This is a genomic window from Pseudoduganella buxea, assembly GCF_009720835.1.
Classification (GTDB): Bacteria; Pseudomonadota; Gammaproteobacteria; order Burkholderiales; family Burkholderiaceae_D; genus Rugamonas; species Rugamonas buxea.
The window spans coordinates 1-53,756 of the sequence record NZ_WNKZ01000039.1 but is presented as its reverse complement, the minus strand read 5'-3'; the positions used below and the strand labels follow the sequence as shown (position 1 = coordinate 53,756).

Here is a 53,756-nt window from a genome sequence, read left to right as displayed (position 1 = left end):
AGCCGGGCGGCGCGGGCCGGGCCCTGGCCGCCGTTGCGCAGCACCACGTCGACGTGCATGGAACCCGTGCCGGCGGCGCCCTGCCCGCCCAGCACGCCGTCGAAGCGGGGAGGACCCGCCACGGCGCAGGCGCTGTTGACGAAGAACTTGGCGTCGCGCACGGCCAGCTGACCGGCCTGGTCGAACACGCGCGCGACCAGGTGGATGTAGCCGCTGCCCGGCACGATGAAGCGGTATGGCAGCCGGTTGGCAGCCACCTGGGTCCACGACACGCCGCCATCGAGGCTGTACTCGGCCTTGTCGATGCCGACACCGCCGGCGCCCGCGTCGACAATGATGCTCGCTTCGGTGCAGGTGGTCGGCAGGGTGTCGAGCGGCGTTACGGCCAGGGTCAGCAGGGGCGCCGCGCCGGCGATGCGCACCGTCGTCGTCGCGTCGCGCGTGTTGCCGTCGCTGTCGGTGGCGCTCATCGTGATGGCGTGCGTGCCGGGGCGCAGCGCGGTGGTGGACACGAAGGCGCCGTTGCCGAGCACACCGTCCAGGCTGGAGCGCCACGTCACGGCGGCGCCGTCGAGCATGCCGTCGTCGCCGTCGTAGGCCGTGCCTTCGAACTGCACCTCGGTCTCGCGCGGATAGGCCGCGTTGGCGAGCGGCGCGAGAATCTGCACATCCTGCAGGGCCTTGCGCGGCACGGTGAACGGCTCGGAGACGGCGGCGGCGCTGTTGACGCCATCGGACACCACCACCTTGATACGGGCCGTGCCCGCGGCGCCGGGCAGCTGGTCGAAATCGACCGTCACGGTGTCGCTCTGCGCCTGGCGTGCCAGCTGGCGCCAGTTGATGCCGTCGGGCGCATAGAACACCTTGGCCGTGTGCGTGGTGCTGTCGGCATCCGTGACCGTCCAGCCGATGGCCTGCTGGCCCGCCAGGGTGCCGCCACCGGCCGGCTGGAGCAGCCGCACCACGGGCGCGCTGCCGCCGAAGGTCACGGTGCCGATGGCGGCATCGGCCGGGTTGAAGACCACCACGCGGGCGGCGCCGGCCTGCACGGGAATCAGTTCGAAGAACACGGCCGGACCGGAGGCTTCGGGACCGCTCGATTCCGAGTGGGCCGACGACGGCGTGAACTGGCGCAGGAACAGCACGGCGCCGGCTGCATCCTGCACTTCGATACGGTGCGTGCCGCTGCCGGCATCGACGGGGCCGACGGTGGTTTCTTCGAACACGGGATCGACGACGGCGCTGCCGTCACGGATAGCGCCGGAGATGGTCCAGAACGACCCTTGCGCCGTGCTGCGTTCGACCTGCGCCTGGCGGCCGGCCGACGTGACGCTGCCGCCGCCCAGGGCCGTCAAGGCCTTCTTGTAGCTGAACGGGGAAATCCAGCGGGGTACGCAGTAGCTCATGATCTCGAACGTCGCTTCCGGCAGCAGCGGCTTGTGGGCCGCCACGTCGAAGGCCACTTCGGGCCGCGTCATGCTCTGGATCGTGTTGCTGCCGAAGGGCCAGTCGGTGCCGGAATCGGCCGCCAGGTTGTAGCAGCCCGGCGGCGCGGCCGTGATGCCGGGCGCCTGGGTATTGGTGTGGTGCAGGCCGAGGGTATGACCCACTTCGTGCGACACCATTTCATTGACGGTCTCCGTGCCCAGGCGGATGGCGCTGGTGCGGCCCAGCGCGGCGTGCGACGGCAGGTCGTGGGCGATGCCGCCGATCCCGCCCGGCACGGCCGTGCGGACCATGCCGAAATAGGTGCGGTGCTCGCCCGTGACACCGGCGAACCAGTCGAAGATGCCGAACAGGTCGTTCGCATCCTTGGCCGAGTCCATCCACCAGAGGTTGACGTTCGTATAGCCGGCCGTGGCGCGGCGAATCGCGTTGCCCGTCACTTCCACGCTGACCTGGCGCGTGGGCGCCAGCTTGCGCAGCAGGCTGACCCGGCTGGCCAGCGCACTCGCTGGCGCGCACTGCCAGACGCCGGCGGCGTCCCTGGCATCGCACACGCTGACCGCTTTCAGGCTGAGCGTATCGGTCTTGCGGCTCTTGAACGGGAAGTCATGCGTTTCCAGTACCTTGCCGCTGCTGTCGACGACTTCGGCCTTGATGTCCCAGTTCCCTTCGGGCGGGGTCAGGTAGAAATCGAACGAACGGCAGCCGCCTTTCTGGCGGCGCTGGTCTTCCACGCTGCAGTTGGGCTGCAGGGGCATCGTCAGGGTGCGGCTGACGGCGCCGGACAGGCGGATCGTCACGTCCGTCACCGCCGTCACCTTGGCCGTGTACAGCCGCAGCACGCCGCTCTTGCCCGCCACCAGCGGCACGGGCGGCTCGCGCGACGCATCCAGGCTGGCCTTCAGGTCCTTCAGTTCCTGGAACTGCTGGATCGCCTGCGTCATCTCGGCCGCTTCCACGCCGATGGTGGTGCAGACCTTCAGGTTGTCGATGCCCGTCTGGTTGGTGTTGCCGGTCACGCGCACGGTCTTGATCTTGTTGCCGTCCGTCTCGACCTTCAGCGGGTCCCAGCGGTTGTAGTCGCCGTTCGGGTCACCCGATGCGGTGTTGTAGTTGGCCGGGCCCGTGGACGTGGCCAGTACATTGCCCTTGTCGTCCAGGGCCTGCATCGTCACGCCGACTGCCGACGCGTAATAGAACTCCAGCCGCGAAGCCGGCGTTTTCGTCATGACGATGTCGCGCGAGCCAGGGTTGCCGCCCAGCCAGAACGCGATGGTCTGCGGCGTCGGCTCGTTGGCGAAGTTGCCGGTGCCGCCCGCATCCTGGTCGATGATACCCAGCCAGCCCGGCGACTGGATGCCGTCGAACTCGGGAATGGCGGCCTGGTTGCCGACGCCTTCGAAATTGATGACCGTGCATTCGCGGCCATTCTCGATGACGGGCGCGGCCAGCGCCAGAGGCCGGGACGGCGCGCTCCTGCTCGCCACGGTGCCGGGACGGTGCAACACGTCGGCGGCGAAAACGGGGCTGATTGTTGCAAAACCGATAAGGGAACTGACTGCGACGATTGCGACCTGCTGAAACTTTCTTCCAAGCATGATGGTCTCCGTGAGTGGGTACTGCGGCAGCGTTGCGCTGGGCAGTAACTGACGGATGTTAAACATAAGTCAACAAATTGTCTGTATTAAATTGCAATCTGTTGGTTTTTGTGAATTCACAGCCCTTGAAATAGCGGGTATGCGTCCCTATAATTGTTGGCACTCGTTAGTCGAGAGTGCTAACAACGAATTTTGAACCTCACTGTACATAAGGAGTTTTGTATGAACCTTCGCCCTTTGCACGATCGCGTCATCGTCAAACGTCTGGACCAGGAAACCAAGACTGCTTCCGGCCTGATCATTCCTGATGCCGCCGCCGAAAAGCCGGATCAGGGTGAAGTGCTGGCAGTCGGCAACGGCAAAGTGTCGGACACCGGCACCCTGCGCGCACTGGAAGTCAAGGTCGGCGACCGCGTTCTGTTCGGCAAATACTCCGGCCAGGCCGTCAAGGTCGACGGCGACGAGCTGCTGGTGATGCGCGAAGAAGACATCATGGCGATCGTCCAGAAGTAATCTGGCACCCTTAAAGAATTCAGGAGAAAACAAACATGGCAGCTAAAGAAGTGATTTTCGGCGACGCAGCGCGCGCCAAAATGGTTGAAGGCATCAACATCCTGGCCAACGCGGTCAAGGTCACCCTGGGCCCGAAAGGCCGCAACGTCGTGCTGGAGCGCTCGTTCGGCGCCCCGACCGTCACCAAGGATGGTGTCTCGGTCGCGAAGGAAATCGAACTGAAGGACAAGCTGCAGAACATGGGCGCGCAGATGGTCAAGGAAGTCGCTTCCAAGACCTCCGACAACGCCGGTGACGGCACCACCACCGCGACCGTGCTGGCCCAAGCCATCGTGCGCGAAGGCATGAAGTTCGTTGCCGCCGGCATGAACCCGATGGACCTGAAGCGCGGCATCGACAAGGCCGTCGCCGCCACCGTCGAAGAACTGAAGAACATCGCCAAGCCATGCACGACGTCGAAAGAAATCGCCCAGGTCGGCGCGATCTCGGCCAACTCGGACGCATCGATCGGCGAGCGCATCGCTGAAGCGATGGAAAAAGTGGGCAAGGAAGGCGTCATCACCGTCGAAGACGGCAAGTCGCTGAACGACGAGCTGGACATCGTGGAAGGCATGCAGTTCGACCGCGGCTACCTGTCGCCGTACTTCATCAACAATCAAGAGAAGCAAGTTGCCGTGCTGGAGAACCCGTTCGTTCTGCTGTGCGACAAGAAGATCTCGAACATCCGCGACCTGCTGCCGATCCTGGAGCAAGTGGCCAAGGCCGGCCGTCCGCTGCTGATCATCGCCGAAGACATCGAAGGCGAAGCACTGGCGACCCTGGTGGTCAACAACATCCGCGGCATCCTGAAGACCTGCGCCGTCAAGGCTCCAGGCTTCGGCGACCGTCGCAAGGCCATGCTGGAAGACATCGCTGTCCTGACGGGCGGCCAGGTCGTGGCGGAAGAAGTCGGCCTGACCCTGGAAAAAATCTCGCTGGCCGAACTGGGCCAGGCCAAGCGCATCGAAGTGGGCAAAGAGAACACCATCGTCATCGACGGCGCTGGCGAAGCTGCCGGCATTGAAGGCCGCGTCAAGCAGATCCGCGTGCAGATCGAAGAAGCGACGTCGGACTACGACCGTGAAAAACTGCAAGAGCGCGTGGCCAAGCTGGCCGGCGGTGTTGCCGTGATCAAGGTCGGCGCTGCCACCGAAGTCGAAATGAAAGAGAAGAAAGCCCGCGTGGAAGACGCGCTGCACGCCACCCGCGCAGCCGTTGAAGAAGGTATCGTGCCAGGCGGCGGCGTCGCCCTGCTGCGTGCCCGCGCTGCCCTGACCGTCAAGGGCGACAACGCCGACCAGGACGCCGGCATCAAGATCGTGCTGCGCGCGATGGAAGAGCCACTGCGCATGATCGTGCAAAACGCCGGCGAAGAAGCATCCGTCGTCGTCAACGCGGTCCTGGCAGGTACGGGCAACTACGGCTACAACGCCGCCAACGGCACCTACGGCGACATGGTCGAAATGGGCGTGCTGGACCCAGCCAAGGTCACCCGTTCGGCTCTGCAGAACGCAGCCTCGATCGCCGGCCTGATGCTGACGACCGACTGCATGGTTGCCGAAATCACCGAAGACAAGCCAGCCGGCGGCATGGGCGGCATGGGTGGCATGGGCGGCATGGGCGGCATGGACGGCATGATGTAACAGCCGTCGCCGGCCCTCGCGGCCAGCAACAGCAAAAGCTGCTCCTCCGGGGGCAGCTTTTTTTTCGCCCCGCCCCCCGCATTCGGTGTCGGACCCCTGCATCGCGCTCGACGTCAGACACTTGAACGTATGGAACGCGGGTAACAAAAAAGGCCGCCGAAGCAGCCTTTCTGAAACGTTCTAGTGGTGTTGCCGCCGTCGGGCAAGGATGGCGCCGAGGGCGCTGCCGATCCCCACACCCAGGCCGATGCCCATGGCGAAATTGTCCATGGCGACACCGATCGCACAGCCGATCGCGGCCCCGAGGCTGATGCCCACGCCTACGTAACGGCCCATGAAATCGTCTGGTTCCATATCCATACCAAGTCTCCGTTCTGAGTTTGTTGTGATTTGAATATACGCCTGTTTTGGCCCCGTTTGCCAAGATATTCACGGCGCTGTGCTTGGCTGACAACATTTTCAAATTCGTATCCCGCACCGCAACAATTGCCGGGAAACGGGCGTCAGACCGCTGCGGCGGAGCGACCGGTTTTCGAGCAGTACCCCGTTTGCCGGAGCCGTGCGCCAGGGCGGGCGCGGCCGGACTATCATGCCCTTTTGCCAAGACGAGAGTGCACGATGACGGATACCGTGGGTGACTTTTTGCTGCAGCGCATGCACGAGTGGGGCGTGCGCCGGGTGTTCGGTTATCCGGGCGACGGGATCAACGGCATCATGGGTGCGTTCGGCCGCCAGGAAGATATCGAGTTCGTCCAGGTGCGGCACGAGGAAATGGCGGCCTTCATGGCCACGGGCCACGCCAAGTTCACCGGCGAAGTGGGCGTCTGCGTGGCCACCTCCGGGCCGGGCGCAATCCACCTGCTCAACGGCCTGTACGACGCCAAGCTCGATCACCAGCCCGTGGTGGCCATCGTCGGCCAGCAGAAGCGCGCTTCCATCGGCGGCGACTACCAGCAGGAAGTCGACCTCGTGTCGCTGTTCAAGGACGTCGCCCACGAGTATGTCCACATGGCCACCGATGCGGCCCAGGTCCGGCACCTGATCGACCGCGCCTTCCGCATCGCCAAGGAAGAGCGCACCGTCACATGCATCATCTTCCCGAACGACGTGCAGGAACTCGATGCGGTACCGACGCCGCCACGCGAGCATGGCACCGTCCACACCGGCATCGGCACCCTGACGCGCAGCCACGTGCCGCCGCCGGAGGCGCTGCAGCAGGCCGCGCGCATCCTCAACGAAGGCAAGAAGGTGGCGATCCTGGCCGGCGCCGGCGCGCTGCACGCCACCGATGAACTGATCGAGATCGCCGAGCTGCTGGGCGCGGGCGTGGCCAAGGCCCTGCTGGGCAAGGCGGCCGTGCCGGACGACCTGCCCTTCGTCACGGGCTCGATCGGCCTGTTGGGCACGAAGCCCAGCCACGACATGATGAACGACTGCGACACCTTGCTGATGGTGGGCTCGAACTTCCCTTACAGCGAATACCTGCCAAAGGAGGGCCAGGCACGCGGCGTGCAGATCGACATCGACGCGCGCCGCGCCAGCGTGCGCTACCCGATGGAGTTCAACCTGATCGGCGACGCCAAGGCCACCCTGCGCGCGCTGATCCCGCTGCTCGAGCGCAAGGCGGACCGCGCCTGGCAGCAGCAGATTCACGAAGGCGTCGAGCGCTGGTGGCGCGTGCTGGAAGGCCGGGCCATGAACGAGGCCGATCCGATCAACCCGCAGCGTGTGTTCTGGGAGCTGTCGCCGCGCCTGCCGGACAACTGCATCGTCGCCGTCGATTCCGGCTCGGTGGCCAACTGGTCCGCGCGCGACCTGAAGATGCGGCGCGGGATGATGACCACCGTGTCGGGCGGCCTGTCGACGATGGGCTGCGCGATCCCGTATGCCATCGCGGCCCGCTTCGCCCTGCCCGAGCGGCCCGTGGTGGCCCTGGTGGGCGACGGCGCCATGCAGATGAACGGCATCAATGGCCTGATCACCATCGCCAAGTACTGGCGCCAGTGGGGGCCGGGCAAGCTGGTCGTCATGGTGCTGAACAACCAGGACCTGAACCTCGTCACGTGGGAAGAACGGGCCATGGGCGGCTCGCCGAAGTACGAGCCGGCGCAGACGATGCCCGATTTTCCGTACGCGGCCTATGCGGAGCTGATCGGCCTGAAAGGCATCCGCATCGACAGCGCCGACGGCGTGGCGGCCGGCTGGGAAGCGGCCTTCGCGTCGGACCGGCCCTGCGTGCTGGAGATGGTGACGGACCCGAACGTGCCACCGCTGCCGCCGGACGTGTCGCCCAAGCAGGCCAAGGCTTACTTCGCCGCGCTGCTCAAGGGCGATCCGGACGCGCTGGCCATCGTCAAGGCCAGCATCAAGGAGACGTGGGAGGGCTGGTTCCCGCCGAAGAAATAGGCCGGGCGCGGGCTGGAACGCGGCCGCCCAATTGCTGCTGGCAGCCCTTTGGTTTAGTATGGGCGCTCCCGCATCCAAGTGAAAGCAAGTCCCGATGAGCAAGCCCTCCCGCCTTCCCGCCATTGCCGGCACGCTGGCCGGCCTGCTGGCAGCAGGGCTGGGGGTGGCCTGGTTCTATCCCGGCCATATCGGCACTGCCGGCCGGACGCCGGCGCCGGCATCGGCACCGGCACCGTCGGCCCTGCCGTCACCGCAAGCCCAGGTGCGCCTGAGCCGCGACCAGGCCGTCCAACAGCTGATGGCCCTGCCCGAGCTGAAGGCCTGGGCCGCCGCGATCGAGAAGAACTCGCAGGGCACCGTGCGCGGCGCCGTCATCGAGACGGATCCCGCGCCCCGCCTCGTCAACGGCAAATCCTTTTTCCAGCTCAGCTTCGTCGAGAACGCGCCGCAGGCGGCCGTCACGTGGCAGGGCTTCCTGGTCGCACCGGCCGACGGCGAAATCCTCGTGCAGGACGATGCTTCGGACGAGCTGCTGACGCTCGAGCGCTGGCGCCGCGACCAGCGCCCCCTGCAGCGCACCGCCGCCCGCTGAGCCGACCCACACCGTATCGTCAAGCCATGTTCAAAAAATTATTCGCCGTGTTCGGCGCCAGGAAAAACGCCGCCTCGGCAAAGCCCTACAAACAGGATGAGCTGAACCTCGTCTACCAGCTGCTGTTCTGCGACGACCCGGACCTGGTCAAGGCCACGCCCGTGCAGGCCTCGCTGTTCGGCGCCGCCCCCGATGCCCGCGTGGTGCAGACCATCGGCGAGGACCCGGCCGAGGAAAGCCGGGTGCGGCTGCTGGCGTGGCACTGGCTGCGCTCCGCCGGCCAGCCGGTCGCCTCGCGCGAGCTGCTGGGCATCGTCGTGGAAGTGCCCCTGGAGGAAGGCCTGGACGCGCTGGCCGCCTATGCCGACGGCAGCGTACGCTACATCAACCACACGGGCCGCGTGGCCGTGTTCGAAGGCGCGCCGGCCGAAGTGGCCGAGCAGGGCAAGCGCCTCGTGCACACGGCCATTCCGCTGGCCGTCAAGGGCGCCGTCAAGGGCCGCGCGGCGCCGCCCGTGCTGGGCAACCTGCGTTTGACCCTGCTGGCTGCCGACGGTCCGCACGTGCGCGAAGGCACGTTCAGCGAGATCGCACGGGACCAGCTGTCCGGCCCCGTGCTGCAGCAGGCGCAGCGCCTGCTGGACCTGGTCGTCAGGCAGGGGACTTGAGGGGGGCGGTGGCCGCGGCCACCGTCGCTGCCGGCTGCACCCGGCCCACCCACCACCACGAGAACAGCGTAATGGCGGCGCCCACCCAGCCATTGATGCCATATCCCGAGATATGGCCGGCCGTGTCGGTGTGCAGCCACAAGCCCCCCAGCAGCGCGCCCAGTCCCGTGCCGATCTGCTGCACGGCAGCATTCGCGCTGAGGAAGGCACCGCGCACGCGCGGGTCCGGCACGGTCGTCATCAGGGCCTGCATCGGCACCGTGCGGCCGGACATCGCCACCATGAAGAACGGGAACAGCGCGACCATTGCCAGCAGGGGCAGCTGCGGCAGGTGCGTGATGCCGAGGATGGCCGCCACCGAAGCGACGGCCATCGCGCGAAAGACACGCACCTTGCCGGCGCGGTCGGCCCAGGCCCCGATCCGGCGCGACGTGAAGAAGGTGGCACAGCCGCCGGCCAGGTAGATCCACGTGATGTCGGCCGGCTGCAGGCCCAGATTCCCCACCAGCACGGGCGAGATGAAGGGGATCACGAGCATGCCGGACAGGATCGTCACGAAGCTCAACAGGAAGGCACGCAGGTGGCCCGGCACGCGGAACAGGCCGATCAGGTCCGGCAGCACGCTCGACAGCGGCGTGCGCTGGGCCAGGTGCGCCGTCAGCACGGGCAGCACGAAGGCCGCCAGCAGCCAGATCGCCAGCGAGAAGCCCACCAGCAGGTAGAACGGCGACTGCCAGCCGAAGCGCGCCGCCAGCCCTACGCCCAGCGGCACGCCGGCAATCGCCGCCATGCTGAACGAGGTCATGACGATGCCGGTGGCCGCCCCGCGCCGCTGCGGCGGCACCAGGTCGCCGATGATGGCCAGGCCGATTGCGCCCAGCACGCCGCCCGTCAGGCCGGCAAAGGCGCGCGACAGCACCAGCACGTGGAAGCTGGGCGCCAGCGCGCACGCCAGGTTGGACAGGTTGAACAGCATGAACACCGTCAGCAGCAGGCGCTTGCGTTCGAAGCGGTCGATATAGGTGGCGGCCAGCAGGCCGGAAAGCCCGGCGCACCACGCATACGCGGAGACGGCACCGGAAAACTGCGCGGCGCTGATGTCGAACGAGCGCATCAGCTGGGGCGACAGCGGCATCATCACCATGAAGTCCATGATGACGGTGAACTGGATCAATGCCAACAGCCAGAGAATCACACGCTCGCGCGTGTCGGTCAGGGGAAATGTGGTGGTCATGTTTTTCTTTTCAAAACGCGGAGTTGGCCGCAGCAGTTTGCACCAATTCGGTCGGTCCGGCGCAGCGGTCAGACACCCGTTTTCGCGTCTGACACCGGTTTTCGAGGATTAATCCAGCGCGGCGATCTCGGCCCCGGCGCGCCGCAGGATGGCGGCGATCTGCTCGCGGCGAGTGGCGGGAGCGGCCGGGTCGCGGGCGCGCAACACCACGGTTTCCTTAAGCTGGTGCATGACGGCGCGCAGGTCGTCGCCGCCCCGTTCACCCTCCCTGCCCTGGCCGGCCAGGCGTGCCATCACGGCATCGACCATGGCGCGGTTCTCGTCCAGGAAGACCTGGCCTTCCGGCGTGATCGAGTGCAGCTTCTTGTTGCCGTCCAGGCTGACGGAGACGTGGCCCATATCGTGCAGCATCGCCATCAGCGGATAGATGGCGCCCGGGCTGGGCGCGTAGCCGCCGCCGATGCGCGTTTCCAGCTCTTTGATGATATCGTAGCCATGGCGGGGCTTTTCGGCGATCAGCTGCAGCACGACATAGCGCATTGCGCCCGAATCGAACATGCGCGGACCGCGCCCGCCGCCGCCCCGGTGCGGATGGTGGTGGTGATGGTCGATCATGCGGGGACCGTGTTTGCGGAACATGTGGAACATAATGAACTCCTTAAGATATATCTTTCATTCGATATATCTTAAACCTTTTGCTGGCGGACGCAACAGTTTTTTTCGGCACCCCAAGGTGGCCTTGCGCACAGTCGCGCGGCGACGGGTGGCGCAGAATGGTTTCATCGACAAGAGGGACTTATGCGAAAAATGATCATGATGGCCATCGCCGGCTTTATCTGGAAAAAAGTACAGGCACGCATGCAGCAGCGCGCGCCCACGGGTCCGACGCGCCGTTACTGATACGCCGGTCCAAACAAAAACGCCGGGGCGCTTGCGCGGCCCGGCGTTTTTTATCGTCCATCGAGACGTTCAGCTGTCCAGGTGCGAGATCAGCATGCGCGCCCGGTCCGGCGCGGAGCCCTTGCGCTCCAGCACCAGCGCCTTGTTCGATTCGTCCAGGGAGATGCCGACGGTGAGGATGTCGATCAGCAGCAGTTGCAGGATGCGCGAGATCATCGACAGGAAGGTGGTGCTGTCCTCGCTGTGGTCGACTGCCAGGCACACGCTGGCCTTCTTTGCCAGCGGCGACTGGCTGGTGGTGATGGCGATGACGTCCGCCCCTGCCGCGCGCGCCGTGTCCACCGCTTCGAGCAGCTCCGGCAGCTTGCCGGAATTGGAAATGGCGATGACGACGTCGCCTGGCTGCAGCAGCTCTGCCGCCAGCGACAGCAGGTGCGAGTCGCCATACGACGCCGTCGGAATACGGAAACGGAAGAACTTGTGCTGGCCGTCCAGGCCCACCACGCGCGAATTGCCCATCGCGTAGAACTCCACCTTCTTCGCCTTCGATACGAGGGCGATGGCGCGATCGAGCGAGCGCACGTCGAGCTGGTCGCGGAACTTCAGGATGGCCGACACAGTGTTGTCGATCACCTTCGCCGACAGGTCGTGCGTGCTGTCGCTGACCCGCACCTGGCTGTGGCGCACGGGGATCGCGCCCGTCAAGCTGCTGGCAAATTTCAGCTTGAAGTCGGCCAGGCCGAGGAAACCGAGCGAGCGGCAGAAGCGGATCACGGTCGGCTGCGACACTTCGGCCAGCCGCGCGATATCGGCGATCGGCTCGTTCAGCACGAGGCGCGGCTGTTCCAGTACCAGCTGCGCCACGCGCTGTTCGGCCGGCGTCAGTTCATGGTGCAGGTGCTGCACGCGCTCCATCAGGGTGTTGGCGCCGCTGCGCCCGCGCAGGTGTTCCGACAGGATCGTCGCCACGCCGTAGAAGGCGGGATTGGGCGTCGTGATGACGTACGTCGGAATCTCGGCCAGGTAGGACGAGAAGCGGCCCTTCGCTTCGAAGCGCGTGCGGAACGGCGAATCGCGGAACCACTCGCCCATGCGCGGCACGATGCCGCCGCCGATGAAGATGCCGCCGAACGAGCCCAGGGTGACGGCCAGGTTGGCCGCCGCGCCGCCCAGCATCGCGCAGAAGCATTCCAGCACTTCCACGCACAGGGGCTCCTTGTCCTTCAGGGCCCCGGCGATGATCTGCTGCGAGGTCAGGTCGCGCACCTGGCGGCCGTTGCGGCGCGCGATGGCCCGGTAGATGATTTCCATGCCGGGGCCGGAAATGAGGCGCTCGTTCGACACGTGCGGCCAGGTCTGCCACGCGTATTGCAGGATGGCGTATTCGCGTTCGTCGGCCGGCGCGAAGTTGTTGTGGCCCCCTTCGGAACCGAGGGTGACGAAACCGTCGACGGTGGGAATGACGCCCGAGCAGCCCAGGCCCGTGCCCGGCCCCAGCACGCCGATGACGGAGTTGGCCGCCGGCGTGCCGCCGCCCACCTGCATCAGGTCGGAAGGCTTGAACGTGGGGATGGCCATGGCCAGCGCCGTGAAGTCGTTCACCACCAGCAAGGTGTGCAGGCCCAGTTCGCGCCGCACTTCGTCGGTGGAGAACTGCCAGTCCCGGTTGGTCATGCGGATGTAGTCGCCATGCACCGGGTTGGCCAGCGCCAGCGCGCCGTGATTGAGGTTGATGTCCGGATGGTCGGCCAGGTAGCTGCGCAGCAGCGGGACGATGCCGGTGAAGTCGTCGCACTGGAGCACGCGCACGGCCTGGTATTCGCCGGGGCCCGTCTGCAGCGCGAAGCGCGCGTGCGTGGCGCCGATATCGGCCAGCAGCCGGGGGCCGTCGGCAAAGGCGGTGCGGCTCAGTTTTTGGTCAACTTCCAGTTGTTTCATCGTCTCGTCTATTCTGGTGAAAATTCGTCGGCAGCGAAGGGTCGCAGCATACCCGAAATGGCCCGCACAAAAAAGAACGGGCCCGGAAGAATCCGGGCCCGGTGGCCTTAGGCGGCGTAGCCGAACCAGCCCCCGCATGGTGGCAGGGTCACTTCACCCTCTTCCACCGTGCCGGGCAAGCCTGCCTGCGGCAGGGGCTCCGCGCCCCGTGCCTGGGGCAAGGTGAAGCGCACCGTGTCGCCACCCAGGTTGAATACGCACAGCACGCCGCGCTGGCCCGGCAGGTCGCGCCGGAACGCCAGCACCGGCTCGGGCGCATCGAGGAATTCGATGTCGCCGCGCGTCAGCTGCGGCATCGTGCGCCGCCACGCGATCAGGCGGCGGGCGAAGTTCAGCGGCGACTCCGGGTCCGCTTCCTGGACCGACGCGGCGGCCGCGATATGCTCGGGCGCCACCGGCAGCCATGGCGTGCCGCTGGTGAAGCCGCCGTTGGCATCGTCCGTCCAGGCGATCGGCGTGCGGCAGCCGTCGCGGCCCTTGAACTCTGGCCAGAAAGTGATGCCGTACGGGTCCTGGATCAGTTCATACGGCACGTCCGCTTCCGTGAAGGCCAGCTCGTCGCCCTGGTACAGGCAGGGCGTGCCGCGCAGGGACAGCTGCATCGCCAGCGCCAGCTTGCCGAATGCCGCCGGGTCCTTGCCGGCGCCCCAGCGCGTGGCCACGCGGGGAACGTCGTGGTTGCCGACCGACCAGGAGGCCCAGCCATCCTTGACGCGGCGCTTGAAGTCCTCGACCTGGGTGCGGATGTGTTTCGCCGAATGGTCCTCCGTCAGCAGGTTGAAGCTGTAGGCCATGTGCAGCTTGTCGCCACCGGCCGTGTATTCGGCCATGAAGGCCAGGGCGTCGTCCGCCCCCACTTCGCCGATCGAGACGGCACCGAATTCGTCCAGCACCTTGCGCACGCGCTGAAGGAAGGGCACGTTCTCGGGACGGCACTTGTCGTAGACGTGGGCCTGGTAGCCATACGGGTTCACGTCCGTCACGGTGGACGTGTCGCGCACCGTGGCGGGCGGATTGCTGCGCAGGGCCTGGTCGTGGAAGTGGAACGTCACCGCATCGAGGCGCACACCGTCGACACCGCGCGCCAGCCAGAAGCGCAGGCTGTCCAGCATGGCCTGCTGCACTTGCGGATTATGGAAGTTCAGGTCCGGCTGGCTGGTGAGGAAGTTGTGCATGTAGTACTGCTTGCGCCGCGCATCCCATTGCCAGGCGGGGCCGCCGAAGATGGACAGCCAGTTGTTCGGCGGGTTCCCGTCCGGCAGCGGGTCGGCCCAGACGAACCAGTCGGCCTTCGGATTGTCGCGGCTCTTGCGGCTCTCGACGAACCACGGGTGCTGCTCCGAGCAGTGCGACATGACCTGGTCGATCATGATCTTCACGCCCACGCTGTGCGCCTTGGCGATCAGCCGGTCGAAGTCGGCCAAGGTACCGAACAGGGGATCGACGTCGCAGTAGTCGGCGATGTCGTAGCCGAAGTCCTTCATCGGCGACTTGAAGAAGGGCGAAATCCAGACGATGTCCACGCCCAGCCGGGCGATGTAGTCGAGGCGGTCGGTGATGCCATTGAGGTCGCCGACGCCGTCGCCATTCGTGTCGAGATAGCTGCGCGGGTACACCTGATAGATGATGGCTTCCTGCCACCAGGTCGGGGACAATGCTGTGCTCATGACGTTTCCGGTTGGTTTGGAGGGGATTTGTAGAGAATATACAGCATGCGTATGAAAATCTCAACGGATTGAAGGCTGCCTGTAGTCTTAAAAATATTCAATAGAAACAGACAGTTATACCAAGTTACACAAATATTCGTCTTTCATTGTAGTAGTCAAACTACAGATTTCTGCCCTTTCCGCCGTCCGCCAGTGCCACATTTCGCTGTTGCCAGACGGGGCCCGTTCCCCTAGCATCCGTCCCACATAATTCTCATCCACGGCGCGGCGCCGGCGGGCGATCCCCGCCTGGACGTGCCGTCCTACTTTTTCGGGGACATACATGGCATTGGACCAAACCCAGGGCAACGGGCCGCTACCGCGGCAGATCCCGTTCATCATCGCCAACGAGGCGGCCGAGCGCTTCTCGTTCTATGGCATGCGCAATATCCTGACGCCCTTCCTGATCAGCACCCTGCTGCTGTTCGTGCCGCTGGCGGACCGCACCAGCGAAGCCAAGCACGTGTTCCACACCTTCGTCATCGGCGTCTACTTCTTTCCCCTGCTGGGCGGCTTCCTGGCCGACCGCTTCTTCGGCAAGTACAACACCATCTTCTGGCTCAGCCTCGTCTACGTGGCGGGCCACGCCTGCCTGGCCATTTTCGAGGACAACCTGACGGGCTTCTATTTCGGCCTCTTCCTGATCGCGCTGGGGGCCGGCGGCATCAAGCCGCTGGTGTCGGCCTTCGTCGGCGACCAGTTCGACCAGACCAACAAGAACCGCGCCAAGGTGGTCTACGACGCCTTCTACTGGAGCATCAACTTCGGCTCCTTCTTCGCTTCGCTCCTGATGCCGCTGTTCCTGAAGAACTACGGCCCGTCCGTGGCCTTCGGCATTCCGGGCCTGCTGATGGCGCTGGCCTTACTGATTTTCTGGCTCGGCAATAAGAAATACGTGCACGTGCCGCCGGCGCCTCCGAGCCCGGATTCGCTGACCCGCGTGGCGCGCACTGCCCTGCTGGCCCGCAAGCCTGGCCAGGGCCGTCCCGGCCTGGTGGTGGCCGTCCTCGGCGTGGTCGGTGCCGTCGCCGCGCTGGCGATGTCGTTCTCCTGGGGCTTCGTCATCAGTGCCTGTACGGCCCTGGTGCTGCTGCTGGCCTTCGGCGGCATCGGTACCGGCATGCAGCTGGAACGGGCCCGGGGCCACCATCCCGACGAGGCCGTGGAAGGCGTGCGCGCCGTGCTGCGCATCCTGATCGTGTTCGCGCTGGTGACGCCGTTCTGGTCCCTGTTCGACCAGAAGGCATCCACGTGGATCGTGCAGGCCAATGCGATGACGAGCCCCGTGCTGGACCTGTTCGGCTGGGAGTTCCAGGTGCTGCCGGCGCAGATGCAGGCCTTGAACCCGCTGCTGGTGATGCTCCTGATCCCGTTCAATAACGTCGCCGTCTTCCCCCTGCTGCGCGCCATCGGCATCGAGCCCACGGCCCTGCGCCGCATGACGGCCGGCATCGCCCTGTCCGGCGCGGCATGGCTGGTGATCGGCTGGATCCAGGTGTCGATGGATGGCGGCACGCCGATGTCGATCCTGTGGCAACTGGCCCCGTATGCACTGCTGACGATGGCCGAGGTGCTGGTGTCGGCCACGGGCCTGGAGTTCGCCTACAGCCAGGCGCCGCAATCGATGAAGGGCTCCATCATGAGCTTCTGGACCCTGGCTGTCACGGTCGGCAACCTGTGGGTACTGATCGTCAATTCCAGCGTCAAGAATGAGGCGGTGATGGGCCATATCGCCAGCAGCGGCCTGTCGAGCATCGCTTTCCAGATGTTCTTCTTCGCCGGCTTTGCCCTGCTGACGGCCCTCGTCTTCGCCCTGTACGCGCGGCGCTACAAGATGGTCGACAACTACCGCAGCGGCACGGATGCCAGCAGCTACGGCACCTTGCCGCAGGGCGCCAAGTCCTGACCTGTCATGCCGCCCCGGCGACGCGCCGGGGCGCAACTGTCAACTTTTTGATGCGCACAAGCAACAGTCACGTACTTTCCAAACGGCACCTGTCCTATAATTGACCCGCTTCTCCTGTGAAGCCGGCCGTGCCCAATCCTCGCGCAGCCACTTGCCGGCCCGACCACCTGGTCGCGGTCCCGTACAATCCTGCGTCCTCGGATACCCACCAATGAAAAACCTGAAAGTCGGTACGCGGCTGGCCATCGGCTATGCGCTCGTCCTTTGCCTGATGCTCGTCATCGTCGGCACGGGCCTGCTGAAAATGCGCGAGATGAACGATCGCACGCGCAACATCACGGAAGTCAACAACCAGCAGATCCTGCTGATCGCCACCATGCAGGATACCGTGATGGACCGCATGGTCGCCCTGCGTAACCTGATCCTGTTCTCCACCGAACAGCAGATGCGCCCCGAAGCGGAGCGCGTGACGAAGCAGAATGCCCTGCACGACGAAGCCTTCGCCAAGCTGTTGAAGACCTTCGAGCAGCCTGACACGACGGCGGAGGAGAAAGCCTTTGCAGCCCGGCTGAAGGACATCGAGGCCCGTGCCATGCCGCTCATGGCGAAGTCCGCCGAACTGGGCCTGGCCGGTCAGGCCGAGCAGGCAACCGATTACCTGATCCAGACAGTGCGGCCGGTGCAGCAAGAATGGCTGGCGGCGCTGAACGAACTGATCGCCTTCGAGAACAAACTCAACGCCAACGCGGCCCAGCAAGCCGCCGATGCCTACGCCAGCGCCACCACGCTGATGCTGACCCTGAGCGTTATCGCGCTGGCCATCGGCATCGGGTCGGCCATGATGATTACCCGTGGCCTGCTGGCCCAGCTGGGCGGTGAACCGAACGAAGCGGCGACGATTGCCGCCCGGATCGCCGACGGCGACCTGACGGTGGACGTGCCGCTGCGCGCCGGCGACCAGTCCAGCATGATGTACGCGATGCGCCACATGCGCGACCGCCTGGCCGCCATCGTCACCGAAGTGCGCAGCGGTACCGATACCATCGCCACGGCGTCGGGCCAGATCTCGGCCGGCAATGCCGACCTGTCCTCGCGCACGGAAGAACAGGCCAGCTCGCTGGAAGAAACCGCGTCGTCGATGGAAGAGCTGACGTCGACCGTGCGGCAGAACGCCGACAATGCGCAGCAGGCCAGCGCCATGGCCGCTTCCGCCTCGAGCGTGGCGGCCAAGGGTGGCCAGGTGGTGGCCCAGGTGGTCGACACGATGGGTGCCATCAACGAGTCGGCCAGGAAGATCGTCGACATCATTTCCGTCATCGACGGCATCGCCTTCCAGACCAATATCCTGGCGCTGAACGCGGCAGTCGAGGCGGCGCGGGCCGGCGAACAGGGACGCGGCTTCGCCGTCGTGGCGGGCGAAGTGCGCAACCTGGCCCACCGCGCCGGTGCCGCCGCCAAGGAAATCAAGACCCTGATCGACGACTCGGTCGAGAAGGTGGACGTCGGTTCGCAGCTGGTCGGCCAGGCCGGCGCGACGATGGAGGAAATCGTCGGCAGCGTGCAACGCGTCACCGACATCATGAGCGAGATCTCGGCCGCCAGCCGCGAGCAGAGCAGCGGCATCGACCAGGTCAACCAGGCCATCACGCAGATGGACCAGGTCACCCAGCAGAACGCCGCGCTGGTGGAAGAAGCCAGCGCCGCTTCCGAATCGATGCAGGAGCAGGCCGCCAGGCTGGCCGAACTGGTCGGCACCTTCACCGTGGCGCGCGGCGCCGCCGTGGCGGTGGCGAAACCGGCGCCGCGGCGCACCGCGGCCGCACCGGCAAAGAAAGCCCCTGCCCTGGCCAGCGTGCCACGCCCGGCGGCCGCACCGGCGCATCCGGCCGCGAAGCCGACACGCACGGCCGTTGCCGCCGGTGGCGAAGGCGAGTGGGAAGAATTCTGATCCCAGCGCACCTGTAGTAAAACTACATCAATTGGATTACCATACGTGCCAACTCACTTCGGGGGCACGTATGGTCAATCGCATCACCCGGCGCGCGCATTTCGGTCGCGGCGCATTCACGACGGCAGCCGTCCTGGCAGCCGCCCTCACACCACTTTCCAGCGCACTGGCGGCCGACGCCGGCATTTGCGACGGCGACGCCTTCCAGGCCGTGCTGCACCCGGCCGCTGCCGCCTTCGACGCCCGCGCTGCGTGGATCGACGGTACCGCCCTGCTGTGGCCCGGTGCTGCCCAGGGTGGCGCCTTCCGGCTGTACTACAGCGCCACCGGCGCCATCAAGGCACTGCCGGGCAACGCGGTCGCCGGTGCCGAAGGTTTCCTGCCGCTGGCAGCCGATGATCGCCCTGTCGCCCCGGGCCTGGCCTGGATGGGCAAGGGCGTCGTGCTGGCCGTCGCCGCCGTCGACGCCGGCCGCCTGCCGGCGCTGCACCGGGGCCAGCTGGTGCTGGTACACGAGGACGCGCAAGGCAAGGTGCTCGACGCGACGCGGGTGCAGGTCGCCGGCGCGCTCGATGCGCTGTATGCGAGCGCCGAAGCGGTGCCGGACCTGGGCGCCACGCCCCGCGCCGGGCAGACGGCCTTCAAGCTGTGGGCGCCGACGGCCCGTAATGTCCTGCTGTGCACCTATGACAGCGGCAGTGCGCCCGCCAGCGCGGCCGCGCCGATGCGCCTCGATGCCGCCACGGGCGTGTGGTCGGCCGAACTGCCCGCCAACCTCGATGGCAAGTACTACAAATACGCGGTCGACGTCTTCGTCGATGGTGCCGGTGTCGTGCGCAACCTCGTCACGGACCCGTATGCCGTCAGCCTTACCACCGATTCGCGCCGCGCCTATATCGCCGACCTGGCCGCGCCGCGCCTGAAGCCGGCCGGCTGGGATGCCGACCGGCCGCCCGTCAAGGTGAAGGCGCAGACCGACATGTCGATCTACGAGCTGCACGTGCGTGATTTTTCCATCGACGACACTACCGTCAGCGCCGCCAACCGGGGCAAATACAGTGCCTTCACGGAAAAGAATTCAAATGGCATGCGCCACCTCGCGGCCCTGTCGCGCGCCGGCCTGACGGACGTGCACCTGCTGCCCGTCTACGATATCGGCAGCGTGCCCGAACAGGGCTGCGCCGTGCCCGATGCGGCGCGCCTGCGCGCGGCGGCGCCGGACAGCGCCACGCAGCAGCAGCTGGTGGAAGCGGTACGCCTGACGGATTGCTACAACTGGGGCTACGATCCGTGGCACTACAGCGCGCCCGAAGGCAGCTACAGTACCGACCCGGCCGACGGCGCGCGCCGCATCGTCGAGTTTCGCCAGATGGTGATGGCGCTGCACGGCGCCGGCCTGCGCGTGGGCATGGACGTCGTCTACAACCATACCTATATCGCCGGGCAGAACGAGAAGTCGGTGCTGGACCGCGTCGTGCCGGGCTACTACCACCGCCTCGACGCGAAAGGCGCCATCGAGCGCTCGACCTGCTGCGACAACACGGCCACCGAGCACCGCATGATGGGCAAGCTGATGATCGATTCGGCCGTGCTGTGGACGCAGCACTACAAGATCGACTCGTTCCGTTTCGACCTGATGGGCCACCAGCCGCGCGCGGCGATGGAAGTCCTGCAGCGCAAGGTCAATGCCGTGGCGGGCCGCCACGTCAACCTGATCGGCGAGGGGTGGAATTTCGGCGAAGTGGCCGACGGCAAACGCTTCGTGCAGGCTTCCCAGCTGTCGCTGAACGGCAGCGGCATCGGCACCTTCAGCGACCGTGGCCGCGATGCCGTGCGCGGTGGCGGTGCCGGCGACGCGGGTCTCGACATGTTCGCGCGCCAGGGCTATATCAACGGCCTGTTCTACGATCCGAACGGCAGCGCGCAGCACACGAAGGAAGCCTTGCTGAAAGCGGGCGACCTGCTCAAGATCGGCCTGGCCGGCACCGTGCGCGGCTACAAGCTGCAGACGTGGACAGGCGAAACGCGCGACCTGGCGACAATCGACTATGCAGGCCAGGCGGCCGGCTACGCCAGCGCGCCGGGCGAAGTGGTCAACTATGTCGAGAACCACGACAACCAGACGCTGTACGACCTGAACGTGCTGCGCCTGCCGCTGGCCACCTCCACCGCCGACCGCGCGCGGGTGCAGATGCTGGCGGCGGCCGTCAACGCCTTCAGCCAGGGCGTGGCCTACTTCCACGCCGGCTTCGACATCCTGCGCTCGAAGTCGCTCGACCGCAACAGCTTCGAATCGGGCGACTGGTTCAACCGCCTGGACTGGACCTACCGCGACAACTACTTCGGCACGGGACTGCCGCCGCAGGCCGACAACGGCAAGGATTACGCGCTGCTGCGGCCCCTGCTGGCCAATGCCGCCCTGAAGCCCGCGCCCGCCGACATCGCCTTCGCGCGCGACACCTTCCGCGACCTGCTGAAGATCCGCGCCGGCAGCACGCTGTTCCGGCTGCGCACGGCCGACGACATCAGGCAGCGCCTGCGCTTCCACAATACGGGCCCGGACCAGGTACCGACGGTGGTGGCCGCGCAGATCGACGGCAAGGGCTACCCCGGCGCCGGCTTCAGGTCCGTGCTCTACCTGCTCAATGTCGACAAGGTTGCACAACGCATCGCGCTACCGGCCGGCGCCCGTCGCCCGTACCGCCTCCACCCGGTGCAAGCCGCCGCCAACGCCGCCGACCCGCGCGCAAAGGAAGCGCGCTACGACGCCGCCACCGGCACCGTCACGGTACCGGCCAGGACCGCCGTCGTCTTCGTCGAATAGTTTCTGACGTCGGTGCCTGACACCGAATGAAACGCTGGACGCAGCCGGTGCGCAAAAGTTGCCCGAAAAATGGGGTCTGTCCCCATTTTCAGCGCAGGGTTTCGAGGAGGACGACGCTGGCCTTGCCGGCGGTCTTGACCTTGCCGTTCTCGACCGTGTAGGTGGCGCCGGCGTAGGCGTCGCGCAGCCTGGTGCCGTTGGCGAAGACCTTGCCGACGGCGATGTCGACCGGTTTCCCCGTCGGCACGTCGAGGGCGACGACCACCTTGTCGCTGACGCCCCTGGCGGCGTAGCTGCGGCTGAAGGTGTATGGCTGATCCGCCAGCTTGGCGTGGCGGCCGGCGCCGATGGCGACGTGGGACTGGCGGAACAGCCCCAGCTTGCTCCAGTGGGCGCGCACGTCGGCGATGCGGTAGCCGTCGCGCGCGGCGTTCTGCGCCAGCTCTTCCCAGTTCATGTATGAACGCAGCTTGGCATCGCCCGTGGCGTCGGCGATGTCGAGGCGGCGTGCCGTTTCGTCGCCGTAGTAGATCTGTGCGGCACCCGGCGCCAGCAGCAGCTTGTTGGCCGTCTCGAAGGGTTTCGCGCGGGCCGGGTCGAAGGGGTTGCCGTCGTCGTGGGAATCCATGTAGTTCAGCACCGACTTGCCGCGCAGGGGGCCGTGCAGCAGGGCGTCGAACTTGCCGAATATGCTTTCGTAGCCGCCCTTGCCGTCGCCCGGCAGCGAGAAGTTGATCAGGCTGTCGAAGCCGTTGGCGTAGAAGTCCGTTTTGGCGCCTGCACCCATGTCGAATTCGCGGCCGTGGCCGATGGCGTAGTTGTACACCTCGGCGACGGTGAAGAATTTCTCGCCCAGCACCTTGCCCGGGTTGGCCTTCTTGTAGTCCTCGTAGGCCGCGTCGGCGACGGTGCGCAGTTCCTTCCACACGCCCGCTTCGGTGTGCTTGACGGTGTCGCCGCGGAAGCCGTCGACGCCGAACTTGCGTATCCAGTCGGCGTGCCACTTCATCAGGTAGTAACGGGGCGCACGAGGGTAGCCGGTGCGGGAGAAGAACTCGTCCAGCTCCTTCACCTCGCGCTCATGGCGCCCTTCCGCCTTCCATTTCGCCACCAGTGCCGGCGGCAGCGCCACGTTGGCATTGCTGTCGGTGCGTACGTCCGGCAGGTTCGCCACCAGCGCGCAGTCGACCGTGGTGGCCGTGTCCTTGTGCGTGCACACGGGGTCGAGCCGCACCCAGTCGGCCGGCCACACGGGGTCCTCGGGCGTGACGGGGCCGATGTGGTTCATCACCACGTCCAGCACGACGCGGATGCCGCGCGCGTGCGCCGCGTCGACGAAGTCACGAAAATCCTGCTCGGTGCCCAGGTTGGCATCGACGGCCGTGAAGTCGCGGCCCCAGTAGCCGTGGAAGCCGTAGGACTTGCCCGTGCCTTCGTCGGTACCGGCGTGGATCTGCTCGACGGGGGGCGTGAGCCAGATGGCATTCACGCCCAGGCTGTCGAAGTAGCCTTCCTTCACCTTGGCCGTCAGGCCTTTCAGGTCGCCGCCCATGTAGCCCCGCAGCGGCGCGGCGTCCGCCTTGCGGCCGTAGGCCAGGTCGTTCGCCTTGTCGCCGTTGTTGAAACGGTCCGTCAGCACGAAATAGATGGTCGCGTTCTCCCACATGAACGGTGCCTTGGCGGCCTTCGGCGCGGCATGCGCGCCGTGGCCGAACGCCAGCATGAGGGACAATGCAATGGAGCCTGATACGAAACGACCTCTTTTCATGCGACCTTCCTTTCAATGGGACTTCAGGTGATCACGGTCGGGTTGCTCCGGCCCGTGTTGTAGGCGATGCTGGCCACGCTGTCGGCGATGGCGATCAAGGCCGCCAGTGCCTGCTGCGTGGGGATATTGTGTTGCGACGGATCGGCTTCGTAGCGCTCCAGGTAGATGCGCAAGGTGGCGCCTTCCGTGCCCGTGCCGGAGAGCCGGTAGACGATGCGCGAACCGTCCGTCATGACGATGCGGATGCCCTGCTGGGCCGACTGCGAAGCGTCGACGGGATCGGTGTACGAGAAATCGTCGGCGAAGTCCACCGTATAGTTGTTCAGTTCCTGGCCGGCCAGGTTCGACAGCTTGACCCGCAAGTCGTCCATCAGCACCTGGGCCGCGTGGGCATCGATGGCCTCGTAGTCGTGGCGCGAATAGTAATTGCGGCCGAAGCGGGCCCAGTGTTCCGTGACGATTTCCTGCACGCCCTTGCCGGTGGCGGCCAGCAGGTTGAGCCAGAACAGCACGGCCCACACGCCGTCCTTCTCGCGGATATGGTTCGAGCCGGTGCCGTAGCTCTCCTCGCCGCACAGCGTAATCAGGCCGGCATCGAGCAGGTTGCCGAAGTACTTCCAGCCGGTCGGCGTTTCGTACAGCTTCACGCCCAGCGCCTCGGCCACGCGGTCGGCCGCGCGCGAAGTGGGCATCGAGCGGGCGATGCCGGCGATGCCGCCCCGGTAGCCGGGCGCCACCTGGGCGTTGGCGGCCAGGATGGCCAGGCTGTCCGACGGCGTGACGGCGAAATCGCGTCCGACGATCATGTTGCGGTCCGCATCGCCATCGGAGGCGGCGCCGAAGTCCGGTGCGTCGGGGCCGGCCATCAGCTCGATCAGCTGGGCCGCGTTGACGGGGTTCGGGTCCGGATGGTGGCCGCCGAAGTCCTCCAGCGGCACGGCATTGATGACGGTGCCGGCCGGCGCGCCCAGGCGCCCTTCCAGGATCGCCTGCGCGTAGGGGCCGGAAATGGCGCTCATCGCGTCGAAGCACATGCGGAAGCCCCCGGCGAACAGCGCACGGATGGCGCCGAAGTCGAACAGCTCTTCCATCATGCCGGCATAGTCCTCGACCGGGTCGATCACTTCGATCTGCATCTGCTCCATGTAGCCGCGGCCGATGCGGTCGATGTCGATGTCCGGGTCGTCGCTGATGCGGTACTGGCCGATCGTCGTGGTGCGCTGGTAGATCGCGTCCGTCACGCCTTCCGGTGCGGGGCCGCCGTTGGCGATGTTGTACTTGATGCCGAAGTCGCCGTCCGGGCCGCCCGGGTTATGGCTGGCCGACAGGATGATGCCGCCCAGTGCCTCGTGCTTGCGGATGACGCAGGAGACGGCCGGTGTCGACAGCAGGCCGCCCCGGCCCACCAGCACGCGCGCGACATTGTTGGCCGCGGCCATGCGCAGGATCGTGTGCACGGCCGCACGGTTGTGGAAGCGGCCGTCGCCGCCCAGCACCAGCGTCTTGCCGGCCAGGTCGCCCAAGGTGTCGAACACGCTCTGCACGAAGTTTTCCAGGTAGTGCTGCTGGCGGAAGACGGCCACTTTCTTGCGCAGGCCGGACGTCCCCGGCCGCTGGCCGGGGATGGGGGTGGTTGCTACCGTTTGAATTGCCATGTTCTCGCTCCGCTGTAGGTGACGCTGCTGTTAAATGTTGCCAACAGAGTAACGCGAACTGGCGCGCGACGGCGCGCGGATGAGCTGCTGAGCAAGGGCCGCCGGGTTTCAACCGCGACCGCGGCGGCGGCTCAGTCGACGGCCTTGGCGTCGTCGCGCACGAACATCGTCAGCACGCCGGCCAGCGCCATCGACGCGCCGCCCAGCGCCAGGGTGCTGGTGGTATGGCCGCCCAGGAAGTGGGTGGTGATAAAGCCCAGCAGCAGGCCGCTGACGATCTGCGGGATGACGACGAAGAAGTTGAATACGCCCATGTAGTAGCCCATCCGGTGAGCCGGCAGCGCGCCGGCCAGGATCGCATACGGCATCGTCAGGATGCTGGCCCACGCGATGCCGACGCCGATCATCGGCACCATCAGCATCTGCTTGTCCCCGATCAGGAAGATGCTGGCCAGGCTGGCGCCGCCGATGACGAGGCAGATCATGTGCACCGTCTTGCGGCTGGTGGCGCGGGCCAGCACGGGCAGGATGAAGGCCGACAACGCGGAGACGCCGCTGTAGACGGCGAACATCATGCCGACGTAGTTGGCGGCGTCCTGGTACACGACGGACTGCGCATCGGTGGTCCCGAACACGCTGTCGGCCACGGCGGAAGTGGTGTAGATCCACATGGCGAACAGGCCGATCCACGTGAAGAACTGCACCAGGGCCAGCTGCACCATCGTCGTCGGCATGTGGAAGAAGCCGTCGACGATTTCGCCGATGGCGTGGCCCAGGCCCTTGCCCCGCCCTGCATGGAAGGTCTTCAGGTCTTCCGGCGGCAGTTCGTCGGTGGTGAACACGGTCCACAGCACGGCGATGAAGAACACGGCGCCGCCGGCATAGAAGGCGTAGCGCACGGTGTCCGGCACGCCGCCGTCGACCGGCACATTGCTCACGCCCAGGTAGTCGGCGAAGACGGTGGGCAGCAGCGAGGCGATGACGGCGCCGCAGCCGATGAAGAAGGTCTGCATCGCAAACCCGGCCGTCTGTTGGGACGGATCGAGCTTGTCGCCGACGAAGGCGCGGAACGGTTCCATCGACACGTTGATGGCCGCGTCCATCATCCACAGCACGGCCACCGCCATCCACAGCATCGTCGAATTGGGCATCAGGAACAGCGCGATCGACGCCAGCAGGGCCCCGAGGAAGAAGAACGGACGGCGCCGGCCCCATTTCGGATGCCAGGTGTTGTCCGACAGGTAGCCGATGATGGGCTGGACCAGCAGGCCCGTGACCGGCGCGGCCAGCCAGAACAGGGGCAGGTCGTCCGGGCTGGCGCCCAGGGTCGAGAAGATGCGGCTGGTATTGGCGTTCTGCAGTGCGAAGCCGAACTGGATGCCGAAAAAGCCGAAGCTCATGTTCCACAGCTGCCAGAACGACAGCCGTGGTTTGATGGAAGAAGAATGCATCTGCCTGTCCCCGATTATGTGCAAAGCTTGTGCAAAGCGCCAGCTATATTTGTAGCAAAATAACATGCAGTGGACTGCGTGTCAATCAAGCAATCCGCCGCTTTCCGCCCTTGCGAGCACGGTTTTTACCCTATGATGTAGTCAAACAACACACTTTCTGGCATTCGACTACAGGCTGACGACGATCTCCGCCGCCAGCGCCGTCTTCGCCGGCAGCAGCGCCGTCAGCCCGCGCCGTTTGCCATCCCAGCGGTAGGCCAGCGGCTTGCCGTCCAACGTGACGGCGCGCGGCCTGGCCGCCACGTTATGCACGTGCAGCGTGTACGCGCGGGGCTTGGCCGCATAGTCCTTGCCCGTCTCGGTGGCGATGCCGATGCGCAGCCTGCCCGCGTCGAACCGGCTGGCGAAGCGGGCCAGCTCGTACCTGCCCGCCTCGAACGCACCGGCGGTGGTGCCGTCGTCGTCATACAGCTTGCCCGCGGCCTGCTTGACCGTGTCGTCGTGCCAGTAATGCAGGTCGATGCGTGCCGTCGAATAGTCCTTGGTCGACTGCACCGGCTGCGTCATCGGCACGAAGGCCCCGGCGCGCACGAACACGGGAATATGCTCCGCCACGACATCGACCGTCTCGAGGATGCCGCCGCGATGCCGTTCGCCGCTGAAGAAATCGAACCACGCGGCGCCCTTGTTGGGGAAGTAGACTTCCTTGCGCGTGGCGCCCGCTTCCGTCACGGGAGCCACCAGGAAGCTGTCGCCCCACAGGTAGGTGGTGGCGATGGCGCCCGTGTCGACGTTGGACTCGCTGCCGGAATCCTCGAACAGCACGGGGCGCATCAGCGGCAGGCCGGTCTGGCTGTTGTCGAAAGCCGTCGTGTAGTTATAGGGCAGCAGCGCGTAGCGCAGCCGCACCGCCTCCGCGGCCAGCTGTTTCGCGCGCGGCGCCCGGTAGACCGGCTCCGGCGCCACCTCTTCCTGCGCATGCGGTCGGAAGATGGGCTGGAACACGCCGTACTGCAGCCAGCGGGCATACAGCTCGTCGTCAAGCACGGGGCCGGCGAAGCCACCCAGGTCCGAATGCATGTAGCCCATGCCCTGCATGCCCATCTGCAGCGCGATCTCCATCTGCGACTGCAGGCCGCCCCAGCTGCGGCCGACGTCGCCGGACCAGGGAATCATGCCGAAGCGCTGCGAGCCGGAGTAACCGGCTCGCATCAGGATGAAGGGCCGCTGGCCGGGGAAGTCCTTGCGGTAGCCGTCCGCGATCAGCTTTGCCCACTCGTGGCCGTAGACGTTGTGCACTTCGTCGGCGCTGCCGCCGGCGTGGCGAAGGTCCGAAGGATGGACTTCCGGCTCGCCCAGGTCGCCCCACCAGCCGGCCACGCCCTGCTGCGCCAGGTCCTTGTAGATGTTCCAGAACCAGTCGCGCCCCGCGCTGCTGGTCAGGTCGACCAGGCCGGTGTTCCCGAAGTAGAAATCATAGGTATAGGGCGAGCCGTCGGCGCGTGTCGCCAGGGCCTTTTGCGCCACGGCCTCCTGCCAGCGCTGCGACGTCGTCAGCACGAACGGTTCCGTGATCAGGATGGTTTTCACGCCCTGCCGAGCGAAGTCCTTCATCATGCCCTGCGGGTCGGGGAAGGTACGCTTGTCCCAGGCCAGGTTGCCCATCGTGCCCTTCACTTCCTTGCCGAACCAGTACAGGTCCAGCACGATCGCGTCCAGCGGGATCTTCTCGGCGGCGAATTTCGCCACCGTTTTGCGCGCCTCGGCCTCGCTGCGGTAGCCGAAACGGCTGGCGAAATTGCCGAAGGCCCAGCGCGGCGGCAGCGGCTGGCGCCCCGTCAGGCTGGTGTAGTTTGCCATCACGTCGGCCCAGGCATCGCCCGCAATCACCTGGTAGGTCTTGCGCCCGCCCGTCACTTCGTAGCGCAGGGTACCGTCCTTGCGGCTGTCGAAATCGAGCCAGCCGGTGCCGGGATTGTCGAAGTGGATGGCATAGCGCTTCGACGACAGCGCCATCGGGATCGTGAAGTTCAGGAGCTGCGAGCGGTTGCCGTAGCCGTAGTCGGCCTTGTTATACAACTGGAAGCGGTTGCCGCGGCGGTTCATGCCCACGGCGCGGGCACCGGCACCGTACAGCGCCTCGCCGTCGGCCAGCGCGAACTCGATGGCCTCCAGGCCATCCTGCCCCGCCTTCCTGGCATAGCCGGCCTTTTCGGCCACCAGCGGCTGGCCCTTGTAGCGGTAGGCAATGCGAAACGGCTTCTTGTCGACCGTGACGGTAATGCCCGGCGTGACCAGTTCGACCTGCGTGGCGCTGTCCTTCACGGTGGCCGCCACGTCCACGGGGGCCAGCACCACCGCATGCGATCGGGGGTCGTATTGCTCGCCCTTCGGGATAAAGGTGGTTTCCACCACCGTCGCCGAATACGGCTTGATCAGGTAGCGGCCGTCGCTGACGGCGATCTCCAGCGTGTTGCCGTTGGCGGCGAAGCTTTCCAGCTGGCGCGCGGCGTTCTGCGCAAAGGCCGGCGCGGCAGCCAGCAGGGTCAGGAGGACGAGAGACGCAATCGATTTCAGGGTCATGGCGGCGTGTAGTTTAAGTACAGGACTACAGCATGACAGAAAGCGGCGCGGGAATATAGTGGCTTCGTGGACGAATTTGCATGTCGCCCACCGTCAAAACCGCGTTGACGGCCCCTACCCCACGTCGCTAAGCTTGCGGCTTGGTCCACGAGGCCATCAACCACAACAAGGAAGACAGAAAGTGCAGACAACCACAAGTTATCGACCACTGGCCCTGGCCGTGCTGCTGGCGCTGGGCGCCAACGTGGCCCAGGCCCAGGTCACCGCGAAACCGGCCGGCAAGCCGACCGCCGCCGAGGCCAAGCGCTTCCTGGCGCAGACGGAAAGCAAGCTGGAGAAACTCGGCATCGACGGCGCCCGTGCCGAATGGGTGGCGTCGAACTTCATCACGGACGACACCGAGGCTATCGCCGCCTACTTCGGCGAGCTGCAGCTCGATGCGGGCGGCCAGGCCGCGCTGGCGGCACGCCGTTACAAGGGCCTGAAGCTGCCCGACGACGACGCACGCAAGCTGAAATTGCTGCAACTGACCCTGATGCTGTCGGACCCGAAAGAGCGCGCCGAGTATGCCGGCGCCCGCGCGGCCCTGAACGGCGCCTACGGCAAGGCCAAGTACTGCCCGCCGCAGGGCAGCCCGATTGCCGACGGCAAGGACTGCCTGGCCCTGGGCGAACTGGAAAAAATCCTCGCCAACAGCCGCGAACCGGCCAAGCTGCAGCAGGCCTGGGCGGGCTGGCACAGCCAGGCGCCATCGTACAAGGACCGCTACGCCGATTTCGTCAAGCTCTCCAATAAGGGCGCGCGCGAAATGGGCTTCGCCGACACGGGTGCCCTGTGGCGCTCGCAGTACGACATGGCGCCCGATGCCTTCGCCGCCGAGATGGAACGCCTGTGGCAGCAGGTCAAGCCGCTGTACGACTCGCTGCACACCTACACCCGCTACAAGCTGCGCGCCGCCTACGGCCCCGAAGTCGTGCCGGCCACGGGCCCGATTCCGGCCCACCTGTTCGGCAATATGTGGAGCCAGACCTGGGACAATATCTACCCTCTGCTCAAACCCGCCGGCGACACGGCCGGCTTCGACCTGACGAAAGTGCTGGAAGAGCGCAAGACGTCGGCCAGGGAAATGACGGAGTATGCCGAGCGCTTCTACACGTCGCTGGGCATGCAGAAGCTGCCGGCCTCGTTCTGGGAACGCTCGCTGCTGACCAAGCCGCGCGACCGCGAAGTGGTGTGCCACGCGTCGGCCTGGCCCATCGACGGCAAGGACGACGTGCGCATCAAGATGTGCATCACACCGACGGCCGAGGACTTCACCGTCATCCACCACGAGCTGGGTCACATCTACTACTTCCTGGAATACCAGAAGCAGCCGGTATTGTTCCGCCAGGGCGCCAACGACGGCTTCCATGAAGCCATCGGCGACACGGTGGCCCTGTCGATCACGCCGGGCTACCTGAAGCAGGTCGGCCTGATGAAGGAAGAACCGGACCCGAAAGGCGATATCCCCGAGCTGCTCAAGCGCGCCCTGTCGAAAGTGGCGATCCTGCCGTTCGCCTATTCGGTGGACCGCTGGCGCTGGGACGTCTATGCCGGCAAGACGCAGCCGGCCGACTACGACAAGACCTGGTGGCAGCTGCGCGAACAGTACATGGGCGTGTCCCGCCCTGCCCCGGCGCTGCAGAACGGCTTCGACGCCGGCGCCAAGTACCACGTGGCGGCCGACGTGCCGTACGCGCGCTACTTCCTGGCCGACCTGCTGCAGTTCCAGTTCCACCGGTCGCTGTGCCGCGAGGCCGGCTACACGGGGCCGCTGCACCAGTGCTCGATCTACGGCAACCAGAAGGCCGGCAAGAAGCTGCAGGCCATGCTGCAGATGGGCACCAGCAAGCCCTGGCCGGAAGAGCTGAAGGCCATCAGCGGCGAGGAGCGCATCGACGGCAACGCGCTGCTGGAATACTTCGCCCCGCTGAAGACGTGGCTGGACGAGCAGAACCGCCAGCTGGCGGCGCAGCAGAAAGGCTGATCGGGCCTGCATGAGCGACGGGGGCCGCGACATCGCGGCCCTTGTTTTTTCCACCACCAAGGTCTATAGTTGAGAATTATTCTCATTTAGACCAGCCAGCCGCCGCCAGCCCGTCTCATCACAGGAAGGGTTCATGGCGCAGTTCTCCACCCCGGCAATGGCCGGCATCTCCCCCGTTCGCGCATCCGGCGCGTCCCGCACATCGCTGCTGCTTTCCCAACTGGCGCTGGCCGCGCTGCTGTGCGCCCAGGGCGCCGCCGGTGCCACGCCGGACGAAGCGCCCGCGCCTGAGCCGGCGCCCGTCGCCGTCGTCAAGGTCGAGGGCCAGCGGGCCGACGATGGCGCCGTGGCGAAACGGGGCAGCACGGCCACCAAGACCGACACGCCGCTGATCGAGACGCCGCAGTCGATTTCCATCGTCAGCAACGAGCGCTTCCTGGAACAGGGCGCGCAGACCCTGCGCCAGACCCTGAACTACACGGCCGGCCTGGTCTCGGTGTCGTTCGACAGCCGCGGCGACAGCGTCAGCTCGCGGGGCGGCACGCCCTCCTACCTGATCGACGGCCTGCAGAACAACTTCGGCAGCTACAACACGACGCGCGCCGACCCGTTCATGCTCGAACGCGTCGAGGTACTGCGGGGGCCGTCGTCGGTCCTGTACGGCCAGGGCAGCGTGGGCGGCGTGGTCAACTACGTCACGAAAAAGCCGCTGGCCCGGCAGCGCCGCGAGGTGCAGGTGCAAGTGGGCAGCCACCAGCGCAAGCAGGTCGGCGTCGACCTGAACGAAGTGCTGGACGATGCAGGCCACTGGCGCGCCCGCGTCGTCGCCATCGGCCGCGACAGCGGCTCCCAGGTGGATCACGTGCCGGACGACCGCCTGGTGTTGATGCCCTCGGTGACGTGGGCACCAGGCGCGGACACGGAACTGACCGTGCTGGCGCTGCGCCAGCATGACGAAAGCGGTTCGCTGATCGGCTTCTTCCCGTGGCAGGGCACCCTGCTGCCGTCGCAGCACGGCCGGATCGCCACGTCCACCTTCACGGGCGAGCCGGGCTGGGATGCCTACGACACCGACCAGACGGCGTTCACCTACCAGTTCCGCCACCGTTTCAACGACCTGCTGGAGCTGCGCCAGAACGCGCGCAAGGCCAAGGGCAAGGTGGACTATCGCAGCGCCTACACCAGCTTCACGGCGGTGCCGGCCACGGGTCGCCCGGGCCGGCCCGTGTTCAATGCGGACAACCGCACCGTCAACCGCGACCTGATCCAGCAGGCCAACGAGCTCGATACCCTGCTCGTCGATACGCGGCTGGAAGCGAAGTTCGGCCACGGCCGCTGGCAGCACACCTTGCTGGCCGGCGTCGACGTGCAGCGCGCGGAAATCCGCCAGGCCACGGGCCGGGGCGTGGCCGCGCCGCTGGACCTGTACGCGCCCGTCTACGGTAACTACACGGTGCCCACGTCGCTGGCCCACTCGCCCACGACGCTGCTGCACCAGAAGGGCTTCTACCTGCAGGAGCAGGCCAGGTTCGACGAGCGGTGGGTAGGCGTGCTGGGCTGGCGCCACGACCGTGCCGAGAACGATATCGAAGGCCGCCCGGCCGCGCGCACGGACGACCGGGCCAACACCCGCCGCGCCGGCCTGGTCTACCTGGCCGACGGCGGCTGGGCGCCATATGTCAGCTACGCCGAATCGTTCCTGCCGCTGGGCGGCGTCGACGTGCACGGCGAAGCGTACCGCCCGCAACGGGGCAAGCAGTGGGAAGCGGGCGTGAAATGGCAGCCGCCTGGTGGGCGCGTCACGTCGGCCCTGGCCCTGTACGAGCTGCGCGACACGAACCGCAAGACCACCGACCCGGCCAATCCCCTGAACAGCCTGCAGATGGGTGAAATGACGGTGCGGGGCGTGGAGCTGGAAAGCACGGGCATGCTGCCGCGCGGGTGGAGCTGGACGGCGGCCTACACCTTCACGGATGCCCGCGTCTCGCGCAGCAATGGCGCCGACCTGGGCAAGCGCATCTCCGGCGTGCCGAAGCACAATGCGTCGGCCTGGCTGGCGCGCGACTTCGCCATCGCCGGCATCGAAGGCTTCACGGCCGGTGCCGGCCTGCGCTACCTGGGCACGTCCTGGGACGGTACCGATTCGCTGCAGACGCCGTCCGAAACCCTGCTTGATGCCATGCTGTCGTACACCAGGGGCGACTGGCGCCTGGCGCTCAACGTCGTGAACCTGGCCGACAAGGTGCAGGTCACCACCTGCCTGGCCCGGGGCGACTGCTTCTACGGCCAGCGGCGCACGGCCACCGTGACGGCGCGCTATCTCTGGTAAGCCCCTCGCGCCGGGCCGCCCGGGTGGCGGCGCGGCCGGCTCCCCGGCAAGCTGCGCGCAGCGAGACGCAGCGCGAGGACACCGCAATGACGGGCAGCAACCGGGAAGCAGTGCAGGCATGCCTGAACGCCTTTTAGTGGATGCGCTGGCAGAGGTCCGGCCACGGCTGGGCGACGCCCACCTGGCCAGGCTGTCCGCACCGCTGCTGATAGCGGTGTCGGACGGCTATCTGCACGCGCCGCTGCGCGTCATGTTCGTCGGCAAGGAGACCAATGGCTGGTGGGGCAAGCTGCAACGCTATTACGCCACCGACGGCGCGCTGGAGGCACTGCTGCGGCGTTACGGGGACCAGATGCGCAAGCCCCGGTGGGGTGGCCGTTTCCTCCCCATGCTGGCGCGCACCGCCAGGGAGCTGGCGAACGGGCCGCCTGAAGCGGTGGCGTGGACCAACCTGCTGCGCACGGACTGGGAACAGGGCAAGGGCTTTTCACGCAACGCGAAGGGCTCTTCCGCCGCCCTGGCCGACCTGTCGGCGGCGATGCTGTGCCATGAGTCGCGCTGCTGACGCCCGACGTCATCATCTTCGCCTGCGGTTCCAGCTACGACAGCGTCATCAAGTCCACCTTCCCCGACCGGCACGACAGCGTCGTCATCGTCAAGGGCGCCTGGTGGCAGTTCCGCGTGGACGGCACGCTGTGCTTTCGCGCCCGGCACCCGCAGACGATCCGGCGCGCTGCGTCGCCGTTCCTGCCGGTCGAGCGCTACGACGAGGACATCTTTGCCCGCGTCAGGGCGGCCTTTCCACATGCCGCCGCCAACGCACCGTGACGCCGGGGCATGGTTCTAGACGCGGGTCAGCCGGGTTGTGTGCTCCTGCTCGCGCCCGTCGGCGTTCCAGCGCTGGATCGCTTCCAGGGTCGAATCGTCGACCTTGCGCCAGATGAAGGTGCCGGGCGCGTTGATGGGCGTGAAGGTGGCGCCGTCGGCATGGATCTCGGCAGCACGCCACGAGGACTCGCCCCATTCCGACACCACGTCGCCATCCTTGAAGCGGATCGTGGCGCCGTCGGAATGCTGGCCGAACGTGGCATCGGGGTAGCGGTGCGACTGCAGCACGCCGGGTTCCGGCTGCTGGTACTCTTCAAAGAACTCCTTGCCGTCCGCAGCGATGCCTTTCCAGCGGCCTTGCAGGAACTGCAGCTTGGCGAAGTCGTCGAGACTGAACATGGGATCTCCTTTTGCCTGGCATTGACGCCGAAGGAGGCAATGTACACCGTCGCGTGGGGCGCACGCGCGCCGTTGCCGGACGATACCGGGTCAGCGCATTTGTCCCGCCTCTGCCGGATGCGCCTCGCGGGGTGCGACCGTCTTCGGCAGAATCGGGACGTGCCGCCGCGAGCGGCACGCCACGGTGGACCTACGCGGGCGTGTCGGGCCATGCCGGCGAGGCCGGGCGGGAGCTGGACGAGGCCACCCGCAACCTGGTCCGGATCGCGCCGGACATGTATGCGAAGGTACTGCCCATCCTGGCGTCCGGCACGACCTTGCTGGCGACGCAGGCGACGCTGGCCGCTACCGGAGCGCACTGACGGTGCTGACCGAGCGCCACTGAAGCATGCGCGCCCTGCCCGCCATGCCTGGCGACGCACCATGAAAAAAGCCCCGCCGCTTGCGCGGACGGGGCTTTCGCTCTGCCGGAGCAGGAAGCTTAGAACTTGTAGTTGACGCCCACCAGCACGGTACGGCCGTACTTCTGGTATTCCAGCTGCTGGTTGCGCGAGCCGTTGTAGGTCTCGTAGGCGGCGTTGCGCAGGTTGTTGGCCTGTACCACGAAGCCCAGGTTCTTCATCGGACCGTCCTGGAAGGTGTAGCCCACCTGCAGGTCCAGGATGCTTTCGCCCACGACGTAGCGCAGCGAACGTTCGGCGGCGAAGTTGCCGATCTCACCCACGAAGTCGGAGCGCTTGCGCTGCGACAGGCGCGTCTCGAAGCCGCCCTTTTCGTAGTACACCGTCACGTTCGTCGTGCGCTTCGACAGGCCCGGCAGCGGGATGTTGGTGCCGATGCTGCCGTCCGGATCTTCGATCGTGATCGCGCTGTCCGTGTAGGTGGCGCTGGCGATGACGCCGAAGCCGTCCAGCACGGGGGTCAGCATGTTCAGCGGCAGGGAGCCCGACAGCTCGACGCCCTTCATGCTGCCGCCGTTGCCGTTGTATGGCGCCTTGTAGTCACCGAACGGCGTATTGGCCTTCGTGCCCGGGATGTAGTTCGAGAAGTCGTACACCTGCGTTTGCGTGAAGATGTAGGTATCGAGCTTCTTGTAGAAGAACGCCGCGGCCAGGTAGGCCTTCTTGCCGAAGTACTTCTCGTACGACAGGTCGAATGCCTTGGCGCGCCATGGGTCCAGCTGGGCGTTGCCGCCGCTGGCGCCCGGCTTCAGCGTGTTGTCGCTGACGCCGAAGTCCAGTGCGGAGCGCAGCTGGTCCACGCGCGGACGGGCGATCTGCTTGGCCATGGCGACGCGGATGGTCTGCTCGTTGTCCAGGCCGAATGCCAGGTTCAGGCTTGGCAGCCAGTCGTTGTAGGACTTGCCGTCGTGGACCGGCTTGACCTGCTGGCCTTCCGGTGCCGTGTTGTCCCAGTACTTCGAGTCGGACGACTGCTTGGTGTGCTGGACTTGCACGCCGACGTTACCGCGCATCGTGACGGCGCCGAAGTCGTGGTCGATATTGGCCTTGGCGAAGCCGGTGGTGACCTTTTCGTTCACTTCCCAGTTCTTCGACGTCAGGTAGCTCAGGGTGGCGGAAGGCGCGAACGACATGTACTTCGACACGACACCAGGTACATTCCACGCCGGGATGTTGCCGACGCCGGCGAAGCCCAGGCCCACCGGTGCATACTGCAGCGACGGGTCGACCGTGAACGGACCGCTGATCAGGTTGATCGCGCCTTCCGGCTGGGCCTTGTTCTTCGAACGGTCCGAGTGGTTGACGCCGACGTCGAAGCCGGAGAACCAGTTTTCCAGCGCGCCGGTGGCGTTGATGTTGGCAACCAGCTTGGCGCTCTTCAGTTCATCGACGACGTAAGGGGTCTTGCCGTAGCCGGAGCCGTAGATGGTGCCGCGCACGTACAGCTGCGACGGATCGGCATAGCTCTTGCCAGGGGCCAGGCGCGAGAAGTCGCCGCTGTTGAAGTCCAGGTTGACCGAGTCCAGGTTGCCGGCCACGTTGGCAATGCCCAGCTGCGTATTGCTTTCCAGCTGGGTCTCGTCGCGCTTGGCCTTGGACCAGCTGACGTCGGCCACCAGGCTCCAGCCGTCCATGCGCAGTTCATTGTTCCAGCCCAGCGCGCGGATATCGTCCTGGCGCTTGGTGTACATGCCGCGTACCAGCGGGTAGGCGTTGTTGATGGTGCCGCTGGCCAGGGCGCCGTTGTCGGTCGTGACGTTGGTGGCGAACATCGGCGCGCTGCCGCCGTTGCCGGTCAGGCTCACTTCGAACTGGTTGGCCGTGTCCTCGTGCTTGGTGCGCGACGCGTACACATCCAGCATGCTGGTCCACTGCTTGTTCGGACGGTACTGGATCACACCCATCAAGCCGTCGCGGCGGTTGTAGCCGCTGCGGCCAAGGGCCTTGATGCCTTCCGTCAGCGTGGTGCCGGCGGCGATGCCGTTGCCGCCCGCGGCCTTTTTCCATGGCTCGTAGATGCCCGTTTCATAGGCCACGACAGGCGAATCCATATGGGCGAAGCCGATCGCCACGCCCAGGGTGCGGTTCAGGAACTGGTCGATGTAGCTGACCGAGAAGCGGTCGCCCTTGCCGTCCGTGCTGGCCAGGCTGCCCAGCGAGTTCTTCTCGCCGCGCAGGTTCATCGACACGGTACGCTTGGCGAAGTTCAGCGGACGCACGGTCTGCATGTCCAGCGTGCCGGACAGGCCCTGGCCCACCAGGGACGCATCGGGCGTCTTGTAGATGGTCACGCCCGACAGCAGCTCGGAAGGATACTGGTCGAATTCGACGCCGCGGTTGTCGCCCGTCGATACCTGTTCGCGGCCGTTCAGCAAGGTGGTGGCGAAGTCCGGCGACAGGCCGCGCACGGAGATGGCCTGGGCACGGCCGGCCACGCGTTGTGCGGCCAGGCCCGGCAGGCGCGCGATGGATTCGGCGATGGAGGCATCGGGCAGCTTGCCGATGTCTTCGGCGGAGATGGCTTCGACGATCGACGTCGCATCCTTCTTCACGGAGATGGCGTCCTCGATGCCGCGGCGGATGCCGGTCACGGTCACGCTGGTCATCGGCGCTTCCGTAGCCGACGTGGTGGATGCTTGCTGGGCGTAGGCCGGGTTGGCCAGCGCAGTGACAAACAGCGCGCAACCGGCGGCTACCGGGCTCAGTTGCATGGCAGTGCGCGTGCTGCGCTCAGGCGCGAAAAATTTCATCGAAGTCCCCTCACTTTAAAACGATTTTTCCCGCACCAGCCGCGCATGGGCTTATTTCAACTACACGGGAATCCAAGGATTGCGGCCGTTCTTGTTTTTAAGACGTCCTGCAAGAATTTTGTACTAAAACTAGATGGGGTGTCAATTAAAGTTCAATCCGACTACAAGGAAAAATGTCGTTTTCCGGGGCGCTATCTGGCGCCACAGCGCGCCTCGTTGTATTTGCGGCACAGTCGCCGCACCGTCGAGCTGTAGTGGAACTACAGATAATCTTTCCGAATGGCCACTTCCAGCAACGAATTGTAGCGAAACGCTCAAAATCGCTCGAGGCGTGTATTTAAACTAGATTTTTTGACACGGTTGTCATGTAGACGTTTGATCAAGCCCCAGTTGCGTAGTATTCTCCCTCTAAATGCAGCTTAACGGGGCAGCTAGACCCTGTAGTTCCACTACTTCACTGCTTCTGGAGACCTATGCACCGCACCGCCGTCCTGGCCCTGCTGATGGGCACCTGCGCGCTCGCCCCGGCCGCGCCCCACCGGATCGACCACCTGGAACCGGCCTTCTGGTGGGCCGGCATGCAGCACAAGGGCCTGCAATTGATGGTGCACGGCCCCGGAATCGCGGCCCTGCAGCCCATGCTGGACTACCCGGGTGTGCGCATCGCTGCCGTCACGCGCGGCGCCAACCCGAATTACCTGTTCGTCGACCTCGTGCTGGACGACGCCGTACAGCCAGGCGCCTTCGATATCGCATTCGCCGCGCCGGGTGGCAAGGCCGCGGCCCTGCGCCACCGCTACCGGCTGCTGGCCCGCGAGCCCGGTTCGGCCGCCCGCCGGGGCTTCGGCCCGCGCGACACGATCTACCAGGTAATGCCGGACCGCTTCGCCAATGGCGACCCGGCCAACGACAGCGTCGCGCCGCTGCTGGAAAAGGCCGACCGCGCCAAGGGTGGCGGGCGCCACGGCGGCGACCTGGCCGGCATGACGGCCCGCCTGGACTATATAAGTGCGATGGGTTTTACCCAGGTGTGGCCGACACCGCTGGTGGAAAACGATATGCCGGCCTACTCGTATCACGGCTATGCCGCCACGGACTTCTACCGGATCGACCGGCGCTACGGCAGCAACGACGATTTCCGCGCGTTCGTGGCCGCCGCCCGGGCCCGGGGCATCGGCGTGATCCAGGACGTGGTGCTGAACCATATCGGCAGCCGTCACTGGTGGATGACGGACCTGCCGGCGCCGGACTGGATCAGCTACGGCGGCAATCCCGTGCTGACCCAGCACCACCGCACGGCCACGATGGACCCGTATGCCGGCGCCGCCGATATCCGCAATTTCACCGAGGGCTGGTTTTCGCCCGGCATGCCGGACCTGAACCAGGCCAATCCCCAGCTGGCCAACTACCTGATCCAGAACAGCATCTGGTGGATCGAGTATGCCGGCCTGTCCGGCCTGCGCGTCGACACGTGGGGCTATTCCAACCCTGGCTTCCTGACCGAGTGGTCGCGCCGCCTGATGGCCGAGTATCCGAACCTGAACCTGGTGGGCGAGGAATGGAGCACGCGCGTACCCGTGGTCGCGCGCTGGCAGCGGGGCAAGCAGAACTTCGACGGCTATGTGTCGCACCTGCCCAGCCTGATGGACTTCCCCCTCAACGATGCGCTGCGCCGCGCGCTCGCCAGCACGGCGGTGAACAGCCACGAGGGCGGCTTCAGCCTGACCGACCTGTATGAAACGCTGTCGCTCGACTACCTGTACCCGGACCCGGCCAACCTGGTGCTGTTCGAAGGGAACCACGACCTGCCCCGCACCTTCAGCGTCGTGGGCGAGGACGTGGCCCTGTGGCGCATGGCGATGGCCTACGTGCTGACGGCGCCCCGCATTCCGCAGCTGTATTACGGCAGCGAGATCCTGATGACCAGCACCGTCAAGGGCCGTGACGACGCCTCGTACCGCCGTGACTTCCCCGGCGGCTGGGCCGGCGACCGGGTCGACGCCTTCACGGGTGCCGGGCTGGCGGCGCCCCAGCGCGAGGCCCAGGCCTGGCTGAAAAAGCTGCTGAACTGGCGCAAGGGCGCCACCGTCATCCACCGGGGGCGCACCCGGCATTTCGGGCCGGAGCAGGACACCTACGTCTTCTTCCGCCACGACGGCGCGAAAAAAGTGATGGTGGTCCTGAACAAGAACGCCGCCCCCACCGCCCTGCCCACCGCCCGTTTCAGCGAGATGCTGGCCGGCGTGACGCGGGGCATCGACGTCATCGACGGCACCGAATATCGTTTCACACCCGCCGGCCAGTTGACCCTTCCCGCGCGCAGCGCCCTGATCCTGGAGCTCGAATGAACTTGAACCGGACACCCCTGGCCGCCCTCCTGACCCTGGCGCTGGCGGCCGACTCCGCGCACGGCGCCGAGCAAAGCCTCACCTATGGCGCCTGGGGCAAGCAGGTCACGGTACGCTTCGCCGCCGAAGGCATCGAGGCGGGCCCGCGCAGCTACACGCACACGACGGACCTGCCGCTCCGCCCGGGCGACGCGCAGACGGTGCACTACAAGGAAGACGCCTCCCTGCCCCGCGTACGCAGCGGGAACCTGGCCTTCGACGCGCTGTTCGCCATGGCGGGCGCCGAGATGCGGCAGAACGCAGTGGCGGCAATCCGCGACGACAGCTACAACGGCGGCCAGGCCATCGCCTGCGCGTGTTTCGAGACGGGCGAGAAATGGCACTATGTGTGGACGCGCGACCTGTCGTATGCGGCCGACCTGGGCCTGGCCCTGCTGGATCCGGAACGGGTGCGCAATTCGCTGCTGTTCAAGCTGTCCGACTACCGGCCCGGCGTGGCCAAGGCGTCCCAGGTGCCCGGCAGCGCCGATGGCCTGCAGATCGTCCAGGATACGGGCAGCGGCGGCAGCTGGCCCGTCAGCACCGACCGCGTTACGTGGGCCTTCGGCGCGGACCAGGCCTTGAAGACGCTGGCGCCGGCCCAGCGCGCAGAGTTCGCCGCCACGGCCCTGAAGGCGCTGGCGAACACCATCGAGATCGACCGCGTGGCGGCCTTCGACGCGCTTGCCGGCCTGTACAACGGCGAGCAGTCCTTCCTCGACTGGCGCGACCAAAGCTACGCCGGCTGGATTCCCGGCGACCTGCCCTTCATGGCAAGCTCGAAAGCCCTGTCCACCAATGTGGCGCATTACAAGGCCCTGACCCTGGCGGCGATGCTGGCGCGGGAAGCGGGCGACAGTGCCAACGCGCAGCGCTGGGAAGGCTGGGCCGCAAAGCTGAAGGACGCCATCAACGCGCGCTTCTGGCTGAAGGACGCGGGCATGTACGGCAGCGTCACGGCCGGCCACTTCGACGGCGCTCCCCTGCACAAGTTCGACTGGCTGGGGCAGTCGCTGGCCATCGTGGCCGGCATCGCCGACCCGGAACAGGCGCGCAGCATCCTGGCGCGCTACCCGCACGGACCGATGGGCGCGCCCGTGATCTGGCCCCAGCAGCCGGGCCGGGCGGTGTACCACAACCGCGCGATCTGGCCGTTCGTGACGGCCTACGGCCTGCGCGCGGCGATTGCGAACAGCAATGTAGCCGTCGCCGATGCGGCTTACAACACCCTGCTGCGCGGCGCCGCCGTCAGCGGCTCGAACATGGAAAACCTGGAGTGGCTGACAGGCCAGCCACTGCTGCAACACCCGGGCCGCAAGGAACTGGACGGCCCCGTCGTCAATTCGCGCCGGCAGCTGTGGTCCGTCGGCGGCTACCTGGGCGCCATCGTCGGCGGCGTGTTCGGCGTCGACGCCACGCACGACGGCCTGGCTATCAAGCCCTTCATCACGGCGCGGCTGCGCGGTGAAACCTTCCACGGCAGCGATACCATCACCCTGTCGAACCTGACGGTACGGGGCAAGCGGCTGACGGTGCGTGTCAAGCTGCCGCCGGTGGCGCGCACCGACGGCTGGTTCCCCGTCCAGGGCATTACCCTGAACGGCAAGGATACGCCCTTCCCCGTCAAGTGGGACCAGTTGCCCGAGGACAGCAGCATCGTCGTCACCCTGGGCGAGCTGGAGCCGGGACGCCAGGAGATCACGCGGGTAACGGCCGAACCTTTGGCGGAGGACAGCAAGGTCTTCGCGCCGCCGGAACCCGTCATCGCCGCTGTCACGCGCGCCGGCACCAAGGCCGTGCTGGGTTTCAGCGAGCTTGCTCCCGGCAGCACGCTGACGGTCTACCGCGACGGCAAGCCGGTGGCGTCAAACGTCACGGCGCGCAGCTGGACCGATACCGGCGCCGGCGACGCGGCCTGCTACGCGGTCGAGGCCACCTTCACGGCTTCCGGCAACCGCAGCCACCACAGCGCGCCGGCCTGCATCGGCCAGACGATCGCCCTGCCGGCCGCGCCGGCACTGAAGGACTGGGGCGGGGCCGGCGACCGCTATACCGCCAGCGATATCGTCGTGCCCAGGGCCGGCACGTGGCAGGTGCAGGTCCACTACCGCAACAACGCGCACCAGGTCAACCTGGGCATCAGCGGCGGCGTCAAATGGCTGCAAGTGCAGGATGCCGCTGGCAAGTTGGTGGCGCAGGGCGTCGTGCAGTTGCCCCATTCGCCCGCCGGCAAGGCGCTGTATTCGACGCCGCTGGCGGCCACCCTGGCGCCTGGCCGCTACGTGGCGCAGCTGGTTGACTTCACCAATATGAGCTACCTGGCGTCGAACGCCACCTACCAGGATGCCGGGGGCGCGGCGGGACCGTCGAACCGCTTCGACCTGCTCGGGCTGCGCCTGCTGCGCACGAATGCCGGCACGGCCGCGAACGCGCCGGTCCCCCGGGGCAGCCTGGAAATCATCGAGAAATTCCGCTCGCCGCAGCTGGACAACGAACGCAGCCTGCGCGTCTACCTGCCGCCCGGCTATGCCGCCAATCCGCAACGGCGCTACCCCGTGCTGTACGTGCACGACGGCCAGAACCAGTTCGACCAGAAGACGGCCTACAGCACCGAGTGGCATCTCGACGAAGTGGCGGACCGGCTGGTGGCCCATGGCGCCATGCGCGAAGTGATTATCGTCGGCATCGACAACACGCCCGGGCGCATCGCCGAATACGCACCGTGCTGCGACGCCGGCTGGGGCGGCGGCAAGCTGGGCGAGTACGGCGCCTTTGTCGTCGATACCGTCAAGCCGTGGATCGATGCACGATACCGCACCTTGCCGGGCCGCGCCGACACGGCCATCATGGGCTCGTCGCTGGGCGGCATCGCCTCGCTGCAGGTCGCGCAGCGCTACCCGCACGTGTTCGGTCAGGCGGCCTCGCTGTCCGGCTCCTACTGGTGGAACAATGGAACGCTGGTGGCCAATCCGCCGCGGGTCGACAAGCGGCTGCCGGTGCGCCTGTACATCGACGCCGGCACGGCGATGGACGGCATCGACGCCACGCGCGACTTCCGCGCGGCGCTCGTCAAGCAGGGCTACCGCGAAGGAAGGGACTTGCTGTACTACGAGGACGCCGGCGGCACGCACAGCGAAGCGGCGTGGGCCAGCCGGGTCTATCGCCCGTTGACCTGGTTCTTCCCGGCGAGGAAGTCGACGCAATAGACATTGGTCAGGCGGGTTTCGAGGCCCAGGGTCGTCAGTTCGACGAATTGGAGCCCGAGCTTTCGCAGCATGGCGTTCGAGGCGGCGTTGTCCGGCGACGTGATGCCGTACAGGCGCCGCAGGCCGAGCCGGTCGCGCGCGTGCGCCAGCACGGCGCTGGCCGCCTCGAAGGCATAGCCGTGGCCCCAGTGGGCCGGGCGCAGCGCGTAGCCGATATCCGTGCCGGGCAGGGTGTCGCGGCTGATCAGGCCGCACAGGCCGAGCGGCTCATCGTCGGCCCGGCGCTCCACCAGGTACAGCGAATAGCCCAGGCGCAGCTGCATCTGCATCGGGCCGGCGACGATATTGGCGCGCGCCTCCTCCAGCGTGCGGATGCCCTTGTCGCCGATATGCTCGATCCACGACGGGTCGTTGATCAGCGCCAGGTAGAACGGTGCGTCGTCCGTTTCCAGGGTGCGCAGCCGCAGCCGCGGGGTTTCCAGCACCAGCATGTCAGCGCGGCGCGTTTGTGCCGAGCCGGAAATCGGCCGTCGCCGGCCGGCCCGGCAGGTCCAGGCGCGCTACCGCGCGGGGCGACTCGGCCACCACCTGCCCGCGCCGCATCACCATGCGCCGCGCCGCGCGCAAGCGAATCGCCTCGACCGGGTCGGCCGCGTCCAGCAGCACCAGGTCGGCGTTGCAGCCTGGCGCCAGGCCGTAGCCTTCCAGCCCGAGGATGCGGGCCGGCGTGGACGTGACGGCGGCGAAGCAGGCGCGCATGGCGTCCTGGCTCGTCATCTGCGCCACGTGCAGGCCCATGTGCGCCACTTCCAGCATGTCGCCCGAACCCATGCCATACCAGGGGTCGAGCACGCAGTCGTGGCCGAAGGCGACGTCGACGCCGGCCGCCATCAGTTCCGGCACCCGCGTCATGCCGCGCCGCTTCGGGTAGGTATCGTGGCGGCCTTGCAGCGTGATGTTGATGAGCGGGTTGGCAATGGCGGCCACGCCCGCTTCGGCGATCAGCGGCAACAGCTTGCTGACGTAGTAGTTGTCCATCGAATGCATCGACGTCAGGTGCGAGCCGGCCACCCGGCCATGCAGGCCGAGGCGGTGGGTTTCGGCCGCCAGCGTCTCGATATGGCGCGACAGGGGATCGTCCGATTCGTCGCAATGCATGTCCACGCGCAGGCCGTGCTCCACCGCGAACTCGCACAGGATGCGGATGGATTCGGCGCCGTCGGCCATGGTGCGTTCGAAATGGGGAATGCCGCCGACGACGTCGACGCCCTGGCCGATGGCCCGCTTCAGGTTTGCCAGCGCCGTGGGGCTGCGCAGCAGGCCGTCCTGCGGAAAGGCCACCAGCTGCAGGTCCAGGTACGGGGCCACGCGCCGCTTCACTTCCAGCAGCGCCTCCACCGCCAGCAGCCTGTCGTCGCAGATATCGACGTGGCTGCGGATGGCCAGCAGGCCGCGCGCGACGGCCCAGTCGCAATAGCGCATCGCCCGCTCCACCAGGGCCTCCTGCGTGAGCGCAGGCTTCAGTTCGCCCCACAGTGCGATCCCTTCGAGCAGGGTGCCGCTGGCGTTCACGCGCGGCAGACCGTAGCTGAGGGTGGCATCCATGTGGAAGTGGGCGTCGACGAAGGGCGGTGTGACAAGGTCGCCCCCGGCGTCGATGGTGCGGCCGGCCTGCACCGGCAGGGCGGGTCCCACGGCGGCGATGCGCCCTCCTTCGACGGCGATATCGATGCCGGTGCGGCCGTCCGGCAGCGTGGCGTTGCGGATCACTGCGTCCATCGTCCCTCCTCGGTTGATGGCTGATTGTAGGCAAAGGCCCCCGCTTCGTGCAATGAATTGCTGGACATTGGCCGCCGCGACGCAATGTTGCAGTGCATAAATTTCGACTCGAACTCAGCCAGGCACGGTCCGAAATCGCTTTGCAACCCTTGCAATCGTCGCTAGAATGTCTTTATTGCATCGCACCATTCGCAGGCGCCAATCCCACTATTCCCACGCACTATTCCAAATTCAAAGGAGTGCTTATGTCTTCGCCTACCTCTTCACTGACGTCGTCCATCACCGAGCAACTGTCGGCAAGCGGCAAGTCGCAAATCGAAACCCAGCTGAACTTCTTCAATACCGTGCTGCGCAAGTCCGTGGAAAACGTCCAGCAGGTCACCGCGCTGAACATCAACGCGGCAAAGAACGTCCTGGAGCGCAGCACCACGTCGGCTCGCGAACTGCTGGAAGCGAAGGACCCGCGCGAGGTGCTGGCGCTGGCCGCGCGCCCCCTGCCCACCGTGGAAGGCCTGCTGTCGTATGGCCGCGAGCTGTATGGCATCGCCAGCCGGGCCCAGGTCGACCTGCTGCAATCGGCCAGCGACCAGTTCCGCGCCACCGCGAGCAAGACGCTGGCCCTGACGGCGGCCAATGTCGGCAAGGTCACGGAGGACGTGGCCGCCTCGCAGACGGCTTTGCAGGCCGCTTCCCAGACCGGATTGCAGGCTGTCCTGCAGTCGGCCAGCCAGGCCACGACGCAGGCAGTGGATGCGACCCGCCAGGTGGTGACGCAGACGGCCGAGGCGGCCAATGCCGCCTTGCACCAGGCCAGTGATGCGACCCGGCAGGCAACGCAGCAGGTGGCCCATGCGTCCGAACAGGCGGTGCAGCAGGCGGCCAAGGCCGGCGAGCAGGCCGTGCAGGCGGCAGCGCCCGTCGTGGAGGCGGCCCGGCACAACACCGGGCAGGTCGCCGCGACGGCCAGCGACAATGTGGAACAGGCCACGGCCGCCATTGCCGCCGCCGTCGCCGATGCCGCGCCCGTGACGCCGGCGGCTGAAACGGCCGAAGCACCGGAGGCCACGCCCGCACCGAAAACCATGCGTGGCCGCCCGGCCGCCAAGCCCGTCGCCGAAGCCCTGTCGGCCATCGCCGACAAGGGTGCCGCTTCGCTGAAGTCGGTGCCGAACAGCGGCAAGTCGCAGCCGCGCAAGTAAGCCCACCTCCCTCCTCCACCCTGCCACGCCGGGTCCCTGCACCGGACCCGGCCCTGTCCGGCAAGATATGCCCTGCTGATGTATCCTGTCGACCTTCGTCGAAGGATACATCATGAGTTTAACGAGGCTAATCGCCGGCTTCGTGCGGTCGCACTGGCGGGCGTACGCTGGCGCCGCGGTCATGCTGGTCGGCGTCGCCCTGATCGCCATCTGGATTCCCCGCCAGGTCGGCGCCATGATCGACGCGCTTGCCGCGCACCGGCTCACGCGGGACGAACTGCTGGCCGATATCATCATCCTGCTGCTGGTCGGCGTCGCCAATTACGCCCTGCGCGTGGCATGGCGCATCCGCCTGTATTCGGCCGCCTACCGCCTCGGCGTGGAACTGCGCACGCGCTTCCACCGCCGCCTGTCGCTGCAGGGCCCCGCCTTCTACCAGAAGCAGCGCACGGGCGACCTGATGGCGCTGGCCACCAACGACATCGATGCCATCGAGATGGCCGCCGGCGAGGCGATGCTGGCCGGCTTCGACGGCACACTGACCCTGGTGATGGTGCTGGGCGTGATGACCCTCGGCGTCGACTGGCGCCTGGCCCTGATCGCGCTGCTGCCCTTCCCCTTCATGGCCTATGCGTTCTGGCGCATTTCGAGCCACATCCACACGGCATCTGCCGACGCATTGCATGCCTTCTCGGCCCTGAACGACCACGTGCAGGAAACGCTGACGGGTGTGCGCACCCTGCGTGCCCTGGGCCTGGAAACGCGCAGCGCGGACACCTTCGGCAAACTGGCCGGCAAGGCAGCCGATTCGACCCTGGCGGCGCAGCGCTGGGAAGCGGCCTACGAACCTTCCGTGGGCCTGGCGCTGACGGCCGCCACCGGCCTGACCCTTGGCGTGGGCGGCTACCTGGTGTGGCAGAACCAGCTGACCATCGGCGCGCTGACGAGTTTTTCGATGTACCTGGGCCAGCTGATCTGGCCCATGTTCGCGGCCGGCTGGGTGCTGTCGCTGATCGAACGGGGGCGCGCCGCGTGGGCGCGGCTGCAGCCGTTGCTGGATGCGCCCTTGTCGATCGATGACCACGGCAACATCAAGACGCTGGCGCCGGGCGAACTGGTGCTCGACAACGTCACCGTCAGCTATCCGGGCCAGTCGGAGCCGGCGCTGTCGAATGTATCGCTGCGCCTGGCACCTGGGCAGACCCTGGGCCTGGTGGGTCCCACCGGCGCGGGCAAGTCGACCCTGCTGCGCGTGCTGCTGCGCCAGCTGACGCCGCGCGAAGGCAGCGCGCGCTGGAGCGGCCATGCGCTGGACGACTACACGCTGGCCGCGCTGCGCGACGCCATCAGCTGGGTGCCGCAGGAGTCCTTCCTGTTTTCCGCCTCGATCGCCGAGAACATCGCCCTGGCGCGGCCCGATGCGAGCCGCCAGGAGGTCGAGCATGCCGCCGACCTGGCCGCCATCGACGACGACATCAAGCTGTTCCCGCACGGGTACGAGACGGAAGTGGGCGAGCGCGGCATCACCTTGTCCGGCGGTCAGCGCCAGCGCGTGGCGATTGCCCGCGCCCTGCTGTCCGATAACGACCTGCTGCTGCTGGACGACGCGCTGTCGGCCGTCGACACGGGCACGGAAACGCGCATCCTGGAGCACCTGGAAGAACTGCGCCGGGCCCGCCCCGTGCGCAGCGCCATCATCGCCAGCCACCGCCTGTCGGCCGTCGTCAATGCCGACCACATCGTCGTGCTGAAGGCGGGCCGCATCGTCGAAGCGGGCACGCACGACGAGCTGCTGGCCCTGGACGGCTGGTACGCCAGCCAGTGGCGCTACCAACAACTGGAGGCCAGCCTCGATGCAATCTGATTCACAATACAAGCAGGAAGAAACGCAGGAAGAAAAACAGGAAGAACGGCAGCAGCAGAAAGCACAGATGCGCCGTGCCTTCGGGCTGCTGCGCCGCGCCGCCGAACCGGATCGGCGCCACCTGTACTGGGCCGTGCTGTGGCTGGTCTGCGCGGCCGGCCTGGAGGTGATCGGTCCGTTGCTGGGCAAGCGCCTGATCGACGAGCACTTGCTGCCGCGCGCGCTCGACTGGCAGGCCATGGCCCTGCTGCTGGGCGGCGTGGTGCTGACCGGCTGCGCCTCCACGTGGCTGCGCTATCTGCAGCTGGTGCGACTGTCCGGCCTGGCGATGCGCTCCGTGCAGCGGCTGCGCGAGCAGGTCTATGGCCACGTGCTGCGCCTGCCGATGGCCTTCTTCGACCGCGCCATCACGGGCCAGCTGGTCTCGCGCGTGACGAACGACACCGAGGCCGTCAAGGGCCTGTATATCCAGGTGCTGTTCGTCATCCTCGACAGCACCATCGTGCTGGTGGGGACGATCGCCGCGATGGCGTGGCTGGACTGGCGCCTGATGCTGATCGTCGTCGCCCTGATGCCCTGCGTGCTGCTGATCGTCTGGCTGTACCAGCGCCTTTCCGCGCCGGCCGTGACGCGGGCGCGCCAGCTGCGCAGCGACATCAATGCGCAGATGGCCGAATCGATCGGCGGCATGACGGTGCTGCAGGCGAATAACGCGGAAGGCCGCTTCGGCGAACGCTTCGGCCGCACCAATGCCGAGCACTACACGCAGCGCGTGGCCGAGATCCGCGCCAACGCGTGGCTGCTGCGCCCCGCGCTGGACATGCTCAATGTCGTGCTGCTGGCCGCCGTGATCTGGTTCTTCGGCCAGCGCGGCGGCAGCGGCATGATGAACGCGGCCGAAGTGGGCGTGCTGTACGCCTTCATCAACTACATCGCCCGCGTGATCGAGCCGCTGATCCAGATCACCATGCAGTTCAGCCAGCTGCAGCAGTCGGTGGTGGCCAGCGCCCGCGTGGCCGGGCTGCTGGACGAAGCCAACACGCTGGAACACGGCAAGCCCGGTGCGGCGAAGGCGGCAGCCAATGAAGCGCGCACCCCCGCCAGCGGACCGGCCGTGTCGATCCGCCATCTGGACTTCGCCTATAACGAGGGCCAGCGCGTGCTGCACGACCTGACGCTCGATATCCCGCATGGCGCGTTCTTCGGCATCGTCGGCCACACGGGCAGCGGCAAGTCGACCCTGCTGTCGCTGCTGCTGCGCTACTACCCGGCACGCCACGGCAGCATCCTGATGAACGGCGTGCCGCTGGACGATATCGACAACGAGCACTTCCGTGCCGACGTCGGCCTGGTGCCGCAGGACCCGTTCCTGCTGGCCGCGTCGGCCCACGAAAACATCGACATGGGCCGCGGCCTCCCGCGCAGCCGCATCGAGGAAGCGGCCCGCGCGGCCCATGCGCACGAATTCATCGCCGCGCTGGAAGAAGGCTACGACACCTTGCTGGGTGAAGGCGGCTCGCGCCTGTCCTCGGGCCAGAAGCAGCTGATCGCGATCGCCCGCGCGCTGGCCGGCGAGCCGCGCATCCTGCTGCTGGACGAAGCGACGTCGCGCATCGACAGCCAGACCGAGCAGATCGTGCAGCAGGCCATGAACGAATTGCGCGGTAGAGTGACCATCATCGCCATCGCGCACCGGCTATCGACCATCCGCGATGCCGACCGCATCGTCGTGCTGAACCATGGCCGCATCGAGGAAACCGGGTCGCACGAAGCCCTGATGCAGATCGACGGCGGCCTGTACCAGCGCTTGTATTTGCTGCAACAGTTGGCGGCCTGATCACCTGCCGGCCCGGACGCCCTGCGGCGCCCGGGCATGACTTAACAGGCTGATAATAACTCGAAGATAACTGTGTTGCGTAAAAGCGTTAAGGCGATTTTTCAATGGCAGGATTGCCGCGCGCTTGATCGTTCTCAACAGCAACGGGCATATAATGCGCTAACACGCCGCCACGTCTTCGCGCCGTGCAGCTCGAGGACCGCAAGTGGCATCCACCATCCTGTCAGAATATCTTACGCAAGCAACCGGTGTCCGCACCTTGCGCCGCTGCGCCGCCGCACTATGGCTGCTGCCCATGCTCGCGTTCGGCGACGACTCGCTGGCGGGACGGCTGCAGCAGGTCCGCGAAATGGTGCGCTTCATGCCCGAACAGGCACTGCAGCAGCTGCAGGTCATGCAGGGCGACATCGCCACGGCGCCGACGGCGCAGCGCGCCGATTTCCTGTCCTACTACAGCAGTGCCGAGCGCAGCATCGGCAATCTGCAGCAGTCACTGGTGCTGGCCGACCGGCTGGTGGCCTTCGGCAAGGAGCAGAAGGACGATATCACCCTCGTCAAGGGCCTGATCGCGCGCGCCAACGCCCAGTACATGCTCGAACAGCTGGCCGCGGCACATGCCACCTCCTTCGAGGCCGAGCGCATTGCCAGGACGACCGGCAATCCAGACGTGCTGGTGGCGGCCACCATCGTGGCGGGCCAGTCCTACCAGGAACAAGGCAACTACCCGCTGGCGCTGGCACGCCTGCAGTCCGCCGTGGACATGGCGCGCAAGATCGAGGGCGACCAGGGACCGCTGGCGAACGCCCTGTATGGACTCGTCATGCTGTACGTAAACATGCGCCAACTGGACAAGGCATCGGACACCCAGCGTGAAGCGATGGCGATCGCCCGCGCGATGGGTACGCCAGGACGCGTGGCCGCGGCCCTCAGCAATGAGTACGGCCTGGCCATCGAGCTGAAGGATTTCAAGCGGGCCCGCCGTGCGCTGTTCGAAGGCCTGGCGCTGGAAAAGAGCATCGGCGCCCGGCAGATGATGGCCACGACCCTGGTCAACCTGTCGGACAGCTACCTGAAGGAACACAAGTACCACGAAGCCCAGACCTATGCCAGCCAGGCCCTGAAGGCATCCATCGACGTCAACAGCAATAACGATATCGCCACGGCGCGCATCAACCTGGGCCAGGCCTACCTGGGCCAGGGCCGCGTGTCCGAGGGCAAGCAGCAGTTCGAGATGGGCCTGGCGACCTATGAAAAGCAGGGCGACAAGCCGGAACTGCAGGCCGTGCTGCTCGAATACGGCGGCGCGCTGGAACATGCCGGCGACTACAAGGCGGCCGTCGACGCGTATCACCGCGAACGCAGGATCTCCAGCGAGATGTTCGCCGAACAGCGCCAGAAGGCCGTGCTGGACCTGCAGCAGAAATACGATACCGAGAAAAAGCAGCAGCAGATCGAGGCGCTGCGCCAGGAAAACCGCGTCAAGGGCGCGGAACTGGACAACCGGCGGCTGCAGCAGCGCATCTGGTGGTTGCTGGCCGTCGTGTTCGCGCTGGTGTCGGCCATCGTCGGCCTGCTGTACCGCAAGGTGCGCCACGCCAACGCCAAGCTGGAAGAGAAAAACCTGGAACTGAAGCAGCAAAGTTCGCTCGACCCGCTGACGATGCTGTACAACCGGCGCCACTTCCAGGACTTCATGCGCACCGACGTGCGCGCCGGCGACGACGAGCGCCGCAACCTGGCTGACGATACGGTGGGTGCCATGTTCCTGCTCGACGTCGACCATTTCAAGAACGTCAACGATACCTTCGGCCATGCCGCCGGCGACGCCGTGCTGAAGATGATCGCGCAAAGCCTGCGCGTGGCCCTGCGCGAGACGGACATGATCGTGCGCTGGGGCGGCGAGGAATTCCTCGCCTTCCTGCCGGCCGTGTCGCGCAATGGCCTGGACGAAGTGGCGCGGCGCATCCTGTACAGCATTTCGTCGCAGTCGCTGGAGTACCAGGGCACTGTCATTCCCGTCAACGTGTCGGTCGGCTTCGCCCCCTTCCCGCTGGCGCCGGGCGGCGTGGCGATATCGTGGGAACGGGCCGTCAACCTGGTGGACATGGCGCTGTACCTGGCCAAGTCGCACGGCCGCAACCGCGCCTACGGCGTGCGCGGCTTCGCCAAGTTCGGCCAGACGACGATGGAAGCGATCGAGCAGAACCTGGAACAGGCCTGGCGCGACGGCTTCGTGGACATGTCGGTGGTGCTCGGTGGCGCGGCGGGAGAACCGCCGCCGCCCGAGGCGACACCGGATCAGGCCGTGCCGAGCAATGTGGTACCGCTCAAAAGCCGGCGGCATTGAGGAAAAATGCGGAGAATGGCGCAATCGCCATCCCCGCTTGGATTACTTCGCGCGCTCGCCCTTCGGCGCCGGCTCATCCTCGCGCGCTTCGCGCGCATTGGCCTGGATCTTTTCGCCGGCCCGTTCCAGCTTGCGGCCTACCACGTCGGCCGCCTTGTCCAGGTGCTCGCCAGCCTTTCCGGCAAACTGGTCCAGTTCGCGGCCTGTCTTGGTGGCCGCCACCTTCAGTTCTTCATTGGCCCTGTCCAGGTGGACTTCCGCCTTCTTGGCCGCCTGGTCCAACTCGCGGCCGGCCCGCTCGGCCGGACCGTCGACGCGCCGGTCCTGGTCCTTGTCCTGACAGCCCGCCAGCGCCAGCAGCAGCAGGCAGCCCGGCAGGCAGCGTGTAATGAGTGTCATGGTGGCCTCCTTCGTGTTGCCGCACAGTCTAGCAAATTTCCCACGAGCGCCGCGCGCCGGTGGCGCTGCCGCCCTACTGCTGGCAGCGCTCGCCCGACCACTGGTGGCCGCCGACCAGGCATTGCTGGTACTCGCGGTCGAGCCGGGCCGCGCGGTCGCGCAGCAGCTGGCATTCGCGCCCGCCGCCGGCCACCAGGGTGGCGCACTGGGCCGCCTTGCTCATCGCGCCCCGGTAGTTCCCCTGCGCCAGTTCGCGCTCGGCCTCCAACTGCAGGCGGCCGGCCTCGCGCGCATTCGGTTCGACGAAATTGGCGGTGCTGAGCTGGCGCGCCGGCTGGGCCGGCGGTGCCGCCGGCGGCTGGGCCGCGGCGCCACCTTCGAGCAAGGTCGATTCCAGCAGCCGTGACAGCGATTCGCGCAGCGCCTCGATGCGGGGCGATGCTTCCGGCCGTTTCAGTTTCGCCGCAGCCTCCAGTTTCGCCTGCACGCAGGCGCGGTCCTTGCGGGCCAGGCAGGCATTGGCTTCGTCCAGCAGCTTCTCGGCACGGCGTGCGTCGATGCGGCTGCGCCACTCGCGCGTTTCGTCGTCTTCGCTCCACTTGCGGGTAAAGGTCGCCAGCCGGCTCGATGCCTTGTCGACGGCACCGCTGGCTAAGGCCGTTTCCAGCGCCTTCTGCGTATCGGCCCAGGCGCGGGTGCGCTGCTGCTTGCGCTCGCAGGCCGTGGCCGCGCTGGTGATGGCGCCCTGCAAACGGGCCAGCTGGTCGCGGCTGGCCTTGCTTGACCGCAGCTCGGCCAGCTCGGCGCGGGCATCGGCGATGCGGCATTGCTTCGTCAGCGCCACGGCCTCGTCGACCCGGCCGTCGAACTTCTTCGACGGGTCGCCCGGCTTGACGAGGAACCAGACGGCCAGCAGGAACAAGGCCACCAGCGCCCACGTAACCTTGCCAACGGGTTTTCGCAGCGGCGGCTGGGCCGGGGTGGGTCCGGCCGCCGTGGGCGCAGGACGGGGTGCCGGCGGGGATGCCGGCCGTGCCGCGGCCGGCGGCACCACAGGCGGTACCACC

Annotated in this window: 34 protein-coding genes and 1 pseudogene; 19 read left to right on the top strand and 16 right to left on the bottom strand. The window is 66.6% G+C overall.

All coding sequences use genetic code 11. The annotated features are described in order from the left end of the window. The coding region (locus GM672_RS14700; protein ID WP_155471282.1) for a PKD domain-containing protein at positions 1–2,954 on the bottom strand (2,954 nt) is incomplete at its 3' end. Positions 2,955–3,266: 312 nt separating this feature from the next. On the opposite strand from GM672_RS14700, the gene groES reads away from it, so the two are divergent. Beyond that, positions 3,267–3,557 carry a co-chaperone GroES gene (gene groES, locus GM672_RS14695; protein WP_155471281.1) on the top strand — a complete coding sequence of 97 codons (291 nt, stop codon included), beginning with the start codon at positions 3,267–3,269 and terminating at the stop codon, positions 3,555–3,557. A 35-nt stretch (positions 3,558–3,592) separates the two neighbouring features. Next, positions 3,593–5,239 (top strand): chaperonin GroEL, encoded by a 1,647-nt coding sequence (gene groL / locus GM672_RS14690; RefSeq protein WP_155471280.1) that lies wholly within the window; start codon positions 3,593–3,595, stop codon positions 5,237–5,239. A gap of 180 nt (positions 5,240–5,419) precedes the next feature. Here the strand turns inward: groL and GM672_RS14685 are convergent, their stop codons facing one another. Next, positions 5,420–5,599 carry a glycine zipper domain-containing protein gene (locus GM672_RS14685; protein WP_155471279.1) on the bottom strand — a complete coding sequence of 60 codons (180 nt, stop codon included), beginning with the start codon at positions 5,597–5,599 and terminating at the stop codon, positions 5,420–5,422. A gap of 258 nt (positions 5,600–5,857) precedes the next feature. On the opposite strand from GM672_RS14685, the gene GM672_RS14680 reads away from it, so the two are divergent. From GM672_RS14680 to GM672_RS14670, 3 genes are all read left to right on the top strand, one after another. Further along, complete coding sequence (locus GM672_RS14680; protein WP_155471278.1) at positions 5,858–7,645, top strand: thiamine pyrophosphate-requiring protein; 1,788 nt, start codon at positions 5,858–5,860, stop codon at positions 7,643–7,645. Between the two features lie 94 nt (positions 7,646–7,739). After that, positions 7,740–8,237 (top strand): hypothetical protein, encoded by a 498-nt coding sequence (locus tag GM672_RS14675; RefSeq protein WP_155471277.1) that lies wholly within the window; start codon positions 7,740–7,742, stop codon positions 8,235–8,237. Between the two features lie 26 nt (positions 8,238–8,263). After that, positions 8,264–8,905: a hypothetical protein gene (locus GM672_RS14670; protein ID WP_155471276.1), complete on the top strand. Its 642-nt coding sequence runs from the start codon at positions 8,264–8,266 to the stop codon at positions 8,903–8,905. On the opposite strand, the gene GM672_RS14665 is transcribed toward GM672_RS14670, so the two are convergent. From GM672_RS14665 to GM672_RS14650, 4 genes are all read right to left on the bottom strand, one after another. After that, positions 8,889–10,139, bottom strand: a complete 1,251-nt coding sequence (locus GM672_RS14665; protein ID WP_155471275.1) for an MFS transporter — start codon at positions 10,137–10,139, stop codon at positions 8,889–8,891. The genes GM672_RS14670 and GM672_RS14665 overlap by 17 nt on opposite strands. Positions 10,140–10,247: 108 nt before the next feature. Continuing rightward, positions 10,248–10,787 carry a PadR family transcriptional regulator gene (locus GM672_RS14660; RefSeq protein ID WP_229417742.1) on the bottom strand — a complete coding sequence of 180 codons (540 nt, stop codon included), beginning with the start codon at positions 10,785–10,787 and terminating at the stop codon, positions 10,248–10,250. 321 nt (positions 10,788–11,108) lie between these two features. Continuing rightward, on the bottom strand, positions 11,109–12,977 hold the full coding sequence (locus tag GM672_RS14655; RefSeq protein WP_155471274.1) for a glucokinase: 1,869 nt from the start codon (positions 12,975–12,977) through the stop codon (positions 11,109–11,111). Positions 12,978–13,084: 107 nt separating this feature from the next. After that, entirely contained in the window at positions 13,085–14,704 is a 1,620-nt protein-coding gene (locus tag GM672_RS14650) for an alpha-glucosidase family protein (RefSeq protein ID WP_155471273.1), read from the bottom strand. 322 nt (positions 14,705–15,026) lie between these two features. On the opposite strand from GM672_RS14650, the gene GM672_RS14645 reads away from it, so the two are divergent. The 3 genes from GM672_RS14645 to pulA all read left to right on the top strand — a co-directional run bounded on the left by GM672_RS14645 (position 15,027) and on the right by pulA (position 21,421). After that, positions 15,027–16,649, top strand: a complete 1,623-nt coding sequence (locus tag GM672_RS14645) for a POT-type proton-dependent oligopeptide transporter (RefSeq protein ID WP_155471272.1) — start codon at positions 15,027–15,029, stop codon at positions 16,647–16,649. Positions 16,650–16,860: 211 nt separating this feature from the next. After that, positions 16,861–18,597 carry a methyl-accepting chemotaxis protein gene (locus GM672_RS14640; protein WP_155471271.1) on the top strand — a complete coding sequence of 579 codons (1,737 nt, stop codon included), beginning with the start codon at positions 16,861–16,863 and terminating at the stop codon, positions 18,595–18,597. Between the two features lie 70 nt (positions 18,598–18,667). Next, on the top strand, positions 18,668–21,421 hold the full coding sequence (gene pulA / locus GM672_RS14635) for a pullulanase-type alpha-1,6-glucosidase (protein ID WP_155471270.1): 2,754 nt from the start codon (positions 18,668–18,670) through the stop codon (positions 21,419–21,421). An 88-nt stretch (positions 21,422–21,509) separates the two neighbouring features. On the opposite strand, the gene GM672_RS14630 is transcribed toward pulA, so the two are convergent. The 4 genes from GM672_RS14630 to GM672_RS14615 form a co-directional block, all read right to left on the bottom strand. After that, positions 21,510–23,189 (bottom strand): alpha-amylase family glycosyl hydrolase, encoded by a 1,680-nt coding sequence (locus GM672_RS14630; RefSeq protein WP_155471269.1) that lies wholly within the window; start codon positions 23,187–23,189, stop codon positions 21,510–21,512. Between the two features lie 23 nt (positions 23,190–23,212). Continuing rightward, on the bottom strand, positions 23,213–24,844 hold the full coding sequence (locus GM672_RS14625) for an alpha-D-glucose phosphate-specific phosphoglucomutase (protein WP_155471268.1): 1,632 nt from the start codon (positions 24,842–24,844) through the stop codon (positions 23,213–23,215). A 131-nt stretch (positions 24,845–24,975) separates the two neighbouring features. Beyond that, positions 24,976–26,295 carry an MFS transporter gene (locus tag GM672_RS14620; protein WP_155471267.1) on the bottom strand — a complete coding sequence of 440 codons (1,320 nt, stop codon included), beginning with the start codon at positions 26,293–26,295 and terminating at the stop codon, positions 24,976–24,978. A gap of 168 nt (positions 26,296–26,463) precedes the next feature. Then, positions 26,464–28,878 carry a glycoside hydrolase family 31 protein gene (locus tag GM672_RS14615; protein ID WP_155471266.1) on the bottom strand — a complete coding sequence of 805 codons (2,415 nt, stop codon included), beginning with the start codon at positions 28,876–28,878 and terminating at the stop codon, positions 26,464–26,466. A 181-nt stretch (positions 28,879–29,059) separates the two neighbouring features. Between GM672_RS14615 and GM672_RS14610 the strand changes: the two genes are divergently transcribed. The 4 genes from GM672_RS14610 (at position 29,060) to GM672_RS14595 (ending at position 34,061) form a co-directional block, all read left to right on the top strand. Next, positions 29,060–30,904 carry a M2 family metallopeptidase gene (locus tag GM672_RS14610; protein WP_229427683.1) on the top strand — a complete coding sequence of 615 codons (1,845 nt, stop codon included), beginning with the start codon at positions 29,060–29,062 and terminating at the stop codon, positions 30,902–30,904. A 133-nt stretch (positions 30,905–31,037) separates the two neighbouring features. Then, complete coding sequence (locus tag GM672_RS14605) at positions 31,038–33,233, top strand: TonB-dependent siderophore receptor (protein WP_229417741.1); 2,196 nt, start codon at positions 31,038–31,040, stop codon at positions 33,231–33,233. A gap of 118 nt (positions 33,234–33,351) precedes the next feature. Then, positions 33,352–33,798: a hypothetical protein gene (locus GM672_RS14600; protein WP_155471264.1), complete on the top strand. Its 447-nt coding sequence runs from the start codon at positions 33,352–33,354 to the stop codon at positions 33,796–33,798. Positions 33,799–33,914: 116 nt separating this feature from the next. Continuing rightward, positions 33,915–34,061, top strand: coding sequence for a hypothetical protein (locus GM672_RS14595; RefSeq protein WP_155471263.1), 147 nt, complete (start codon positions 33,915–33,917; stop codon positions 34,059–34,061). A gap of 15 nt (positions 34,062–34,076) precedes the next feature. On the opposite strand, the gene GM672_RS14590 is transcribed toward GM672_RS14595, so the two are convergent. Then, a complete protein-coding gene (locus GM672_RS14590; protein WP_155471262.1) occupies positions 34,077–34,460 on the bottom strand; it encodes a hypothetical protein in 384 nt (127 codons plus the stop codon). 131 nt (positions 34,461–34,591) lie between these two features. On the opposite strand from GM672_RS14590, the gene GM672_RS14585 reads away from it, so the two are divergent. Next, on the top strand, positions 34,592–34,822 hold the full coding sequence (locus tag GM672_RS14585; RefSeq protein WP_155471261.1) for a hypothetical protein: 231 nt from the start codon (positions 34,592–34,594) through the stop codon (positions 34,820–34,822). 119 nt (positions 34,823–34,941) lie between these two features. Here the strand turns inward: GM672_RS14585 and GM672_RS14580 are convergent, their stop codons facing one another. Continuing rightward, a complete protein-coding gene (locus GM672_RS14580; RefSeq protein ID WP_155471260.1) occupies positions 34,942–37,671 on the bottom strand; it encodes a TonB-dependent receptor in 2,730 nt (909 codons plus the stop codon). 473 nt (positions 37,672–38,144) lie between these two features. Between GM672_RS14580 and GM672_RS14575 the strand changes: the two genes are divergently transcribed. Further along, complete coding sequence (locus GM672_RS14575) at positions 38,145–40,019, top strand: glycoside hydrolase family 13 protein (RefSeq protein ID WP_155471259.1); 1,875 nt, start codon at positions 38,145–38,147, stop codon at positions 40,017–40,019. Further along, a complete protein-coding gene (locus tag GM672_RS14570) occupies positions 40,016–43,264 on the top strand; it encodes an alpha/beta hydrolase-fold protein (protein ID WP_155471258.1) in 3,249 nt (1,082 codons plus the stop codon). The genes GM672_RS14575 and GM672_RS14570 overlap by 4 nt, the downstream gene beginning before the upstream one ends. On the opposite strand, the gene GM672_RS14565 is transcribed toward GM672_RS14570, so the two are convergent. Then, complete coding sequence (locus tag GM672_RS14565; protein WP_155471257.1) at positions 43,216–43,755, bottom strand: GNAT family N-acetyltransferase; 540 nt, start codon at positions 43,753–43,755, stop codon at positions 43,216–43,218. The genes GM672_RS14570 and GM672_RS14565 overlap by 49 nt on opposite strands. A 1-nt stretch (position 43,756) precedes the next feature. Continuing rightward, complete coding sequence (locus tag GM672_RS14560; RefSeq protein ID WP_155471256.1) at positions 43,757–45,043, bottom strand: amidohydrolase family protein; 1,287 nt, start codon at positions 45,041–45,043, stop codon at positions 43,757–43,759. Between the two features lie 245 nt (positions 45,044–45,288). On the opposite strand from GM672_RS14560, the gene GM672_RS29745 reads away from it, so the two are divergent. The 4 genes from GM672_RS29745 to GM672_RS14540 all read left to right on the top strand — a co-directional run bounded on the left by GM672_RS29745 (position 45,289) and on the right by GM672_RS14540 (position 52,290). Continuing rightward, the gene (locus GM672_RS29745; RefSeq protein WP_155471255.1) at positions 45,289–46,242 is read left to right on the top strand and encodes a phasin family protein; all 954 of its coding nucleotides are present in this window, start codon (positions 45,289–45,291) and stop codon (positions 46,240–46,242) included. Positions 46,243–46,354: 112 nt separating this feature from the next. Then, positions 46,355–48,106 (top strand): ABC transporter ATP-binding protein, encoded by a 1,752-nt coding sequence (locus GM672_RS14550; protein ID WP_155471254.1) that lies wholly within the window; start codon positions 46,355–46,357, stop codon positions 48,104–48,106. A gap of 67 nt (positions 48,107–48,173) precedes the next feature. After that, positions 48,174–49,943, top strand: coding sequence for an ABC transporter ATP-binding protein (locus GM672_RS14545; RefSeq protein ID WP_155471284.1), 1,770 nt, complete (start codon positions 48,174–48,176; stop codon positions 49,941–49,943). Positions 49,944–50,148: 205 nt separating this feature from the next. Then, positions 50,149–52,290 carry a tetratricopeptide repeat-containing diguanylate cyclase gene (locus GM672_RS14540; RefSeq protein WP_229427684.1) on the top strand — a complete coding sequence of 714 codons (2,142 nt, stop codon included), beginning with the start codon at positions 50,149–50,151 and terminating at the stop codon, positions 52,288–52,290. A gap of 42 nt (positions 52,291–52,332) precedes the next feature. On the opposite strand, the gene GM672_RS14535 is transcribed toward GM672_RS14540, so the two are convergent. After that, positions 52,333–52,689, bottom strand: coding sequence for an apolipophorin (locus GM672_RS14535; protein WP_155471253.1), 357 nt, complete (start codon positions 52,687–52,689; stop codon positions 52,333–52,335). Positions 52,690–52,762: 73 nt separating this feature from the next. Then, positions 52,763–53,756: pseudogene (locus GM672_RS28375) on the bottom strand (hypothetical protein); the annotation flags it as partial.

Excerpts from the sequence above, each read along its gene's own strand:
- GM672_RS14685 (WP_155471279.1), bottom strand. The coding sequence starts at position 5,599 with ATGGATATGGAACCAGACGATTTCATGGGCCGTTACGTAGGCGTGGGC.
- GM672_RS14680 (WP_155471278.1), top strand. The coding sequence starts at position 5,858 with ATGACGGATACCGTGGGTGACTTTTTGCTGCAGCGCATGCACGAGTGG.
- groES (WP_155471281.1), top strand. The coding sequence starts at position 3,267 with ATGAACCTTCGCCCTTTGCACGATCGCGTCATCGTCAAACGTCTGGAC.
- GM672_RS14575 (WP_155471259.1), top strand. The coding sequence starts at position 38,145 with ATGCACCGCACCGCCGTCCTGGCCCTGCTGATGGGCACCTGCGCGCTC.
- GM672_RS14625 (WP_155471268.1), bottom strand. The coding sequence starts at position 24,844 with ATGGCAATTCAAACGGTAGCAACCACCCCCATCCCCGGCCAGCGGCCG.
- GM672_RS14675 (WP_155471277.1), top strand. The coding sequence starts at position 7,740 with ATGAGCAAGCCCTCCCGCCTTCCCGCCATTGCCGGCACGCTGGCCGGC.
- GM672_RS14570 (WP_155471258.1), top strand. The coding sequence starts at position 40,016 with ATGAACTTGAACCGGACACCCCTGGCCGCCCTCCTGACCCTGGCGCTG.
- GM672_RS14660 (WP_229417742.1), bottom strand. The coding sequence starts at position 10,787 with ATGTTCCACATGTTCCGCAAACACGGTCCCCGCATGATCGACCATCAC.
- GM672_RS14630 (WP_155471269.1), bottom strand. The coding sequence starts at position 23,189 with ATGAAAAGAGGTCGTTTCGTATCAGGCTCCATTGCATTGTCCCTCATG.
- GM672_RS14565 (WP_155471257.1), bottom strand. The coding sequence starts at position 43,755 with ATGCTGGTGCTGGAAACCCCGCGGCTGCGGCTGCGCACCCTGGAAACG.
- GM672_RS14580 (WP_155471260.1), bottom strand. The coding sequence starts at position 37,671 with ATGAAATTTTTCGCGCCTGAGCGCAGCACGCGCACTGCCATGCAACTG.
- GM672_RS14545 (WP_155471284.1), top strand. The coding sequence starts at position 48,174 with ATGCGCCGTGCCTTCGGGCTGCTGCGCCGCGCCGCCGAACCGGATCGG.
- GM672_RS14665 (WP_155471275.1), bottom strand. The coding sequence starts at position 10,139 with ATGACCACCACATTTCCCCTGACCGACACGCGCGAGCGTGTGATTCTC.
- GM672_RS14670 (WP_155471276.1), top strand. The coding sequence starts at position 8,264 with ATGTTCAAAAAATTATTCGCCGTGTTCGGCGCCAGGAAAAACGCCGCC.
- GM672_RS14550 (WP_155471254.1), top strand. The coding sequence starts at position 46,355 with ATGAGTTTAACGAGGCTAATCGCCGGCTTCGTGCGGTCGCACTGGCGG.
- GM672_RS14650 (WP_155471273.1), bottom strand. The coding sequence starts at position 14,704 with ATGAGCACAGCATTGTCCCCGACCTGGTGGCAGGAAGCCATCATCTAT.
- GM672_RS14645 (WP_155471272.1), top strand. The coding sequence starts at position 15,027 with ATGGCATTGGACCAAACCCAGGGCAACGGGCCGCTACCGCGGCAGATC.
- GM672_RS14560 (WP_155471256.1), bottom strand. The coding sequence starts at position 45,043 with ATGGACGCAGTGATCCGCAACGCCACGCTGCCGGACGGCCGCACCGGC.
- GM672_RS14590 (WP_155471262.1), bottom strand. The coding sequence starts at position 34,460 with ATGTTCAGTCTCGACGACTTCGCCAAGCTGCAGTTCCTGCAAGGCCGC.
- GM672_RS14600 (WP_155471264.1), top strand. The coding sequence starts at position 33,352 with ATGCCTGAACGCCTTTTAGTGGATGCGCTGGCAGAGGTCCGGCCACGG.
- GM672_RS14605 (WP_229417741.1), top strand. The coding sequence starts at position 31,038 with ATGGCGCAGTTCTCCACCCCGGCAATGGCCGGCATCTCCCCCGTTCGC.
- GM672_RS29745 (WP_155471255.1), top strand. The coding sequence starts at position 45,289 with ATGTCTTCGCCTACCTCTTCACTGACGTCGTCCATCACCGAGCAACTG.
- GM672_RS14615 (WP_155471266.1), bottom strand. The coding sequence starts at position 28,878 with ATGACCCTGAAATCGATTGCGTCTCTCGTCCTCCTGACCCTGCTGGCT.
- GM672_RS14620 (WP_155471267.1), bottom strand. The coding sequence starts at position 26,295 with ATGCATTCTTCTTCCATCAAACCACGGCTGTCGTTCTGGCAGCTGTGG.
- GM672_RS14655 (WP_155471274.1), bottom strand. The coding sequence starts at position 12,977 with ATGAAACAACTGGAAGTTGACCAAAAACTGAGCCGCACCGCCTTTGCC.
- groL (WP_155471280.1), top strand. The coding sequence starts at position 3,593 with ATGGCAGCTAAAGAAGTGATTTTCGGCGACGCAGCGCGCGCCAAAATG.
- GM672_RS14535 (WP_155471253.1), bottom strand. The coding sequence starts at position 52,689 with ATGACACTCATTACACGCTGCCTGCCGGGCTGCCTGCTGCTGCTGGCG.
- pulA (WP_155471270.1), top strand. The coding sequence starts at position 18,668 with ATGGTCAATCGCATCACCCGGCGCGCGCATTTCGGTCGCGGCGCATTC.
- GM672_RS14640 (WP_155471271.1), top strand. The coding sequence starts at position 16,861 with ATGAAAAACCTGAAAGTCGGTACGCGGCTGGCCATCGGCTATGCGCTC.